Origin of the sequence: Paenibacillus sp. FSL K6-1122 (assembly GCF_037977015.1) — a bacterium.
Taxonomy (GTDB): domain Bacteria; phylum Bacillota; class Bacilli; order Paenibacillales; family Paenibacillaceae; genus Paenibacillus; species Paenibacillus amylolyticus.
Genome location: NZ_CP150272.1, coordinates 3,393,979 through 3,451,649 on the forward strand (window position 1 = coordinate 3,393,979; position 57,671 = coordinate 3,451,649).

Genomic DNA, 57,671 nt, shown 5'->3' on the forward strand with positions numbered 1-57,671 from the left:
ATCTGGGATGCCGCCCGTCGTGCCTCATTGGAGGAATTGATTCTTACGTTGCCTGATGGCATGGATACTGTCATTGGCGAGCGTGGAGTCAAGTTATCCGGAGGACAAAAACAGCGTTTGTCCATCGCACGTATGTTTTTGAAAAACCCGCCCATTCTTATTCTGGATGAGGCAACCTCCGCGCTGGATACGGAAACGGAAGCACTGATCCAACAATCACTCGCTGAATTGTCGGTGGGCAGAACTACACTTGTGATTGCACACAGACTGACAACTATCAAGAATGCAGATCGAATTATCGTAGTGAACACAGATGGTATCGCTGAGCAGGGCAACCATGAGGAATTGGTCGCCGCTGGAGGGATATACAGCCGTCTTCATCAGGTGCAATATAGTCACTCTTAATCCATGTAAATTGAATTTACACTAGCCACTCCCATGACAGAACAACCTTCCGATCGCTGTTATCCCCAGATTTTTTTATTCCTCTTATCTAAAGGGGAAATCCGGGGATAAAGGCGAACGCTCCGCTTCTTCAGGTTATTTCTGTCCTCTCCGTTTTGTGTAAATGTTTAGTCAATTTATATAGAAACTTAAGCAGCTGACTAAGTATCTGGATAAAGTACTAAAACAAGTAAACCTTGCCGCGCATATGCGCGGCTTTTTTTATTGATTGGATATTAAAAATGAAGTTATAAAATGCTATGTAAAATATAATGTTGACAACGTCCACTAACGTGATTATTATAATGTTGACAATGTCCACTAAAAAGGAGGGTTTGACATCGACTCTCAGTACATAAATCCAGATATACTGGCTGACATGCGACGTTTTAACCGTTTTTATACCAACATTCTTGGTGTACTCGATAAGCATATTCTCGGAACAGGGTATTCGTTTGCAGAAGTACGAGTCATTATTGAGATTGGAATTCGGGGAGAGAGCATTGCGAATAATCTGGTAGATACACTGACCATTGATCGCAGTTACATGAGCCGAATTGTGAACAAGCTGTCCAAGGAAGGACTGCTGGTGAAAGTGGATTCTGCGGCCGACAGCCGGGTCAGTCTGATTCGTCTGACAGCCAAGGGTGAGGAACTGTATGCCCAATTGAATGACCGATCCGATCAACAGATCCTGAAGCTGATGCAAGAATTGAATGAAGAAGAGATTCAAGAGGTATACACCTCCATGATGAACATACAAGAGAAGTTGAACAAGAAGGCAGGAGAGACAACACGATGATACGATTTGAATGTGATTATAACGAAGGTGCGCATGAACGCATTTTACAAAGACTGATGGAAACCAATATGGAACAGACGAGCGGGTATGGCACGGATGGACACTGCGAACGGGCGAGAATGCTTATTCGTCAGGCTTGTGACAATGAGCAAGCTGATGTTCATTTCCTGGTTGGTGGTACACAGACAAATACAACGGTGATTGCCTCTATTTTGCGTCCATATCAAGGTGTGATTGCTGCGTCCTCGGGACACATTGCGGTTCATGAAACCGGAGCTATTGAAGCTACGGGACATAAGGTACTCACAGTTCCAAGCGAGGACGGAAAGATCACGCCTGAGCAGGTTAGAGCAGTCTACGATGCGCACATGAATGAGTCGTCGCCGGAACACTGTGTTCAACCAGGAATGGTCTACATATCCCAACCAACGGAGAATGGAACGATGTACAGCAAGGCAGAACTGCAAGCATTGCATACAGTGAGCAGAGCATGTGGTCTTCCGTTTTTCGTGGATGGAGCACGTCTTGGATATGCACTCGCTTCACGCGCTTGCGATATGACACTTGCTGATCTTGCTCGCTTGTGTGATGTGTTTTACATCGGGGGAACCAAGATTGGCGCATTGATGGGAGAAGCGGTTGTTATCCTGAATGATGCACTGAAACCTGATTTTCGTTATATGATCAAACAAAAAGGTGGCCTGCTTGCCAAAGGCAGATTGCTAGGTATCCAATTCGAAACGTTGTTCGAAGATGGTCTGTACCTCGATATTTCTCGCCATGCCGTAGATATGGCCTTGAGAATTCATGACTCACTCGAACAGCAGGGGGTACGCTTCCTGTACGATTCACCAACCAACCAGCAGTTTCCGATTCTGCCTGATCGTTTGCTTGAGAAATTACGCAACGGTTATACGTTCACCTTCTGGGAAAAGGTTGACGATACACATAGTGCGGTGCGCTTCTGTACCAGCTGGGCAACGCAGCAGGAAAATGTGGATGCACTGACTCGTGACATCACTCAATTATTGCACGAAGAGATCCACGTGCCAGAACGGGTCGAAGCATTGGTCTAATCTTGTTCATTAATTAAGGAGAACAGCTCCGATTTCCTTTCATGAATACGAGTATTTTGAAAATTCCAAAAGATATTACGCAGAATTTTGATACTGAAAAAAGGACAACTCATTGTGGTTGTCCTTTTTTGGTTTGCCTTTTGTGTGATAGTTGTGAGATAGAGAGTACATACTCGGTTACTCACTCAAGGCCATGTCATATTTCTCTTTCAGCCGTCGGATATCGGCTCTTGGCGGCGCACCGAACATGCGTGCATATTCGCGGCTAAATTGAGAAGCACTCTCGTAACCAACCCGGAACGCTACATCTGCCGCGTCAGCAGATTCGGCCATCAGAAGTCGCCGGGCTTCCTGTAATCTTAATTGTTTCTGGAATTGTAATGGGCTCATAGCTGTGATCTCTTTGAAGTGACGATGGAATGAAGAGACGCTCATGCTCGCGGTCTCAGCCAGATCTTCAATGCGAAAAGGCTGTTCCCAATGATGAACGATGTACTCAATCGCTTCTCTGATCCGATAAGTGCTGCTACCTTCAACCGCAATCTGCGCCAGTTCTCCTCCGTAAGGCCCTTGAAGGAGACGGAACAGGATTTCTTTAACGTACAACGGAGCCAGAAACGGAATCTCTCCCGGCGTATCCAGCAATCGAACAAGTCGGAGTACAGCGTCCTGAATGGACGATTCCATCTCACCTACAAACATGGCTCGTCTGGCGTTTTCGTTGAATGTTACCTTGATATTACATTCGTTAAGTACTTCGAGAATTTGGTTCGGTGTGAATTCGAGCTTAAGACTTAAGTAGGGTGCATCGGCGGATGCCTTGATAATCTGCCCGATGACCGGAAGATTCATGGAAGCAATCAGGTAATTGGAAGAGGGCCTGAGAGGATCAGGCAATCAATTAAGACGATTGATATACCGCTTGCAGCCCATGACTCGGCATACTAAGAGTATGTTAACAGAGCCAAGCGATTAAAGTTTATTTGAAAAGTTGGGTGAACAAGGTGATGAAGTGGTTATCAAACCATGTGAGGCAAATATTAATTGACAGGCTCGAATCACAAATTAAGTATGAAGAAAATTCCGTACATCGAGAGATATACTTTACATGCTGGTTAGAGCTAGTTACCGAAGAGGTCGAGACAACATCAGTTTACAGAACAAATTCAAGGAGAGTGTGAAATATGGAATATGTGGGCTAACAAAATCTCAGTTGATCCGAATTCTTAATGTTAAAGTCGCCATTCGGCGGCTTTTTTTATATTGATCTGATGAGTGAATTGACAGTTCTTTTATATTAAAGTTATTATAGATACATTAGATCCTTAATTGAGAAGGAGATTATAATCTATGAATAACGGACATTCATCCGGTCAAACGAACGAATCGTGGAGTGGTCATTCCGCTCCTTTTGCGACGTTACAGGAAACACCTATCTTATCATTGCTCCAGCCATCCCAAGGTGAACTTATTCTTGATGTGGGTTGTGGCAATGGGGATCTGACAGTTAAAATTGCAGCCGCAGGAGCACTGCCAAAAGGTATAGATTTTTCAGAAGAGACGATTAGGCAAGCTAAACAGAAATACCCTGATATGAATATTCAAGTAGCAAATGCTTGCCATTATCGGACAGAAGAACCGTTTGATGCGGTCTTCTCTCATGCCGTTCTGCATTGGATAAAGGATGCTCCAGCTGTAGTACAATCAATACAGTTAGCGCTTAAGACGGGCGGACGATTCGTGGCTGAGTTTGCTGCAAATGGCAACACGGCTATATTAATTACAGCGGTAAAGGAAGAACTGGATGCCCGTGGATACAAATGGGAAGGACGGAATCCGTGGTATCACCCGACCATTGGCGAATATGCTAATCTTCTGGAGCAACACGGATTTCGAGTTAGTCTGGCCCAGCACGTTGATCAATTTACTCCGTTCAAGCCAGGTGCCAGAAAGTGGTTGACCAGCTTCGCGGAGTATTTATTCAGTGGTATCATACCTGCGGAACAGGATGTTATTATGGAAGCAGTTGAGAAAAAAGTACAGCCACAACTGATGCGGGATGGACAGTGGTATCTGGACAGAAGCCGACTGCGAGTTGTAGCTATTAAGGAATAGGGGAATACGGGATGAAAATGGACAAACCCAAGATTCAGGAGCAGTTGCTCGAACCTGAAACGATTGCATTCCTGGAATCCAAAGTGGAGTACAAACACAAACTGATCGAGAACATTACATTGGATCAACAGGAAGCGAGTAAGGTTTCCTTTGAAAGTGTTGTATTTAGACATGTGACAATCTCGGAGTCTAACTTGGAACAATTTGAATTCACCGATGTCCGGTTTGAACACTGCGACTTCTCCAATGTCAATCTCTCAAGTGCCTTCATGCACCGGATCGAATGGCATAACTGCAAGTTTGTCGGAACGGATTTTTCCAATAGCCGATTGCAAAATGTCAGTTTCCTTCATGGTCTAGGCGACTACAGCAATTTCCGTTTTGCCCATCTGAAACAGGTCTCCTTCTCAGAAAGTACCTTGATTGGTGCGGACTTTGCCTATCTGGCACTGCAAAAAATGGAGTTCAGTCAATGTAACATCGACCAAGCTTCCTTAACAGGCACCAAACTGAAGGATTTGGATCTTAGCGATTGCGAATTTGACTCCTTGGTGCTGACCATGGAAGATCTCAACGGTTGTGTGATTTCACCACATCAAGCCGCCACATTTGTAGGATTAATGGGTTTGATTATCAAATAAATGGCGTGATCACATTTACGGGGTTGCCAAGATAGTGGAAGTGTGTATAATTGGAGACACATTAGAATAAAAACAGGTTTTCTAGGGTTCCGCGATGGATGTGTCGGTCTGGTCCGAGAGAAAACCCGCAACCTGTTGGTTGTGCCACGGAGGGATAAAAGCCTGGGAGATGAACTGCTACATGCAGTTTGTTTCCCGGGCTTTTTTTGTTTTTACGCTAATGAACCTTACGGGTTGTACAAAAAATGTAGTAGAGAAGGAGTGTTACAAGAATGAATAAAACGTGGATGTCGGTTGTGATTGCTGCGTTGTTTGAAGTAGGTTGGGTCATTGGATTGAAACATGCCAGTGGTCTGCTGGAATGGGGGGTTACGTTGATTGCAATTATCATTAGTTTCTCCTTGATGATTGCAGCTTCGCGTACACTGCCTGTGGGAACCGTATATGCCGTATTTGTTGGCCTGGGTACCGCTGGCACGGTACTTGCAGAGATTGTTCTGTTTAATGCGACTGTTCAAACCGGAAAAATGGTACTCATTGGTGTACTTTTACTTGGCGTAATTGGTCTTAAAATGCTGAGTAAAGAGAAGAATAAGGAGGTGCAGCTATAATGAACTGGGTATTTCTTATCTTGGCAGGTATATTTGAGATGATCGGAGTGCTGATGATAAACAAGTTGCACAAAGACCGTAATCTCATTTCACTGGTTCTATTGGTAGTCGGGTTTGGTTTAAGCTTCATGTTCCTGTCCATTGCAATGGAAACTCTTCCGATGGGGACAGCATATGCCGTATGGACGGGAATCGGAGCCTCCGGTGGTGCCATTCTGGGCATGGTGTTTTATGGAGAACCTCGAAATGCCCTAAGAATTCTGTTTATCGCTATGGTGCTCGGATCGGCAGTTGGTCTTAAATTGGTCAGTTAAACAAAGTGATTTTAAAAAGATAATGTACAAATTGCGTTTTTAATGGTATCCTTATACGTTACGTGTGAAATAAAAGATGCGTCTTATTGATAGATGTGCGTAAATGAAGGAGACAACATGACATTTAAGGACTTAAATATTATCCCCTCTATTATGGAAGGGTTAAGCAAAGCAAACTATACTAATCCTACCCCTATACAGGAACAGGCCATACCAGCTGTATTAGCTGGCAGAGATCTGCTGGGATGTGCACAGACAGGAACAGGCAAGACGGCAGCATTTTCAGTGCCGATCATTCAATTATTAAGCGAAAGATCCAAAGGGCAAGGATCGAAGTCCGCACGACATATTCGCTCATTAATTTTGACACCAACACGAGAACTGGCTATTCAGATCGCGGATAATATCAAGGTATATAGCCGGTATACGGACATTCGTTGTACGGCAATCGTTGGCGGCGTTTCGCAAAAAGTGCAAGAGCGTGCGTTGAATCAAGGTGCAGATATTATTATCGCAACGCCTGGTAGATTGAACGATCTGATTAACCAGAAACGTATTGATCTGAAGATGGTTGAGATTCTCGTTCTGGATGAAGCAGACCGGATGTTAGACATGGGCTTCATTCATGATGTGAAAAGAATCATTGCCAAAATGCCGAACAAAAAGCAGACGCTGTTCTTCTCAGCTACGATGCCTCCTGAAATCACCAAAATGGTTAAAACCCTGCTGGTTGATCCAGTCAAAGTAGAAATCACACCGGTATCTTCAACGGTAGACCGCATTGAGCAGTCTATTTATTTGCTGGAGAACGGCAAGAAGCAACATATGTTGAACCAAATTTTGGAGGATAAATCCATCGTCACGGCATTGGTGTTCACACGCACGAAGCGCGGCGCTGACCGGGTTACACGTGATTTGGCCAAAGCGAATGTTACGGCACAGGCTATTCATGGCAACAAGTCTCAGAACGAGAGACAACGGGCACTGAACAACTTCAAGAGTGGTGCAACACGTGTATTAGTTGCGACGGATATCGCGGCAAGAGGAATTGACGTAGAGGAACTTTCACATGTCATTAACTTTAACCTGCCTAACATTCCGGAAACGTATGTTCACCGTATTGGCCGTACAGGTCGAGCAGGCAAAAGCGGGATGGCCATCTCGTTCTGCGAGAAGGACGAACTTCCATTCCTGAAGGATATCGAGAAAGTAATCAAAAAGACGATTCCTGAAGTGAAAGGTCATCCGTATCCAATGACAGGTGTACCTGTGTTTGATAAAACCAGCAAAGCATCAGGCAGTAAACCTTCGTTCAACAAATCGGCTGCAGGCAAACCGGCGAAGTCCAAAGCTAACCCGGCACGCAAGCCCAAATCCGAATGGTTTGCCAAGAGTGGTAAATCAAACAGTAGTCGTTCAAACGACGGTAGACCCAATAGCAGTAGATCAAACAGCAGTAGCAGTAAATCTAACCATGGCTCATTCAGCCGCAGCAGCAAAACTAGGAATGATAGAGCCAATTAAGATCTAAATAAATCCAGATAAAACCTTCTCCATTCATTTGGAGGAGGTTTTATTATGTGCTTTTATGTGTAACGAGCTTATTTACATACGAACTTACATTCGGTATCATTATATCGTCTACTGGTGAAAGGGAGGTACTGACTTGAAGGATACGATGATTGAATACAGTTTGAGCAAGAAAGGTGCGACCAAGGATTATCCATTTGGGCCTGATCCAGTCGCGATTAAGGTTGCGGGTAAGATGTTCGCGCTTATTTTTGAAAACAAAGAAAAGAACTGTCGTTTAAACTTAAAATGTGACCCCATTATTGCAGAGAACCTGAGAGAGCAGCATGAAGCAGTTCAACCGGGATATCATATGAACAAAAAACACTGGAATACCATTACGCTGGATGGTTCATTGTCCGATGAAGATGTCTATGTCATGATCGAACACTCGTATGATATGGTTGTCAAATCCCTTCCAAAAAGCGTTCGGGAGTCTTTGGCCGAATGAGGAGAACATATACCACTTTCTCTACACCTCATTCATCATGTTATTGACATTTAAGAGGTAGGTGAAAAGGCTAATGGTCTGCTTCTCTAACAGAATGAATATCCTATGAAAATGAAGACATATTTGAAGTCCATTTGGTTCCATTACCTTGGAAATAAACAAGATCGAACGGCCTTGTTTAATGTGGCTTCCCTTGTTATCAATGCGGTAACAGGGATAGGCAAGTTAATCCTGGGCATATATCTGCTTTCGGGATGGTTCATTACAAATGCTGTATATTATCTGATTCTGTGTGTGGCAAAAGGACAAGTGCTCCATAAATATACAGTTACCAAGAGAATGGACTCTCCCGAAGAAAGATATAGATTAGAACTTACGGTATATAAGCGCGGAGGTCTGTTCCTGTGTTTACTAGGCGTGTCCTATTCGATGGTCTGCCTGCGAATGTATCTAATCGGCGATGCCTTCATATATGAGGGTAACATCGTGTATATCGTATCTACAGTTGCTTTTACCAAGCTGGTTTTTGCCGTGTATGGTACCTGGGCGAACCGTCATCTCCATAACCCGATCATATCTACATTGAAAATGATTAACTTCACCGATGCGATGGTATCCATCGTGGTGACCCAAGCGACGTTACTTACCATGCAAGGCTCACCTCTTGCATTAAAAACCAGTAGCTTGTTTGGCATGGGGTGCAGCGTTTTATTTTGTTTGATGGGGGTCTGGATGATGTTCCACAAAAAAAGGAAACAAGCACGGACCCAAACCAATCTCCTGGCACTGAATGTTAACATTGAAGCATTAAGAGCAGGGGAAGGTAATTTTGGTTGACGTTTCAGCATGTTGATCAATACATATCAAATGATTTGCACATGACGGAATAGACAAGTGTCTTCTATACTTAAAGTGACAACGGAAGAAGGCGTATTGGCAATCCACTAAAGGAGTGATATCTATGGATCAACAACAACAACTGGCAATGGTACAACGTATGCGTCAAAATGTCGTCGGTACAGGTGCAGCTCTTCAACCCAGTTCCACGTATGCGGTCACAGTAAAAGAAGTCATGATTCCTACAACTAAAGGGGATACACGTGTACTTGTGTATACACCGGATAGGGACCATTCCGCGCCTCTGCCGGTCTTCTTTAATATGCATGGGGGTGGTTTCATCTTGGGACAAGCAGAGATGGATGATCCATGGTGTCGCTTGATCGCTGATCGATCTGATTGTGTGGTCGTTAATATCGATTACAGTCTTGCACCAGAGCACAAGTTCCCAACGGCGGTCCATGAATGTTACGACGTTGTACAGTGGGTCCACGCCAATCCGGAATCCTTCTCGGTTAACCCGTCTCTATTCGCTATTGGGGGGCATAGTGCTGGTGGTAATCTTGCAGCAGCAGTGTGTTTACTGAATCAGCAACGAGGTAGCAAGTTGCCGATTGTTCTGCAAATTATGGATTATGCCGTGTTGGATGTGGCTACAGATCCGGCCGAGAAACCGAGTTTTGCAGAAGCCATTCCAGCCGATATCGCCAGAACGTTCAATGCCATGTACCTTGATACGCCAGAAGATGCGCATGACCCGTTGGCTTCACCTGTGCTTGCAACATCAGTAGAGGGACTCCCAGAAGCATTGATCATTACCGCGGAGAAAGATTCACTGGCCCAAGAAGCAAGAACATATGCAGCAAGGCTGGAAGCAAGCGGTGTGAAGGTGACACTTAAGGAGTACGAGGGAGCCGCTCATGGATTTACGCATTCTGGGGATCTCCAGATGGCTGAGGATGCCTGGTACCGAATGAGTGACAAGATCAGAGAAGCATTTTCCAAATAACGTGTATCAGAATGACGCTTAGTAGGAATCTGGTTACCTTGAAGCCGCCTAATGGCGGCTTTTTTCGTTCATTGGTGTGATTGCTTCAATGGCTTGGCGAAACCAAGCTTCTGAGCTTGCGGATGTGTTAATAAACTAGATTAGGAGCCTTATTGAGATTATAACGATATCGTTAAGGGTAAGAGTTGTTAAATTAGAGGAAATAATGACCAATACCAGGAGGTTTATTATGAACCAATATAACAGTCCATCCGATATCGCGATTCTTGGCATGGGGACGGCTCTACCTGCTCACTCCGTAGCGCAGTCAGATATTGCAGAATTAATCGCTTCTTCTCTTCAGGATCGGCCAGATTTGGCCCGTTTTGCCAAGCGAATATTCAAGTCCTGTGGTGTTGAAACACGATATACCGTGGAACCGAGCTATCTGGGTTCACTGGAAGAATGCCGTTATCTGCCCTCTGGTGAGCGATCAGACATCCCGACAACCGAAGAACGAATGAATACATACAAGCGAGAGGCGCTTCCACTCGGGATTGAGGCGGCAGAGAAAGCCCTGGAGGATTCAGGCGTATCTCCAAAGAGCATCACACATATCATCACGGTCAGCTGCACCGGTCAGTATCTGCCGGGTCTTGATGTTATGCTCATCCGTCATTTGGGTTTGTCTGCCCGAGTTAATCGACTGCCGCTGATCTTTCAGGGTTGTGCCGCAGGGTTGAAAGCCATCCAGATGGCACGAGATGTCGTGCAGGGATCTCCCGGATCACAGGTCCTTGTGGTCAGTGTAGAGTTATGCACCATTCATTTTCAGCCCGTACAAGATCGGGAAGCGCTGTTTGCAGCTTCATTCTTCGGAGACGCTGCTTCTTCTTGTGTAGTGGGTACACCAGAATCTCAGCACAAGAATGTTTTGAGTCTGGGAACGGGTTATTCTGTGCTTCTTCCGGATTCGACTGAAGATATGACCTGGGAGGTGGGGAATCTGGGGTATGACCTGTATCTATCCCCTCGTATTCCGAAGCTGTTAGGTGTTCATCTGGAAGAGGAACTGCGTCTCTTATTGCAAAGTGAACAGCTTCCTGAACTATGGGCCATTCATCCGGGAGGACGCGGGATTGTGGACTCTGTGCAGAATGTAATGAAGTTGCGAGACGAGCAAACGAAGTATAGCAGGGATGTCCTCAGAACGTATGGTAACTTATCTTCCAATACCATTCTGTTTGTACTGAACGCGATGCGTGAGGACATGAAGGCACAGGGTCAATCCTCCACAGATGGTGTAGCCATGGCATTTGGACCGGGACTCACCGCAGAGTTGATGAAATTCACTTATGTACCCTCATTATCTTCAGTGATGGAGGAGCACGATCATGTCCTTTTTTAGAACATTGTCCATTCGAGCCAAGGAAGATGAACTGATGGATGACTTCTCTCTGGGAGGGGAGGAGCTGCGTGAAGCGCTTAGACATCTGAGACGTCTTAACAAAATATTTGCAGCACCTGGCCCAACTCTGGCTGGTGTAGAGAAGTTGTGGAACTCAGTCGGTAAGCCGAATAAGCTGACCTTGCTGGATGTGGGGGCAGGTTCAGGAGATGTGAACCAGAAACTACTGCAATGGGCAGATCGTCAGGGTGTTCAGCTTGAAATTACGCTGGTTGATCTGACGGAAGAAGCGTGTGAGGAAGCGAGACAACTATTCCGTGACGAATCCCGAGTCCGGGTACAACGTGCCGATCTTACACAACTGCCGGATGCTTCAGCAGATATTGTGACAGGTTCCCAGTTTGTACATCATTTTGACGGAGATCAGCTGGTCGATATGGTTTCTCATATGCTAAGAGCATCCAGATACGGTGTCGTTATTAATGATATTCACCGCCACCCCGTACCCTATAAGGCGGTCTGGATTACTACACGGATGATCTCGCGCAATCGTTATATTCGTCATGATGGGCCTCTTTCCGTAGCCAAAGGTTTTACAGGGAGGGATTGGAAGGAACTTAAACAACGTCTCAATCATGATACGATGACCTATGAATGGAAGCCCTTATTCCGTTATTCTGTTGTAATTCCCACGAAAGGCAGGTGATCTTACGTGTCGAAATCGATAGATGTGATTGTCATCGGAGCCGGAATTGCCGGCAGTACATGTGCAATGCAACTGGCAGGGAAAGGACATCGGACCCTTCTGCTGGATCGCCAGGAGTTCCCGCGGCACAAAACCTGCGGTGAGTTCATGTCACCCGAAACCAAGGAGATGTTAGAAGTTCTGGACATTCACCTTCTGGACCAGTCGAAGAAACCTAGCACGATGGATCATGCCAAAATCGTTATGCCACAAGGCGGAGTGATCGAAGCACCGCTGCCGGGATTCGCATATGGTATAAGTCGATATGAGCTGGACCAGATTTTGCATCAGAAGGCGCTGGAGGCCGGAGCCCAGATTGTGACCAAAGCGACCATAACGAGCATCGAGCAGCTTGAGGATGCCAGTTATGAGGTTCAGGTGAAACAGGGAGATGAGCGGATCAGCTACAGAGCCAAAGCCGTTATCGGGGCACATGGGACCAAAAAGCCGCGCGGGATGGCTTCCGCACCTGATCTGCGGGACCAAACCATATACGTTGGCGTTAAGTCCCACTTCAGTGGGATAGAGATTCCCGCACGGGTAGAGTTATATTTTTGCGAGGGTGGTTACGTGGGCATTTCTCCGATTGAGGATGGTATTGTGAATGTCGCCGCATTGTTGACACTGGATACCGTCCAGGGAAGTGGCAAATCTGTAAACGATATTTTACAGGCGGCATCCCTGACAAACGTGAGCTTGGCGGCCCGTTTAGCCGAGGGAAAACCTGTAGATGGAACGCAAGTGTCGATTGCGCCGCTGCATCTGTCCAACGTTCCTGAGCCGTGGTCCCAATATCCGCATATTGGGGATGCCATGCTGATGATACCACCCTTATGTGGAGACGGAATGTCCATTGCTCTTCGCTCCTCACTCCTGTGTGCAAGGTGGACTGACAAGTACCTGCAAGGTGACATTGAACATGCCGATTGGCAGAGTAATTACACGCTGGAAGCAAGCCGGGAATTCACTCAATTGCTCAGACGCGCAAGAAGAATTCAAAAGCTGGCTTTTGCCAAAACCAATAAATTCTATCCTGGTCTGGCTCGGATGATCCCCGGTCTAGCCGCTTATGTTGTGAAGGCCACACGGCTATCCGAGATGAACGCAGCGCGCTAACAGGCTGAATGTTTGCTCAATACTTATGCGAAAGAGGTTGCTGACGGCGGCCTCTTTTTTGGCGTACAAGCATTAATTTTGTGGAGACAGTTTGGAAATTCGGGAAATGCTCGTATAATAGAATCTAATGTAATGATAGAGAGTTAATTCAGATGAAATGTCGGGAGGCACTATTTAAGATGAACTATTCATTTTCCAATCGTATCGCAGCACTGCAACCATCCATTATTCGTGAGATTCTGAAGGCTTCTTCGGGGCAAAATGTGATTCCATTCTCTGCGGGAAATCCTGCTCCGGAAACCTTTCCTATTGAGGCGATTCGTACATTCACTCAATCCATTCTGGAGCATGACCCGGTCACAGCTCTGCAATATGGGATTACGGAAGGATATGTTCCCCTCAGGGAAGCATTGACTCAACATTTGAAGACAGGTTTTGATACCGGTAAACCATCCGATCAATTGTTCATTGTATCTGGAGCGCAGCAGGGGATTGAACTGGCCTGTAAAGTATTCTGTAATGAAGGGGACACGATTATCTGTGAGAGTCCGAGCTTTATCGGTTCCCTGAACTCCTTCCGGGCATCCGGTGCAAAGCTTGCCGGTGTTCCGATGGAGATGGACGGTATGGATATCGAGAAGCTGGAACAGGCGCTGCAAACGGAGCCTAATGTGAAACTGATCTACGTGATCCCGAGTTTTCAGAATCCGACGGGTGTAACAACGAGCCTGGAGAAACGTAAGGCCATATACGAGCTGGCTAAGAAGTATGGCGTTATGATTTTGGAAGATAACCCGTACGGAGAACTTCGATTCAATGGAGACGATGTGCCAACCATCAAGTCTATGGATGATGAGGGTCTGGTCATCTATGTTGGATCATTCTCCAAAATTTTGTCGGCAGGACTGCGCGTTGGTTTTGTACAAGCGCCCCATGAAGTCGTGGAGAAGATGGTTGTTGCCAAACAGGGAGAAGACGTACATACGGCCATGCTTCCACAGATCCTGGCGTACAAGTTCATGACAGAGTATGATTACGCGGGGCACATTAACAGTATTTGTGAGGTCTATCGGAGAAAAGCAACATTGATGATGGACAAGCTGCAAGAGCATATGGGTGAGTCCATTACCTATACCCAACCGGATGGTGGGCTGTTCCTCTGGTGTGATCTGCCAGCACATGTGCCAATGCTTGATTATGCCAAGACAGCGGCAGCTCAAGGGGTTGCGGTTGTACCGGGAAATGCATTCCTGGTGAACGAGCAAGACCCTTGTAATGCCATCAGACTTAATTTCTCAACCCCGTCAGACGAACAGATTGTCAAGGGTGTAGAGATTTTGGGGCAGGTATTGAAAGGGTATAACGCTTAAAAATGATTCAATGTGATATATCTGCGAAAAGCCGCCAATTGGCGGCTTTTTTGGGCTTTTTCTCAGCCTTAATTATCGATTAAAGCACTTAATTCTGCCTGAAATACCTTTTGATTCTTCTGATTGAAAGTACTCAGCAGTACCGTAACAATCCCATTTCCTTTTCGTCTGGGAGTCAGTCCAATGACTTCTGCAATGACATGAAGTTCATCATCCGGAAAGACAGGTTTCAGGAATTGAATGTTATTCATTCCGGTGCCCGCCACGACATGCTCTCCATAGACCCCGACCTCAATCCATAATTTAAAGGAGATATTCATCGTTTGCATGCCAGAAGCAATTAAACTGCCAAATCGGCCTTGCTTGGCCTTTTCCTCATCCAAATGCATGTACTGTGGGTCATAGATTGTGGCAAACTCAATAATATCACACTTGGATAATGCCAAAGATGTGGTTTCGTAACGCTGACCTATTACATATTCACTAAATCTCATGAAGGCACCTCGGTTTCTTAAATATGTTTTTTCGTAGTTGATGTTTTGCTAAGAGACATGACTGGACTGACGTGTTAAAATGCTAGTGAACTATCCCGTGTGTATTGCTGTGTTACTGCCATAATGAACTAAACAGATGAAACTGTTTTTGAGGAGTATATATGATGACAACGATTAAAGATGTAGCCAAGATGGCTGGTGTAGCCAGTTCGACCGTATCTTGCGTACTTAACGATAAAGGGAATGTAAGTGAGCCGACAAGACTTCGAGTGCTTGAGGCAGCGAGTCAACTCAATTATGTTAGGCATGGTCCTGCATCGGAATTAAAACGAAATAGTACACAAACCATTGGTATTATTGTCCATGACATGTCCAGCCCGTATTTCTCGGATTTGGTGAACGGAATAGAAACTGTCGTTATGAGTCATGGATACGATATGATCGTATGTAGTTCGTTGGGTGGAGAGAAGTCGACAGCCCATCGTTACATTCGTGAACGAAGAATTGACGGAGCTATTGTTATTGCTCAGAATATTCAAGATCAGTTGCTGATTGAAGCATCTGAAGCAGGGTTTCCGATTGTTGTCATGGATCGGGATCTGGATGCTCAACATATTGTAAAGGTTTTGATGAGTGATACGCAAGGTGGTTACTTGGCTACACGTTATCTGATCGATAAAGGGCATCGGACAATAGCTTATATTAGTGGCCCGTCACAATCGGAATGTAATCTTCATCGTTATCAAGGTTATTTGAAAGCCTTGAAGGAGGCAGGCATTGAAGAGAACCCCGAATGGAAAATTGGCGGACAATACATGAAGCAAGATGGGTACGATGCAGCCAAGAAACTGCTTGAAGGAGAGTTGCCATCCGCTGTATTTTTTGCAAATGATGAAATGGCCATCGGCGGCTTGGAAGCCTTCAGGGAGCATGATATCTCAATACCTGAGCAGTTATCCGTAATTGGCTTTGACAATATACCTGCATCTCAGTACATGAATCCACCTCTAACCACATTTCGTCAGCCGAAGAGGGATGCAGGCCAGCTTGCAGGTCATGTTCTCTTCCAACTGCTGAACGGAGAGATCGTAGAGACGTTATATACACTGGACATCCAATGCGTGGAACGTGATTCTGTTCGGCTCCTCAACCTGAGTTGAGGAGTTTTTTGCATTCGATAGAATTTTAAATACTTAAAAAGAAAGGAGAGTAGCCATTAATGCATAATATAAAGATGAGGAGTATTTTGCATTGGAAATAAATGGAGGTTGATACGATGGGCGTACCCACTTTTTTGGAGACAGGCCATATGCAAGAAGGTTTTCCCATTCGGGTAATTCATACAGGAAATCAGTTCAATTATGCTGCGCACTGGCATGATGAGGTTGAACTGGTTCTCGTCAATGGTAAGAGCGCCAGAATTGGCGTGAACGACCACGTGTGTGAGTTGGAAAAAGGGGATGTGCTGCTGATCAAACCAGGGGATGTGCACTGCTTTTTGCCGGGGACCGAACATTTGACCATTATCTTGTTCCGACTCGAATTGTTAACCGGGAGTTTCACGACCGAAGCCGAAATTCAGGATCTCGGACAACTTTTCAACAAAACAACTGTTATTCCCTCGAATACGGGAAGTCAGAGCAATCTGACTCAATATATAGATGACATCATTACCGAGAAGAACAATCAGAAGCCGGGATACCGATGGTTAATGGTATCCAGGTTGTATGATCTCATCATACTTTTATTACGTACCAAAGTACCGGTTACCACCGATGAATCCTCATCTTCAGGATGGGCATGTACTTCATCCAAAAAATTTGAATTCCTTGAATCGGTCTGTGAATACCTGGAGGAGCACTATGCTGAGCCCATTAAGCTGGAACAGGTGGCGGAACATATTAAATTCAGCAAGTTCCATGTCTGCAAGCTGTTCAAAGAGATCAAGGGAGTAACACTGATGGAATACTTGAATCATTTTCGAATTATCAAGTCCGAGTGGGCTTTATTGTTCCGTCAGGATACGATTCTGGAGATTGCGATCGGACATGGATTTAACAATGTTAACTCCTATAATCGTCTTTTTAAAAAATATAATGACTGTACACCCTCCGAATTTCGTAAGAAACATCGTACGAATATCACAAAATATGGAGGGTAATGCACAATATTTGTGGAGAAAGCCCTCTCCAAAATCAATATACTCTAATAAATTGTAAGCGTTTCCTTTTTGAAGGAGGGGGCCTATGAAGAAGTGGTTTAAGCCAACTATTGTATTAGTATGTGCAGCGATGTTGTTAGCTGGTTGTCAGTTCAGTCCATCGAGTCAAACCAAGCAACAGGAGATTACTGTGTGGAGTTTTACGGATGAAGCAGGGTACGCCATCGAGAAATTCGAACAGAAATATCCTGACATTAAAGTGAACTTTGTCAACATCCCTGGTAATTTCTATATCACCAAGCTGAAATCTGCGCTACAGACAACCTCGAAGGCTCCAGATGTATTTATGATTGAAAATGCGAATATTCGAGAGCTGATTGACGTTCCATATCTGGAGAATTTATCAGCTTCGCCGTATAACGCCAATGAACTTATCCAGGAACAATATGCTTTTGTTCAGGCCAATGAACAGGACAGTGAGGGAAATGTCAGAGCGATAGGTTATCAGGGAACACCAGGGGGCATCTACTATCGTCGGGATCTGGCGAAGAAATATCTGGGCACCGATGATCCTGAGAAGGTGGGTTCACAGATCGATACATGGGAGAAGATCTTCGAGATTGGAGAGAAGGTACAGCAACTTAGCGGGAATAAAGTACATGCATTGGCGAATTGGAATGCTATATCGAATTCATATGATGGTATACCTTGGGTGAAGGACGGCAAACTTGTCATCGATCCAACGTACTTGGAAGTGCTTGATCTTATACGTGAAGCACGTGAGCGGAATGTACTTGCCGAGTATGAAGATGGAAGTGCCGGTTACGCTGCATCCATGCAAAAAGGAGAGGTCATGTTCTATCCCGGGGCAACCTGGGGTTTGCAATATACGTTCAAGGCAAACGCTCCGGATACCGAAGGCATGTGGGGTTTAGCCCAGGGACCGTCAGCCTTTAGTTCAGGTGGAACCTATATCGCGATGTACAGTAAAAGTGAGAAAAAGGATTTGGCCTGGAAGTTTATTGAGTTTTATAATTTTGACCACGATTTTCTATCCGAGTTAGCGAAAGAGCAGGATTATTTCACCAGCAACATGGTTGTGAATGATGAACTTGCCCCGTCTCTCTCATCATCTTATTTGGGAGGACAAAAGCATTTCGAGTTTTTCTCGGAGGCCGCAAAACGGGTACCTGTATACGAACGCACCAAATATGATGCCACGATTAACAATGATATCTACAAGATTGTACTCCAGTTATATCTCAATAAGGACATTCAGACCAAGGAAGAAGTCGTAAAGCGAATCAAACGTGATGTTACCTTGAGATTTCCGGAGCTGGAGGTGGATTAGCTTAGAAGTAAGCGAATGAATATACACATCCGATGATAACTGGGGGGATAGAACATGTTTGCCAAAACGATTCGCAAGGACCATTACGGCTACTACTTCATTGCTCCGTTTTTTATTATTTTCACCACTTTTGGGTTGTATCCCATTTTATATTCCCTCTACATCAGTTTCACCAACTTTGATGGGATCACGACACCTGATTTTGTAGGGATCGGTAACTACGTTGCCGTATTACAAGATCCGTTGTTCTACAAAACCTTGTTTAATACGTTATTCATCTGGGGCGTATCTGTAGTTCCACAGCTCACAATCTCACTTGTGTTGGCTTTTATCTTGAATGATAAGCTGCTCAAAGGACGGGACTTTTTCAGAGCCGTATACTTTTTTCCCAACATCGTTACGGCGGCATCACTTGGATTGCTTGTCAGCTTGATTTTTGACTGGCAGTCTGGCGGACTGAACCATTTTTTGGTGCAGACCGGCATAATACAAGATCCAATTAACTGGAAAAATGACCCCTGGTTTATGCGTCTGATTGTATCATCCATTTTGTTTTTTCAATACTTCGGTTATTCCATGGTTATCTACCTTGCAGGTCTTCAGGGCATTGATCCTTCATTGCTGGAAGCTGCACAGATGGATGGCGCGAAAAAGAAACATATTTTCACCCATATTATCGTGCCGATGCTCCGTCCAATTATTCTGTTTCAGATGATTACATCTATTATTGGGGGCATCCAGATTTTCGATCAGCCATTTACACTAACCAACGGCAATGGCGGTCCTGACCGAGCAGCCATGACGAGCATTATGTATCTCTATAATGTAGCATTTCAGAGCACACGATTTGGTTACGGCGCTGCCATAGCATTTTGCCTGTTTATTATCATCATATTGTTGTCCGTTGCATCCTTCATCATGACCAAGCGGAAGAGCCGTTCATAGGGAGGGGAGTTCTTATGCAAACTGCAAAATCAGTTGAACAACCAAATGCGGCGATTCAGCAATATGCCAATACAAGAGGGCTGACGGCAGGCAAAATCATCATCTATCTGTTGCTGACAGGTCTTGCCGTGCTCTGCATTATTCCATTTTATCTGATGCTTATTTATTCCACACATAATAATGCAACGATTGCTTCAACGTTCACATTTCTTCCCGGATCATTCTTGGTTGATAACTATATGAACATGGTATCCAAAATCAACATATGGCGTGGGTTTGCCAACAGCATATTTATTGCCGGAACATCGACCGTATTATCTCTGTATATTGGGGCCTTAACTGCGTATGGATTTGCCAAATTTAAATTCAAAGGACGAAACGGGTTGTTCCTGTTTCTGTTAGCAACCATGATGGTACCGGGTCAACTGGCTCTGATTGGCGTATATCGACTATTCAGCATGATGGGACTTCTGGATAGTTATGCCGCAATTATTTTGCCTGCTGCGGCTAATGCATTTAATGTATTTTTTATCAAACAGTTCATGGAGAGCAGCATCCCGGATGAGATTATTGAATCTGCGCGGGTGGACAGTGCCGGTGAGTTCAGGACGTTCAATCAGATTGTACTGCCTATTCTGGGGCCGGCAATCGCCGCCCTTGGCATATTCACGTTTATCGGATCATGGAATAATTTCCTAACACCGCTCGTGCTATTTTTCTCCCTGGATAAATATCCGCTTCCGGTATTGGTTGCGCTAGTGCAGGGGTACTATGGGATGGATTATGGGCTCTTGTATTTGGGTGTAGCGATCTCAATCCTGCCTATTATCATTGTATTCTCTATATTTTCCAAACAGATTATTGGGAGTGTTGCTTTAGGTGCTGTGAAAGGATAGGGATAAATAGCGTTCTATATCATCAGAGTCGCTCATGAGGGCGGCTTTTTTGGCATTCTATATTTTGCGTATATATCCCATCTGATAAGTAAAGGATACCTTTAACTGAGAATATCTGGACGGAGCGTTTACGGAAAGGGGAGGCGTCATGGACACATCAGCGATAACACAACAGGACATGCCATTAACCGGACAACTTGTTATTGATCAAGAAATGTTACGCTCCGTTTTTGCGGGTTGCTCGGACGTTGTATTTCATACATTCCAAACCGCGTGTCTTACTTCAGCATTATGCGTATATTGTGTTGGTGTATGCGATACGGAACGGCTGGAACGACAGGTACTAACGCCCCTTCAGGAAATGGGAATCGAAGCTGCGCAAGTTCCCCTAGCTTCTGTTAAGCAAGTTGAAACGACTACTCAAGCAGTACAGGCCATATTTGAAGGAGAAGCTCTGTTACTGCTGGACGGTTCAATAGGAGGAACTACATACCCTCTATACCAAGCTGCAAATCGTTCAACGGAAGAACCGTTAGCTGAATCGACCGTGCGTGGTGCACGGGATGGGTTCACAGAGTCGTTGACCATGAATATGTCTTTACTGCGCAAACGTCTCAAGACACCTGCATTGAAGATTCATACACGTAACATGGGAGATCGTACAAACACCAGTATTTCACTTGTATACATGGAAGGGATTATTGATCCCAAACTTGTTAAGGAAGTGGAGACACGACTTGGCGATTTAAAGCTCCGAGACGTACTGGAGAGTCAGTACATTGAAGAAGGCATTGTTGATCAGCGATATTCACCATTTCCACAGATGATTGCGACGGAGCGTCCGGATGTCGTTGTTTCCAACTTGCTGGAAGGTCGTTTTGCTATTCTCGTTGACGGAACGCCGTTTACCCTTATCGCACCAGTGACCATTTTTTCCATGTTACAATCCCCCGAAGATTATTATCAAAATGTGTTCATGAGTGTTTTTGTACGCTGGCTGCGATACATTTTTTTTGTTTTATCCATGCTGCTTCCATCGGCTTATGTAGCGATTACGACGTTTCATCAGGAGATGATTCCTACCGTATTACTTCTCAGTATTGCTCGGGCGAGAGAAGAGATCCCTTTTCCTGCCCTGGTGGAAGCACTCATTATGGAAATTGCCTTTGAAGCATTGCGTGAGGCTGGCGTCCGATTGCCCAAGCAGGTCGGATCAGCGGTCAGTATTGTGGGGGCCTTAATTATTGGGCAAGCGGCGACGAGTGCCGGAATTGTCTCAGCCCCCATGATTATCATTGTAGCGATTACCGGTATCGCTTCTTTCATGATCCCTCGCTATGCTGCCAGCATCGCGACCCGTCTACTACGTTTTCCCATGATGTTTCTTGCAGGAACGTTGGGACTCACGGGTGTCATGCTGGGAGTCATCTTGGTTGTCATTCATCTAAGCAGTCTTCGTTCATTTGGAACACCTTATCTCTCACCGGTAGCACCTACGATGGCTAAGGAACTTAAGGATGTATGGTGGCGTCCATCTCCAAGGAACAAACCACACTAGAACAATCTACATTCGAGCAAACAAGGGAGCGGGATTACATATGTTGACGGACAAAGGGAAAATATCGGTGACTCAATTGGCATTTATGGTCTTTCCCGCCATTCTCGCGACGGCTATTTTGTCTGTGCCTGGAATTACAATGCACTATGCAGGACATGACATGTGGATGACTCCAATTATAGGTTCAATCGTTGGATTGGCTGCTATTGGTATTTCAGTTGGACTTGATCGTCTGTACCCTGGAAAAACGCTCATTCAATCCAGTGTATTGATTATTGGTCGGATTCCAGGCAAGTTATTCGGTCTGATATATATCGCTTTTTTGCCCCACCTGACGGGCTTGATTATTCGGGAATACGGTGAATTCATTGTCAATAATGCACTTCCGCGTACACCTTTGTTTGTTGTGATGGGGACGATGGTTGTTGTATGTGCGATTAATGTCAGACTCGGGATTGAAGTTGTCGGACGAACCGCTCAGGTGTTTGTTACCCTGCTGATCGTTCTGCTGGCTTTGATCTTTATATTGTTGATTGGTGAACTGAATCCTGCCGAGCTGTTTCCTTTTATGGAGAAGGGTCCAATTCCCATTATTACGGGGGCTGCTGCACCTGCTGCATGGTTTAGTGAATATATCGTGTTGGCTTTTCTGCTACCTTATGTGAATGAAAAAAAACGAATAACCCGGGTCATGCTGGGTTCCCTTGTGTTTACAACAACTGCAATGACAGTGACCAATCTGTTTTGCCTGTTTTTAATTGGTGATTTAACGGATACATTTGTATTTCCGGTCATGATCGCAGCAAGATACATAACCATTGCGGACTTTTTGCAACATATCGAATCCCTTATTATTGCTATCTGGATTTTCGGTATTTTCGTTAAAATTTCCGTTTTTCTATATATCTTTGCTACATCAACTGCGGAATGGTTTGGTTTGCGAGACTACAAACCTGTGGTTGGTCCACTTTCGTTCCTGTGCATGGTATTTGCTTACTGGGTTGTGTCCGGTGGATCCGGTATTTCCAGTTTGGTTAGCGCTTCAGCCAACTTGTATACGATCAGCATTTTATTAATCCTTCCGGCTATGATCTACGGTGTCGCATGGCTGAAGAAAGGGTGGGCACATTTTCGGAAGAATCGAGCGAACACCTGATTGATGGGGGAGGAGCACTTGCGAATATATAGAGTACTACTAATGCCAATATTGTGTTGTGTGCTTTTAAGTGGATGCTGGGATCGTATCGAGATTAACGATTTGGCTATCGTGCTGGCTACAGGGATAGATTATGAAGATGGCAAAGTACAATTGACTTCACAGATTTTCATTCCGCGGAAGGCGAGTGCAGGAGATAGCAGTGGGAGTGGAGGTAGTCCAAGCGGGGTAACAATGATTCGAACAGCGGAAGGACGTACAATTGCCGAGGCATTGAATCGGTTACAACGTAAAGTTCCCCGGAATATGTTCTGGGGCCACTGCGAAGTCATAATCATCAGTGAGCAAGCCGGCAAACGCGGTATCCGCGAGTATATCGATTTCTTCCTGCGTTACCCTCAGTTCAGGGAGCATGCATATGTCTTTTCCAGCGAAAAGGCTGCGAAAGATATCCTTGCGTTACTTGATCCACTGGAGCGAAGTTCTGCTGAATCGCTACGTGAGATGGCCAATCTGAAGTTAGGTACACGTGTTACTGCGCTTGAACTGGCTAAATCTATTGAAGGTCCGAGCAGTTCAGCCATTTTGTCTCGCATGTTAATCTTACCCCCGGAGCCCGATCAGGATAAACTGACGACTACGCCATATGTGAAAGGTCTGAGTATGTATAAGAAGGATCGTTATGTCAAGACGGTCAAAGAACCACTAAGCGTAGGTGTATTACTACTTGCAAAAGAACTGAACAGCATTATCATGCCCGTTGAGTTTGAGCCGTTAAAGGGTTCTTTTTCGATAAGACTCATTGAAAATAAAACCTCCTTGAAGCCGCGAATTGTAAACAAACAGTGGAGTATGAAGGTCGACATCCAAACCAGGGGAGAAGTGGTGTTAAATACGACGGATGCAAATCTGACTGATCCCGCTGTATTAACTAAACTGGAAAAGGAATGGTCGGCTAAACTCACATCTTTGGCTCATGATGCTTTAGACATGTCCCAGAAAGAGCTGCGCTCCGATTTCTTCAAATTCGCAGTTGAATTTCGCAGATATTACCCGCATCAATGGAAAGCGCAGGAGAAGAACTGGGAAACCATCTATCCTGATATGGACGTGGAAGTCAACGTAGATGCACATGTAGTACGTACCGGAAAATCAACAGGACCACAGGGGATACCTAATGAGGACGAAAGTTGAACAGAATCGGCTCCTGTACAAGCCTGGAAGAGAGGTGATTGAATGAAACTAGGCTCAATCCTTGGGATTTTGATGCTGGCGACTGCGATAGTGTATGGAGAGTGGAAGAGCAGCAAAGAGAAGCGAGCCAGAATAGTGAGCGCGGGATTTACTGCTGTGGCGGCAGTAATTGGGATCATTCTTCTCTTTCAGCCCCGTTTGCCTGGTCCTACCCAGTTTGTGAAGCTTATATTTGGAAGTGTGGATAAATTTATAAAATAAGATGATGGGAACAAGAAGGACCAAGTCTCTGCGTACCAGAGGCTTGGTCCTTCTTTTAGTTAGTGAGCTGTATCCAGTCAAAATGTTTACTCTTTGATCACAGAAGCATTCACGGCATCTTCCATTTTCGTATTGTAGGAACGGAACAGACCCAGACGCCAGAACGCGGCTCCTTTGAGGTCATAACGTTTGGCGAGACCCAGCTTATCATCAACAGAGGACGGCGTTTCACTGCTTAGACTGATACCGAGCAGAAGCTTGCTCTTTGGGACACCGGCCTGTATGGCTAATTGAATCGCCTGATCCACAAGACTATTTGGCTCAGGTACCTGAGATTTGGTGCCAACCGGATTATACTGATAGGCCATAATGATAAGATCATCTGCAATAGAGGCAAGTGTCTTGTAATCATAACCTTTATAAGCACTATTTAGCGGTGGTACCGCCAGAGATAAAGCTGTGTCCTGGGGCAAGGAACTCTTTAATTGTTTCACGTAAGCATTGAGCAGCTTCTGTTGTTCTACTGCATCCAGTTTAAAGCCCAGTCCTTCAAAATCCAGAACAACTCCGCCAAAACCATGCTCTGTGACAGCAGCAGTTATACCTTCAATCGATTTCTGCCGCAGGCTCTTGTCGCTCAGAACTTTGGTCAGTTCTCCGTTTCCATCCAAGGCATACACCATGAGCTGTGGTTGGATCTGTTGATCTGCTGCGTCATCAACGATGGACTGCGGTGTAATATCACCCGCAGCAGCAGGGAGGCGGTACTCATCCCCTTGGAGCGTAAACTGACCTTCACGATCAATGCGGCTCCAGCCAAAGGCTACGGAATTCAAGGAAGTAATAAGGTCCTTTTCTTGAAAGGATTGCAATGCATAGAAGGCTCTCAGGTGCATCTCGCGTTGTGGGGAGACAAGGGAGACCGTCTTGGTTGCTTGATTCCAGCTTACTTGTACACCGAATTGGTTACTGAACGAACTTAGTGGAATAAGTACGCGGCCCTCCCGCTGAACGGGTGCTGCAGCAAGTGTAACTTTTTTTCCATTTACGGTCGCTGTGGTGCTGCCAACTTGTAATAGTACCTCGGTAGTTTGTCCTTTCACAGTGTTCGTTGCTTTTACAGTCTGTGATTTGCTGTTCCAGGTAATATCGATACCTAGGGCTTCACCGACCGACCGAAACGGAACATAAGTGACACCTTTATCAACTCGTGGAGCTGCATCAAATTTCAGGGGCACATCATCCAATTGAACTGAGATGGCCGGGGCAGCATAGGCTCCACCGATATTGGGGGTACTTCCAAGAATAGAGAGAGCAATTACAGTAACCGCAGCGATTTTTCCTGCTCTTTTAATAAGCATCGTTTGTGTCCTCCAACTCCGTACATAATAGTAGAATCGTATTTTGAACAGAATCTAGTAATCTAACATATGTAGCATAACAAAATTTTCATATCGTTCCAATATAAGAGTCCGAAATGTAGTCATATATACCATATCGCTGTTTAATGGATTCTTCCGACAATAGTGTAATTAAATGATAGCTTTGGTGAGTTGTTGGCTAGAAGTCCAAACACAATAGTAACCTACGAATATACTATCCTATCCCAACATTAGGAGGTAGATTGATGAGCACATTTCTGGATGCAAGAACATCACAAAATGCCAGTTTGGCCAACTCAATAGCTATTCCAATATTATTACTGAACACCCCACAGCTCTTTGGTCAAATCGGTCTGCAAACTGCCGGAGCAGGAGCGAATCCCAGAGTTCAATTTAAAGGAACGGTTTCTGTACAATTACCTTTAGCTCTTGTGGGAATAACGATTACCGTTGTAAGAGGCACCTTATCAACGGACCCGGTTATTTACTCCGCAACGTCCACATTTGGTTTAAGTGTATTGGCACCACAAGTAATAACATTCTCTGGAAATGATTTTAATCCACCGATTTTACCACAATTAACTTACACTGCTTTTATAAGCTCCAACTTGCTGGGAACAATCCGTGTTGGTCCCGAGAATTTTGATGGATTTGTGGTCTCTGATTAATAGCTCGCTCTAAAAATAGTTATGTTAATCGTAAAAACCCCATATCTCTAATCTACGGGAAACCGATTAGAGGTATGGGGTTGTACGTGTTTTTTAATCTGAAACGACAAATCCGTCGAAACTCTCAGGTCCCACCCGAGTAGTACCTAGCAGGTTTGTGCTGATAAATGCGCTATAGGTTAATTGGGGCATGAGCGGTGGGTTATAGTCAGTGGAAGAGAAGACAATCACTTCAGGGTTAAGCAGACCATTCAGACCATATGTGTGGTTTCCCGAGTATACAATTGGATCGGTTGCGATTGTTCCTCTTACCACAGTAATCCTCACTATAAAAAGTGCACGCGGCAATTGCACCGTGATGGTTCCTTTTAATGAAACTCTTAGATTGGTTCCGGCTCCAGCGGTGATGAGACCAATCTGGCCGAATAATTGTGGCGTAAAAATCACTGGAATCGGTATGGAGATAGAATTAAACAAGGCGGCATTTTGCGATGATCTTGCATCCAGAAATTGAGTCAACGTATATACCTCCTATCTGTTTCAGATAGAATAATATATTCATCATTCAGATATTCGTATGGACGTTGGGTGAAGCGCTGGAAATATTAAAGACAAACCGACTGCCCATAGGACTGGACTCTTTAAGCCATACAATGCCACCCATTAATTCGGCGAGTTGTTTACAGATGGACAGGCCAAGCCCTGCTCCGCCATACTTTCCTGAATTACCATGAATCTGGGAGTAGGATTTGAACAACAGATCCTGACGATCCTGTGGGATGCCGATGCCCGTATCCTTTATTTCGTAGGATGCATGGAGAGTACCTTTGGTATCAGCAGATACCTCAGTAGAGATGCATACTTCACCTTTCTCCGTAAATTTAAGTGCATTCCCAACGAGATTGATTAAAATCTGACGAACTTTGTGCTGATCGCCCATAAGCATCAGATGATCATTAATATTATATTCTGCGTACAACCTAATTCCTTTTTTCTGTGCTTCAGAAGAGAATAATTGTAATACATGTTCAACTGTGTCAGAGACACTATAGGGCTTGATCTCCAGAGAGATCGCACCAGCTTCTGCTTTGGAGTAATCCAGAATTTGATCCATCATCGACAGAAGGCTGGCGCCACTTGACTCAATGACATTAACATATAACGATTGATCCTCACTCAGCCTGGTAGATTGCAACAGATTGGCCATTGCAAGAACACCATTCATTGGCGTCCGGATTTCATGGCTGAGAACGGCCAGCAAATTTTTCTTTTCTTCAAGCACTTTTGCAGCGGTCTCTTCCGCCTGTTTTAACTGTTGCAGAGTTGTTTCCATCTCAAGAAGACTCGTGAAAAAGGAAGACAAGGAGAGAAGCAGATCCACGTCCTTTTGTTGATAGGAGTAGAAATCCTGATCAAATGAGCAAAGGGAGCCGTAGATTTCTCCGTTCTCATTATGTATAGGCACACCAACAAATGAACACCCACCTACGAATTCGGTTGCGTCCATATGTCTGGTTAATGGATGTGTTAGATTATTATTGATTACTAACGGGCCTTGGGAATGTTCAGTCACAAGTGCACAGTATGACTCGGCGTTATCAACGACCAGCCCCTCACCCAGAATTAATTTGTCACGATTATATACGTTCAGAACCTTGGTGGATAGATGATCCAACTGGGCAATACAAAACGTGTTTGCAGGAATTAACCTGCTTGCCGTGTCCATGACATTAGCAGCCGAATCATATAATTTATGTGAGACAAGGGATAGTACATCAATGAATTCTGTTTTTAACATATTGATTTGACTCCTCCTGATTGTAGAAATTCGTTGTGCACTGTATTCAGTATATATGAATTTGAAGAATCGATCATGTATGGTTTTGACAGTGGAAGACGGAAATGAGAAAATATAATGCTGTGCAACATGTATATATTAATAAAGTTTTGGAGGCAAATCAATGAATCAGCGTTTTCGAATTACCCGATCCATGCAAGATAGTAATGCCGAACAATCCATCTCGCTGGAAGAGTGCAAACTCTACTTCGAATCCCAACCCGATTTTACCTATTCACCGGTTCTTAACATTGTAGGAGCAGAGAGCACCATGACCATTGAGGGGGACTTTTTTATGTGGGACCTTGAGGGTGCACAGATTGCTTTTCGTTTGTACATGGGGGATCTGTATGTAGCTATTTCTAACGAAGCTATTGTACCCCAAATGATTGAGATTGCAACAGATCTACGTGCAGATATCGTTGAAGGGTAAGAAGTAGAGAACTAGAGTTTAATAAAATGTAATGATGTTAGTTGTAGTATACTTTAGACATCCCTGTAAAAATGAGACTAAAGATTCATTTATATTCCATATGTTAGATTGTAATATATGGAATATAAAACATTTTACAGGAGGGTAATGAAGTGAAAAAGACCAAATTAATGCTTGTTGTATTCATGAGTATGATCCTTGCCTTATCAATAACTGGAATAGGATCGAGTTCAAAGGCTTCTGCAGCTACGGCACGTACACCCATTGTATTGGTACATGGATTGACCGGTTCAGATAGCAATTTTACAGCAATTGAGAGTTATTTGCGTAGTCAAGGGTGGACAAGAGACGAATTATTCGCGATTGACCTTCCTAGCAAACAAGGAAACCAGCTGTTGAACTCCGCAGCAATTAGTCGATTCGTAGATGATGTTCTAAACCAAACGGGTCACACAAAAGTCAATATTATAGCTCATAGCATGGGTGGAGCTAATAGTCTCTATTACATACTTAACCGCGGAGGCGCTTCCAAAGTGGATAAGTTGATTACCCTTGGCGGGGCTAATCGGTTGACCACAACGACAGCTCCAAGTGGAATAAAGGTGACTTCAATCTATTCCACCAGTGACACGATTGTGTCCCCGGTACTTTCCCGGTTGAACGGGGCGAACAACGTTTCGGTTTCCCTCGTATCCCATATCGGTCTGCTGTTTAACTCACGGGTGAATGCCCTGATCAAAACTGCGTTGAATGAGTAGCTGAACATACAAAATGTGCATTCTTTCATAATATACTGAATGATTGACTTGAACACGACTGGCCATTTATGGTTAGTCGTGTTTTCGTATTACCCGGAAATGGTTCGCTGAGGTAAGATTTAAAAATAGGTACATCCATTCTATAATTAGAAATCAGAATAAAAATGGAACAAGTTAAAGGAGCCTGTATACATGCAACCTCAACCGAATGATCGGATCAAAGTCCATCCAGGCTTTTGGGCTGGATTACATCAATTAGGGATTGGTACTGACGACATCGCTCGCACAGCACAACTATCTCTTGAGACAATAAATAAACCTGTAGTGACCCAATCTCAATACTTCGCAATCTGGCAGGCCTACTCTGATCTCAATGGGGACACCGCCGAGGGCATCATCAAACTTGCAACCGGATATGAAATATCGAAGTATCCTCCGCCTGTACTGGCGATGTACCATGCTCGTGATTATCGTGATGCGTTGAATCGCATGGTGCGTTACAAGCAGATGTGTCCTCCCGAGAGTTTGCAGATTACCGAAGCAGGTGAGGAATGGTTCATTGAACTCGAATGGTTACATAAGGAGCAACAAGGTCCGCCATTACTGGTCGGTATTACGCTGGCATTTCTGATCGAACTTGGACGGAGGGGCACAGGACAGCCTTTGATTGCAAAACGGGTTGAGTTCTCCCAATCGATGGGTGACGTAGCCACCCTTGAGGCTTACTTCGGCTGCCGAGTTGATACGAATTCTAACCATAATCGGCTGACGCTAGAACGGAAAGATCTGAGTCTTCCATTTCTATCGTATAACGAGGAGTTACTGGAGATTCTGACCCCGGCACTGGATCGGTCGCTGGACGAACAAGAGAGCAATCGTTCCATTACTGAAGTGGTCAAATGGATTATGAAACGCAGCCTCACAGGAAAGCGCCCTGACATCCAGACGGTCGCCAAAGAGCTTCGCATGAGTGATCGTACCTTGCAGCGGCGACTGACGGAGGAGAACACAAACTTCAAGCAATTATTAACCGAGGCCAGACGTGAGCAGGCCCGAGCGTACCTTGCAGATCCTTCACTTGATATCAAAGAAGTGGCATTTCTGGTTGGATATGAAGACCAGAATTCGTTCTATCGTGCTTTCAAGACCTGGGAAGGGGATACACCTTCAAATTGGCGTGTAAGGCAATAACTCTGGCGCAAAATGCTAGTTACTAGGTCCTTCAGACTGCGTAATATTATACCTATCCGGTGCATGAAGCTATTGGCAATGTCCAGAAGAAGCAGCCGGATAGATGTAATCATGAAGGAGAAATGCAGGATGGATATGGGACTAAAAGAGAAAACAGCCTTAGTTACAGGATCAACAAAAGGAATCGGTAAAGCGATTGCTATAGAACTCGCCCGAGAAGGTGTTCATGTTCTGATTAATGGACGTAATGATGAAGAGGTGGAACAAACCGTTCGTGAAATCAAGTCCACTTTTCCGGAGACCTCTCCGCGAAAGGCTACCGCTGATCTTGTGGATCTGGCGCAACGCGAAGCTTTATTCGAGAAATTTCCTGAAGTTGATATATTAATCAATAACATGGGGATATATGAAATCATGAGTTATGAAGACATAAATGATGAAGTGTGGGAGAAATATTTCCGTACTAATGTACTTGCTGCCAATGGCTTGTCCCAATTTTATTTACCTAAAATGGTGAAGAACAATGACGGACGTATTATTTTCATTGCAAGTGAAGAAGCCCTTATGCCTTCAGGCCAGATGCCTCAGTATTGCATGACCAAGTCAATGCTGCTGTCATTATCCAAAAGTTTGTCCAAACTGACAGCAGGAACCGAGGTTACGATCAATACGATCCTGCCAGGTCCAACACTGTCCGAAAACGTACAAGAAATCATTGAGGGCATATACCCTGATGAGACGTTGAATTTCGAGGAAAAAGAGAAAGACTTTATGAAGAGTAATTTGCCACAGTCCGAATTACAGCGATTCATCAAGCCAAGTGAAATAGGCAGACTCGCTGCATTTGTATGCAGTCCATATGCTTCAGCCTTCAGAGGCTCTCCCATCCGGATGGACGGAGGCATGGTTCCCACCATATTTTAAAATTGTTCAGGATACAGGATAGGTATCCATAAGATGTCGCCAGCATTGGCGACTTTTTTATTTGTAAATGATCTATGCGAGGGGCGTCAATCAAGTTTATAATACAGGTATGATTTTTATCCGAAAACGGTTTCTGTTACTTGGAAGCGATTACTTGTATCGATTATATGAATCTAAAAGGGGACAATATCATGATAGAAGCAATAAATCTGGAAGGCATATGGAAACTCCAACTTGATGAACATAAGGTGGAACGTGGTCTGAATTTCTCAGACGTTATTACATTGCCAAATACTACATCTCATGCGGCCAAGGGCAAGAAAAACGAGAATGTGTTAATCGGTGCGCTGACGGATGAGTACTTATTTGAGGGTTATGCCTGGTTTTCACGAGAGATTGAAATTCCCGAACACTTGGCTGGAAAATGTTGCTTCTTGCATTTGGAACGAACACGAATAACCACAGTTTGGATCGATGGGGTGGAATGCGGAACACAAAACAGTCTGAACACACCTCACCGTTACGAGATTGAGGCAGGGCTAACCGCTGGGACTCATACAATTACCATTCGAGTGGACAATACCAATTATCCAACCAAAGGTGGTCACCTTACATCCGAAGACACACAGACGAATTGGAACGGCATCACCGGGAAATTGGAACTTCAATTTTTCGAGCGTGTTTTCCTGGATAATGTTCAGGTCTATCCCGATCTTGCGACTCGATCTTTCGATATCAAGGCAGCACTTGTTGGTGACCTGCAAGAAGTACGAATCGTGGTTTCAGCTGTTGCAGTCAGTGCAGATCCGGTGTATACGACCGAGGAACAGATTTTCGCCCCGGATTCGCAGGAAATCCAGCTGACGTACAAGATTGGTGAAGATGCGATGTTATGGAGTGATGATGAACCTAACCTGTACCAACTTCATATTCATCTGCAAGATCAGGACGGCGAAGTGCTGGATTCCACCGAAGTATGGACGGGATTACGGGAATTCCGGGCTGCAGGAGACAAATTCACCATTAATGGTCGCAAAACGTTTCTTCGAGGCAAACATGACGGGCTGATCTTTCCGCTCACCGGATACGCGCCAACAGATGTGGATGAATGGGTTCGTATTCTCGCTATCTCCAAGTCCTACGGTATCAATCACTACCGTTTCCATACCTGTTGTCCTCCGGAGGCTGCTTTTATTGCAGCGGATCTGCTCGGCATCTACATGGAGCCTGAGCTTCCGTTCTGGGGAACCATTACGGATGAATCTTCGGATGGGCATAATCAAGCCGAGCAGGATTACTTGATTAGCGAAGGATTTGCGATGCTGCGTGCTTTTGGTAATCATCCTTCGTTTGTCATGATGTCCATGGGGAATGAACTATGGGGAAGCAAGGACAGATTGAATTCGATCCTGAAGGCATACAAAGCATATGATCATCGTCATCTATACACCGAAGGTTCGAATAACTTTCAGTTTGTGCCGGACATTCTGGAGGAAAGTGAATTCTTCTGCGGGGTTCGTTTCTCCAAAGAGCGCCTGTTCAGAGGTTCATATGCGATGTGTGATGCTCCGCTCGGTCACGTGCAGACCGACCTGCCAAATACATTGAAAGATTACGATTCAAACATTGTACCTGAGCAAGGCAGCGATGCTGACCCTTCTGGTCAGACTGGGGACAAAGAGATTCAGATTCAGTATGGGACAGGTTCCAAAACAGTGCAGGCCGAAGCTGGAAGTGACCAACTTGTCTCACACGTACCAATCATCTCGCATGAAATTGGACAGTACGCCACGTTTCCTAATTTCGAAGAGATCAACAAGTATACGGGTTCTCTCAAAGCCAAGAATTTCGAAGTGTTTCGAGAGCGTCTGAATGCCAAAGGACTGGGACATCTGGCGGAAGCATACTTCAGAGCTTCTGGTAAACTCGCGGTCGCATGTTACAAGGAAGAACTGGAAGCTGCTTTTCGTTCGCAGCAACTAGCCGGGTTCCAGCTGCTGGATCTCCAGGATTTCAGTGGTCAGGGAACAGCGCTGGTGGGTGTACTGGACGCATTCATGGATTCCAAAGGCATGATTACACCGGAGGAGTGGAGAACGTTTTGTTCCGACGCTGTGTTGTTGGCGAGATTCCCCAAATATAATTATCAAGCGGGTGAATTGTTCGAAGCACGCATTGAACTAAGTTACTTCCGCAGACAGGCATTGGACGGACGTCATCTGAAGTGGGAGCTACATGGTGAGGATTCCACCCTTACAGAAGGGAAAGCAGACCTGCCAGCGACCCATGGAGAACATTATGTGAATGTCGCGGATCTCAGCATTCGCATTCCTGAAGTCTCCAATATGACCAAAGTGGAGCTTAGACTGTCCATTCCGGGCACGGATATCCGTAAGTCTTACGACCTGTGGATCTACCCGAGTCAGGAGGAAGTGGACCTGAGCGGTTTGAATCTATTTACCGAACTCTCGGAACAGGCGTTGGCGCTGCTTGAGCAGGGCGAGGATATTTTACTTTTCCCGAATCCCAATGAGCTTCAACACGCGATCCAAGGTTTCTATAGCACCGATTTCTGGTCTTACCCTATGTTCCGATCCATCTCGGAGAATATGAAAAGAGAAGTTCCTGTGGGCACAATGGGCTTGTTAATTCAACAGGATCATCCGGCCTTCGAACATTTTGTCACAGAGGAGCACTCAACTTATCCGTGGTGGAGCATCGTGTCCGAGTCGTCATCGATCATCTTGGATGAGTTGGATAAAGACTTGAATCCGATCGTGCAGACCATTGATAATTTTGAGCGAAACCACAAGCTCGGCCTGTTGATGGAGTGTCGGGTCCGGAAGGGGAGAGTGCTGATGGGAGCGCTGAATCTGGAGCGTCTGATGACTACATTGGAGGGCAGACAGTTGTTATACAGCTTCCAGCGTTATGTACAAAGTTCCGCTTACCAGCCAGTTGCACGTCTGGAAGTAGAGGAACTTCGCAAGTTGTTTAACTAAGATATAGGGAGAAGAAGTGTCAGGTTTCCCTTAATTATGCCAATGAGCCCCTTCCGCGAATGGAAGGGGCTATAAGACATGCAGATTGAATCGGTTCATTCTCCCATTAAGCGTTAGATGAACCTGCACTTTTTAGGATTACATTCCAATCTTCTTCTTCAAAAAGTATGTTGTCTTTATCCTCTGTTACTCCGATCCGGACCTCAAGGATCATCATCCTGGTTTCAGCCAGAATAGAAAAGAGACTCTCCTTGGTAATCGCGAACTGATTGCCCATACTCACTTGCATGACCTTTCCGTTGACAAGCACTTTCCCACTGCCTGCAAGCACGGTCCATGCTCTACACCCAGTTCTATGCCAGTTCAACCCGATATGTTTGCCCGGTAGAACCGTTATGTTTAATGTGGTTACAGTTGTATTCTCATCTTCTAACGAACCTTCAATGACACGATAACTGCCCCAGGTTGCTTCACCATACATCGGTTTTAATGGCAAGTTACCCAATTGCGCTTTAATTTCATTTGAATTATTTTTGTTGGCAATGAGAATGCCATCCGGACTTGCGGCAGCGATAATATCTGGCACACCAATGACTTGGATGGGGTAGGGAAGCTCGTTAATAATATAGGAATCGGAGGAAGAACCCGAGATTCCACCGTGTCCGATTACATGGGTATCTAACTGTGCGCACAGCGTATCCCAGCTTCCGATATCCTGCCATACTCCCTTATAAGGCAGGACTACGGCCCGCTGCGCCTTTTCTGCAACATGCTTGTCAAAACTGCGTTCAGGCAACGCTTCATACAGGGACAACATTTGATCATAATGAACCGGAAGCCCCATTTTTTTAATATGGGATATCATAAACGCGACGGTGAACGCGTACACACCGCAGTTCCATAGTGCCCCACGTTGTAGCAGCGTTTCAGCAATGGAGGCTTCGGGTTTTTCTATAAATTGTGTTATGGGCGCATAAGCATTACGTTCTACCCCACCCGGCAGGATGTATCCATACTGTTCTGAAGCATGTGTAGGCCTTGTCCCAATTAAAGCGATCTCGGCTTGAGAATGTTTCAATATGTCCGGCAGTAATTGGAAGTTACTGAAAAAATCTTCACCTGCGAACACATCAGCTGGCGCGATACAGATCACATCGTCATCTTTGGCCATTCGGAAGGATTGCAGATATAACGTCGCTAAGGCCGCCGCAGTAAAAGTGCCTCGTTTATAAGGTTCCCCAATGACTGGTATTTTGCCTTGAGTATGTCGTGCCGTAATATTAGCCTGATCTTGATGTGAAATAATGAGTGTTGAATCCGTTAGGGATGAACTGTCAAGCTGGCGGCATACTCTGCTGATCATGGATTCCCTACCTCCAGCGGGTGATGGAAGTATATCTATGAACAGCTTGGAGCGAAGCTCATTGGATAACGGCCAGAGCCTTTTGCCAGAGCCGCCGCACAGCATTACGATATGCATGGGCTTCCTCCTTAAGCTCAGGGAGCTTTACTATAGATTTTCCGTTTATGAAAGGAAAGAGAACGATATTTAAGAGCCAGATTGCGGATTTGTTGCTCTTTTAACGAAGAAGCGTTCACATTCAGACTTTTATTCTTGGAACTTCTAAGGATCATGCTGCCTGGGTTTTTCGTATACATAAAATTGGCATACGTTTCATACTCGGAGAAACCAAACTGCTTTTTCTTATTGATATTGGAGATGATGGCTTTGTACCATGGCAGTTTATGAACCGCTTCAATTTTCTGTTTTAAGGCAGCGAGTTTCGATTTGTCGAACAGCATATAATGGGTGACAAAAGAGCGGGGACGCGGAGCTTTCATGCCTAACAACTTGCGGTAGGTTTTGAAATATTCCGGCTGGCTCCAGTCACGGCAGTAAAAGACTGTTTTGCCTTCTACAAGAAATGAATGAGGTTTAATCAGTACGGTATCTGCATCCATGACTAGAAAGTACTTTGCCTTCACAATGGAATCTCCGTTCATTTTGAGCAACTGCTGATATAACCAGCCTGACCGATTCCATCGGGAGGACTGGTAGTGTATGTCGTTTTTGGTTATAGGCAGGACGGATCGCTCATTAACAAAAATGCAGTTTTTAAGGGAACAGAGTTTTCTGATCTTGGTGCTGACCGGAGAAACAATATATATGCTTCCAATGGGATGTTTTACATAACGGCGAATGTTATCGATGACGAGGGGAAGGGTAGCCAAATCTTTCTCGATCGCTGGTATAAGAACATCAATCTTAGGCGCATTGTTCAACCGGATTCCAGGCTGGACAGACATCTTCTCAACTCCTTGCACAAATCGTGATGACTCATTATATGGTATGTGTGCAAAAGTGTTTTGGTCAGGGCATGTGCAAATATACATTTTTACGAATAGGGGCTTTTGTTGAGGGTTCCTTTATCGGTATTACATATAATGCTTGCAGGATCTTGATCAAACAGCAGGCTTTGATGCGGTTGCTGAAGGGAGAGTTTATGACATGGGAGTTGATAAGTTGCAGCCGTTAAGAAGCAAGTGGTTAAAAACAAAATTGATCATTAATAATGAATTAATTAAACCGTTTATCCCCGACACACAGAAATATAACAAAACGAATCTGAAATCCATGATCAGCAAATATGGGATGGTCTATGTCAAACCCGAGAGAGGTACTTTCGGGATGGGTGTTATTAAGGCAGAGAGGGAAAGTCATCAACATTTTGTCTATCAGATCGAGCAAAAACGTCTGACGTTTGACAGCTTTGAATCGTTTTATAACAGTCTGACTCGTCTGGTGAATAAAAGAAGTTATCTGATTCAGAGAGGAATCCATCTGCTTAAGCACAATAACAGACGTTTTGACATCCGTGTCATGATACAGCTAAGCCCGACCAAACATTGGGAAGCTACCGGAATCATCGGTCGACTGGGTCATCCAAAGAAAATCGTAACCAATTATCATAGTGGTGGTACACCGATGGATATTCACAAGCTGCTAAAATCACATGCATCCACAAAACGCAGGAATGAACTGGTTCAAGAGATGAATGAGCTTAGCCTGCGCATAGCTCGTCATATGAAAAAAAAGTACCCGCATCTTAAGCAAATCGGTGTAGATATCGGCCTTGACCACAGTCTGAAACCCTGGATTATTGAAGTGAATGTCAAACCTGACCCATATATATTCAATCAATTAAAGGACAAGACGATGTATCGCAAGGTAATACGGTATTACCGCCATGCTTTCCCCAAAAAAACAAAATAACAGACTGGACTTTTCATAGGAATGCTGGAGAAGGTTACAAGCTCAAGAGTCGCCAATGTGGCGACTTTTTTTGTTGATCTGCGTTTTAGGGTCGGAATAATGCATTTCATCCCCATTCGACTCCGAAACCTATGCTAAAATAGTATATTCGAGAGTGAAATTCAGAGTCGATGTCGATGAAAGGCGGATGTTCCCCCATGTTCAATATTGCAATCTGTGATGATGAGGAGCAGCAACGAGAACGTGTGAAAACGATGCTGGTCTCCTTATCTCTAAAAACCAATTTTGATTTTCAAATTAGCCTATTCACATCTGGTGAACAACTGCTCTCGCACTACAGAGAGGTTGGGGACACATTCAATATTCTTATCTTGGATGTGGAGATGGGCGGAATGAACGGGATTCAGACCGCTAAAGAGATCAGGAACATGAAGTTTCTGGATGTACAGATTATGTTTCTGACCAGTTACCCGGAATATATGGTGGAGAGCTTTGATGTCATCACCTTTCAATATCTGATCAAGCCAATACAGCCGCAAGTTTTCGAGGAAAAGATGATTAAGCTGTGTCAATATTTTCAGGCATTGGACAAAAAGTATGTACTAATCAAATCAGACTATGATGAACTGTTGCTGAAATATGATGATATTCTCTGGATTGAGGTCGTCAAAAGTTTAACAATCAAGAACAAGTTGAATTTTGTAACACAGGAAAATGTACATGAGACCAAAGGTATTCTATCTAGTTACGCATCTGGTTTGAAAGACCATGGTTTTTTGCAGATACATCGCTCGATTATCATTAACCTGATGCATGTTCAGAAGTTTTCCGGTACCCAAGTCATTATGTTGAATGGAACGGAACTGCCCATAGGTCGATCCAAGGTCAAAGAAATCAAGGATGCCTACACCAAATACATGATCATGAGGATTCAATGATATGGGTACCTATATGATCTTTTCCATCATCTTTGTGACCTTACTTATGGCATTTCAGGCGAACTTTTATTTTGATTCTGTGTTGGGCAAGTCCAGGCGTAAGCCGCGCAGAGCGATCTATTTCATGGTATTTCTCATGTTGGGTTATTTTTATTTGGTCTCTTCCTTCTCTGATATCATTTCTACTGCTGTTGCTCTGCTGTTAATCTTCAGTCTGGCACAGTCCTATGAAGTGGAGTTCAAAATCAAGCTTGTTTTTACTATCCTGTATGCGGTTCTGATTACAATGGCAAATACGATAGCTGTATATATTCTCGGAGTCTTGGAATCCACAGAATTCATTTCATGGGAACAGTTCAACGGAGAAAACCACTGGATTCTTTCCAAGGTAATGCTGGTTGGTTGCAGTATCATGTTTATTGTTATTCAAATTGTACGTTTAGTGGCTAAACGCAGAAGTTTTGCCGTGCATTATCGTTATTATTTGCTGTTTCTTATCGTACCCATTATTACGATCTATCAGATCAATGTGGCCTCCATATATAGTGAAAAAAACATATTCTACGTCTTTTCTGTACTAGGCTCGCTATTTCTCAACGTGTTCATTGTATATGTATTCGACAACATGGTGGAAAAGGTACAGCTTGCGCATGAAAATACCCAGTTACAGCGTCAGATGGACTACCAGGATGCCAACTATGAGAAGACCGTTCACAGTTTCAAAAACATTAAATCCATCATCCATGATATTAATCAGCAATTTCTGTATATTGATGAATGTATCCAACGTAACGAACTGGCGGCGGCAGGTGACCATATCAAGTCAACATTAAATACCATTGAAGGTGCGTACCAGCGGGTGAACTCCGGTAATCTGGTCATTGATGCACTCGTTACAAATACCTTGGCTATGGGGCAGGCAAACGGGATCAAAATCGACACCAAAGTCCAGCTCCACTCGCAACATATCCAGATCGATCGATATGATCTGTGTGTGGTGCTTGGTAACATGCTTGATAACGCAATTGAGGCCTCCAAGAAAGTTAGACAGGCCGAGGATCGATACATCCTCATTGCCATTCACTCCACATCATCTACACTGGTCATCCAGATTATGAATCATGTGGAGCAACCGATCGTTGACTTGAAAAGTGACAAGCCCAATCCGGAGTACCATGGGATCGGTCTAACCAATATATCGCGAATGTGCGAGAAATATGGTGGACATATGAGTATTGAGCATCAGCATCGGAAATTTAACAACATGGTCGTGCTTCCGTTCCACACCGACAACCCCTGAACCTGCCGTTCAGGGGTTGTTTTTTTCCATTCAGGGTCCGTTTGCGTTTGATCAGTCTCTTCCCGGATATGATGAATTCATTCATAAGAACATTTGAGGGAGGACATACGATGAAGAAACTAATTAGTCTTTTATGTACAGCGGTGCTTGTAATTACACCGCTGGCAGATGTCAGAGCAGAGGCGAATAACAGCGGTACGATTGAGGCACGGGCGGAGCAGATCGCCAAGGAGATGGTGCAAAACTACGGTGTCACCAGTGTGCAATATGCGATCATGGATGAAGGGGAATATATTTTATCAGATAGTGTCGGACTGCACGATAATGCATCACAGAAGCCAATAGACAAGGATAGCATGTATGGCATAGGCTCGGTTAGCAAAATGGTTGTTACGGCAGCCACCATGAAGCTGGTTGATTCCGGTAAAATAGATCTGGATGAGCCGCTTACTTCGTATATCAAGGACTTTAAAATGGCAGATGCGCGCTATACTCAAATCACACCGCGCATGTTGATGAATCATTCATCCGGTCTTTACGGTACACATTATGGAAACAGCATGTTGTTTGAAGATAATGACACCCGCAATCATGATGAGTTATTGCTCAAACTTCAGTCCGAAAAACTGAAATCCAAACCTGGCGCATACTCCGTCTACGCCAATGACGGTTTTCAATTGCTTGAAATCCTGGTTGAACGGGTGAGTGGATTAAGCTACAGCGAATATATCGCCAAGTTCATCAGCGAGCCGTTGAAGTTGGAATCAACGAAGACACCACTAGATTCCTTTGACAGAGCGCAATTATCCGAAACCTATTGGCCTACACTTGAGATGAAGATGCCTACCGAAAATGCAAACATTATCGGCACAGGCGGAGTGTACTCTACCGCAGAAGAATTGAGTCAATTCGGAGAGGTTTTAATGGGGAACAGACCGGATATTCTGTCCGAATCTGCTGTGAAGGCCATGCAATCTCATGAATATCGTAAGGGCATATGGGTATCTGATGAGCAAAATACGATCAATTATGGCTTGGGATGGGATTCGGTTGATCTTGCACCTTTCAGCGATTATGGGGTTACCGCGCTTGCCAAAGGCGGGGATACCATGTTGTACCACGCCGTGTTAATCACTATACCCGAACATGATATTTCAATGGCGGTTCTATCATCTGGCGGATCTTCCATCTACAATCAGATGTTTGCCAGCAAAGTGCTGCTGGAAGTTCTGGCGGATCAAGGCATCATCGACAAGGTTAAACCCGATCAGACCTTCTCGTCACCCGACAAAGTGAAGATGCCAACAGAATTAAGCGCGTACTCCGGTCTCTATGGTACGGTAGGAGAGACATTGGATATAACGATTAAGGATGGTGAGATGCAACTGCCAGCCTTGTTGGGTGGAATTATTCCAGAGCAGAAATATGTGTACACAGGCGACGAACATTTTACAAGTGCGGATGGCAGTGTAAAAGCTAGCTTTGTGAAGGAACGTAATGACAAGGTATATGTTAAAATTCAGGGTATGATTACGTTACCCGGCATAGGCCAAACGGTAATGAACACGTATGATTATCAAAAACTGGATCATAATGCGCTTGACGCAGCAACGAAAGAGAAATGGACAGCTCGTGACGGCTCGAAATATTACGCGTTGGATGAAAAAATAACATCGATCTTTTATCTGCTTCCATCGATGCTGATCAAGAACCTGTCTGTTGATGCCAAAAATGGCTATGCTAATGGCACGGAAATCATGGATGCAAACAACGCAGAGAATATCGCCGAGATTCCTGTAATGAATGGAAGAGACGCGTTTGATCTGCAATTTTACACAAAGAATGGCGCCGAGATTTTGCTCCAGGATGGGCAGGAATACATTGCCGAGGATGCGATTACTCCAATCTTTGGTGGAAAAAAAGGAATTACGACTATTCCGGCAAACGGTCAAGCCCGGTGGTATGTGATCGACGCACGCTCGGGTAACAAATCCATCACGGTGGATTCTCCGAAGACCGGAGGTTATGCAGTGTATAATGATAAAGGGGAAATGGTTGACTTCTCTGTAGCAACCAATCAGGAATCGACGAAACTCCCGAAAAGTGGTTTTATCGTTTTTGGTGGGGACGCCGGTGATGTATTCCAGATCCAACTAAAGTAAAGCAGAAACTTCATTAATGAGTCACGTTCGCAACTTATCACCGAAAAAATACAGTTATCAAGAAGTCGCCTGGTGGCGGCTTTTTTGATATTTTATTTGAATAATTTAACAATCTGGTAACTATTTGGACCCATCACACGTTATGTTTATGTAGTTGTATCTCAGGATTTTAATAACAGGAGGAATTCATTTACCATGGTCAATATACATAAACGTCAAATGAATAAGGAATGGAAAAGAAGAGCAGGAAGACCCATCATTGCAGGCATTACTGCCGGAATGCTGATGGTTCACGGCGTTATCGGCGTGTTGCCATCGCAGGCACATGCTGAAGCATCGGATGTATCCATCCGTAACTGGTATTCGTATCAACGAATCACTGTACCTGAACTGAAACCTTCTTGGACAGCGAAAGTAGATAACTATCTGAATATGAACGAGACGTATGTTGGAGTTAATGCCATCGCAGAAGAAGGCAAAGTATTCACGTTTGCTGGATCGAAGTTGATTGCACTTGATGCGACAACAGGTAAACGGTTGTGGACTTACGACAAAGACCTGACTCCTTATATTACCTATCAAAGCGGGATTCTCTACGGACTGACCATTGATCACAAGCCATATGCCTTGAATGCGAAGACAGGCAAAGCAAAATGGCAGTCAGGCACATCCACCTGGATTGATACGTATAACCGTACGGAAGCTCTGATTCCAACGGTGGATACCCTCTACGTGATTAAGGGGAGTACAACGTTTGCACTGGACATCCAGTCAGGCAAACTGCGCTGGGAAGCAGATGAACCATTAGGTGAAGGTAATGGTACTGAGTATCTGAGAGAATCTAATGGTGTGGTGCTGAGAACCTTTTTTGTCCAAGGGGCACTTACATCCTTACAGCTTAATGCATATGACAAGAAAACGGGCAAGAAGCTATGGGGTCATTTTGGTCAGGGGGAAGCTATTCAGATCAAAGATGGTCTTGTTTACTCAGCGGACTACTATTCTTCGATGTTGGAAAATGACGAGTCTTCACCAGAACGCAAATGGAAAGTTAATGCGTACAACTTGAAGACCGGTGTGTTAAAAGGAAGTCAGGAGTATAAGTGGACCATGCCAGGGGATCCACCGTATGTGAATGGGTATGGAGGGATATTTTCCAATAAAGACAAACTATACATTCTACAAGGGGATAAGATAGCGGAGTATTCGTTGACCTCAACCAAGCTGGGTCCCGCGCCACTTCGAACTTTTCAGCGCCCTTACGGAGAAAATATGGTATGGCTTGGCGTTACACAGGAAAGATTGATCTTCAAAAACGGAAACACGGGAGAACTTACAGGCATCAAGCTGGCTAATGGTCAAGAGGTCCAGTGGTATGGTGATGCCCCCGTTTCTCAGATTGATGTTTACGGCAAAGGGATGTATCGAGCACAACGTAACGGCACACTGCTTGTCCTCAACATGATGTCGGGTCAGTCGGTCTTCCGCGTCTCCACCGGTGGAGATCTGCACAACACGACGTTGAAGACAAACGGAATGATCATCATCCAAGCCGAAGGCAAACTTCTCGGCGTTAAGCTGCCAGCGTCGCTGAAATAAGTGATTTACCTGCATCTGCCGCTGAACAAAAATCATGTGAGAAGACTGGATTACGGCATAGCTTGCTGATAATCCGGTCTTTTTTTATTTTTGCGCATAAAACACTGCAAAGTCCAAGTGTATTTACATGCAATCTGCCACACCAACTCCGCTTCCTCCAACCACACCAACTGATCCTCCAGCGTGGCATTGATATCCACCTTGCGTCTTTCGATCGATGCCGAGGTATCCGTATCGAGGGTTCTTCCCTGACCCTAGGGAAATACTGATTATGGATAACTTCATAGGTTGGACCTATGGATTCCGAGTCTCTGCTATGGGTAATAACATGTAAGCACAGAATATAGACAGGGGGAATGAACCTGATGTTTCAACCACGTTCTATTATGATGAGTATCTCGTTAATCGTTATAGTTCTAACGCTTGCAGCTTGCTCTGGTAGTAATGAACCTTTGCCTAGCCCTCAACCATCAATGCCAGTAGGTGAACCTGCTCCAGCACCTTTAACAGAAAATGAACAACCATCTGAAACAGATGGAACAGAAGAAGCAAATGAAACGGAGCGTCCACAGACCTCAAGTTTTGAAATGTTGACCGCAGATGGCAATCAATCACTAGAGGCGACCTTGCAACAAGGAGAAGGATTTTCCTTGTACGTATTCGAGAAATTCACATTTGATGCTGCTCAAGGCCGTCTGTCACTGACTAGTAACGCTGACTATTATGTGGATATTGAACCACTGCCTTCGGATTATAATCTGGCAGAACTGGAGACAGCGGGTAAAGAAGAATTAGAAAAAAACGGTAAGGTATCTGATTATAGTGGAGAACTGGTAGAACACCCGCTTGGTCATGCCGAGCTTTATCTTCAGGCCTCTGGTGAAGAAGGCATTAGCGATTATATGGTCTGGAAATCAGAAGAAGAGGAAGCATTTTTATTCCGTCTTCATAATCCAAAAGGAGAAGAGGCCTCTGATTTCGCCAGTCCGGTCCTTGTTTCGTTATCCACCGTTCAGGGTGATTCGTAACTTGGATGACTATAATCATTTCAACGAAAGTCGCCAACTGGCGGCTTTTTTACGTTTGCAGATTGCACGGAGAAGTTGCAGGTGATGTATTCACTTCCATTTGACTTAGAGTACGCTCTAGGGTGTAGACTTTGAAAAAGTAGAAATATTACTAAGGAGATGAACAGAATGACACAGGAAAATAATACTAGAACTTTACAACATAAAATGGACTCTGGCTTCAACCATAATAGTACAGCGGAGGATGTATTGAGGGATCTGGACTTGTCCGGACAGCTTGCTATTGTAACGGGTGGATATTCCGGCCTGGGGTTGGAGACGACACGTGCGCTTGTTAATGCGGGAGCCCGTGTAGTGGTGACTGCACGTCGTCCAGCGGTTGCGAAGGAAGCACTTTCGGGTCTGGAAGGTGTTGAAATAGATGAATTGGACCTCGCTGATTTATCCAGCGTTCGTGCTTTTGCGGAGCGGTTTCTGGCGAGTGATCGGGACATTGACATGCTGATTCTTAATGCGGGCATCATGGCTTGCCCGGAGACGCGGGTTGGTCATGGCTGGGAAGCTCAATTTGCAACCAATCATCTGGGCCACTTTGCCCTGACTAATCTGTTATGGCCAGCACTTGCAAGTCAGGGGGGAGCACGTGTTGTTTCCTTGGCATCAGCGGGACATCATTTCTCATCGATTCGTTGGGATGACATCCAATTTGAACATGGCTATGAGAAATTCCCTGCCTATGGACAGTCCAAAACAGCAACGATTTTATTCAGCGTTGAGCTGGATCGTCGAGGTACAGAGCACGGCGTACGGGCTTTCTCAGTTCATCCTGGCGGAATTATGACACCACTACAGCGTCATATGCCACAAGAGGAAATGATTGCTCTAGGCTGGATTGATGAATCTGGACAAGTGGCCAATCCTGCGTTCAAAACACCTGGGCAGGGGGCAGCGACGCAAGTCTGGGCAGCAACTTCACCTCAGCTTGAGGGAAAAGGCGGTGTCTACTGCGAGGATTGTGACATCAGTGAATTGGCTCCAGAGGATGGAGGTTTCTATGGGGTCAAGAAGTATGCCATCGACCCTGAGCAAGCTATTCGTTTATGGGAGCTATCAGCCAAGCTGACTCAAACAGACATAGAACTCTCATAATCATGTAGTTGTGGCAACAGAGCAACAGCTCGCTTCCATGCAGGAACTCACGGAAAAGTTCAAAATCTAAAGAGAATGTGATTAATTATAATGAAAACAACATAATTTCAAACAAAATCTCCTATTTAGCATATAATAAAGAAGGAGCATCTCATTTTCGCGATGGTGCAATCATTTCTTTATGAATTCAGGGAGAGAAAATCATGAATATTTTTGAGCATCAGATACCTTTGGAAAAAGTGAAATTCAATGAACCACTAAAAAATCACACGTTTATTAAAATAGGTGGCAACGCAGATATTCTCATCCATCCAACAACGATAGACGAAATCACTAAAATCGTGGAAATTGCCAACTTACATCAGTTACCTCTGACGGTCATTGGAAAAGGCTCAAACGTCATTATTAAAGACGGGGGCATCCGGGGAGTAACGATTTCTCTTAGCCACTTCGATCAAATTAAAGTGAATGAGGACAGCATGATTGCGCAAAGCGGCGTTGATATCATTGATGTATCCAGACTTGCTTTGGAGCATAGCTTGACCGGTTTGGAGTTTGCTTGTGGTATTCCCGGCAGCACGGGGGGTGCACTTTACATGAATGCGGGTGCTTATGGCGGTCAGATCGCCGATGTTGTTGAACGTGCAACTGTGATCACCAAAGACGGCGCAGTGTTGAAGATCCCGCGAGAAGAGATGAAGTTTGGTTATCGAAATAGTCTCTTCAAGATGGATCACTATATCATACTGGAGGCCGAATTCGGGCTCAAAAAAGGCAACAAGGAAGATATTGCAAGCAAAATGAAGGAATTAACGTTCCTGAGAGAATCCAAGCAGCCGCTTGAATTCCCCTCTTGTGGAAGTGTATTTAAACGACCCGAGGGACATTTTGCCGGTAAACTGATTCAGGATTGTAACTTGCAGGGCACTCGCATCGGAGGTGCTGAAATCTCCATGAAGCATGCAGGTTTTATCGTAAATGTGGATCACGCTACTGCCCAGGATTATATGGATCTGATCCAATTTATTCAGAAGAAAGTATATGATACGTTCCAAGTTGAATTGGAAACCGAAGTAATCTTTCTGGGAGAATAGCTTCAATGAATGACTTGAAAGGTCGCCAATGGCGGCCTTTTTTGATTGTCCGAATTATACTTAAACAAGAACTAATATGCTAATTATGGTAATATCAGAGTGATTGTATTTAATATTTCATCGTTATCATAAGGAGTGTACATGGAGATAATCAAGCGTAACAGGAGAATTCTGCTAATCACTGCAATGGTAATTTTACTATCGCCCCTGTCAATCTTGGCATATATGTATATGAATGAACGAGCTGGCGGGCTAGCCGATCAACGGATATCCAAAGTTTGGGGATTGAATGAACCTATACATATTCCTATAGCGAACAGTCCTCAAAGGGCCGTTCAAGAATTTAGAGGTGAATCTTATACCTCCCAATTCATTCATCAGGAGGCTGTGGACGGGGGCATGATTTTGTTCACGCACAAAAAGGGTCGGGAAAACAACAGTAATCTTCAGATGGAGTATACCCGCAAGAACATTTTCGGATGGAAATGGGTATGGGGTGGAGGATATTCCATTAATGAATCAGTTGAATCCAAGTTTGCGTTGAATTATATGAGCATACCGAAATTAGAAAAAGTCTCGGCCCCGTTACCGATGTTATTTGGTGACATTATAGACTCCACTATCAGACGTGTAACTGTTGAAATCAAAGAAAATGGAAAGCCCGAAACTTTCGATGCGAAGCTGGTTGAGGCAGGTGAGAACCAACAAATCTGGTATGCATTCCTGCCTTCATCAGCTACTCCTCCTTATACAATCAAAGCATATGATGAAAAGGAGAGCCTCTTAATCAACAAAGACATTGAAGAGGCAGATGGCTTTGGCTCATTATTTATTGAATAATCTCAAATAGAACTCCAGTAAAAAACAGCGGCATTCGAAGACTTTAGGTACGAGTCTAAGATTGTTGCTGTTTTACGGTTAGAGAATAAATAGTTACCTGGACTTTGGATCATCTGCGGTTCGATTGGCCTTCACATATTTGAGTTGCGCAACGATGATGACACTGATGATGACCAGCAGGAACCACGAACTAATTTTGCTAAAGCTAACCAGTTGCCAGGCATCATGTTGATCAGGATACTTCCAGGCATTGAAAAATGTAGCGATGTTCTCAGCAGTCCAAATGAAGAAACCAACGATGATAAATGCAAGCGATAAGGGCATTCGATAGGTCGTTGCTCGTACCCGGTAAATAATCCAGGTTTTCCAGAAGACAATAAATACAAGCGCCGTCAGCCACCAGCGAAAATCGGGCATAAAATGATGAGTGAAAAAGTTAATATAGATAGCTGCTCCCAGCAGCATCGAAGGTGCAAAACCAGGCCATCCGGTCATGTCCATTCGCAGTCTTCGCCACACTTGACACATAAAACTGGCTACACTTGCATACATGAATCCGCTATAAAGAGGGACACCCAGGATTTTGCTGTATGCTTGCTCAGGGTATGACCATGATCCCATCCATACTTTATAGATTTCTAGCACCAGGCCAATAATGTGAAATACACAGATGACCTTGATTTCATCCTTGGTTTCCAAGCCGCTTCGATACATTAGGTACTGCACAGCAAGCAATACGAGCAGAATGGCATCATATCGATGAAGGTAAGGAATAGGAATTACGCTGGACAGTGCCAGTGTTCCAAAGATCGCTACGGGAAATATGCAGCTCATGGCCTGATGATAGCCAAAATGAAGTAGTTGTATTAGAGATTTCAAGTCGAGTTAAACTCCTTTCCAAACATGTTGGAGCAAGATTCATTTAAAATTTAAGGTTCTTCATCACGGGCGTTTTTGCCTACACTTCATAATATAGATATGATCCATGAATAAAAAGAGAAAAAACCACGCAAATCTGTTCTTGTTTTCAAACTGGAATCATCATGAGAGGGCTCTATGTGAGGTCGACAGGGTCACTCCATGTATATTCTCTTGTGGTTATGTTAAAATGAAATTTGTACAATTACATTAGATAAGGAGGCCGCTATGCAACCGATTAAACCTCAAGACATTCAGCTCCGGATCAATAATCTTGCTGATCAGGACTTATACGTACATCTAGAACTTACGTCAGGTGCTTACGCACAACACATGGACAGTACAAAACATCCAGCATCGGCATTCATTACTAATGCGGCCATACGATATACGCAGGGGTCCATTTCAGGTACAGGTCCATACCGTGTTGGTCTGAAAACAACGCAGGGATGGCTTTACGCCGAAGGACTTACACATATTGATGAGCAGGAACAAGAAAGACTGATTCTCGCCGGTCACGACAGCCAAGGTAAACTAGTTGTGGCGTTACAATTAAGCCGAGAGATGTTCTGATGAAAGCGGAGGATTGAATAACCATGAATACTACACACAACGAGCATGAGCGCATCTTGGTGGTATATCCACATCCAGATGATGAAGCTTTCTCTGTATCGGGAACGTTAGCCAAATACATAGATGGCGGTGCCCATGTAACCTATGCTTGTCTAACACTTGGCGAGATGGGGCGCAATATGGGGATTCCTCCATTTGCCAACCGAGTGACGTTGCCTGGCATCCGTAAACAGGAACTCATCGAAGCTTCTGAAGCGATTGGTATTCAGGACCTGAGAATGCTGGGTTTCCACGATAAAATGCTGGAGTTCGAAGACCCACAGTTACTGGAAGATACCATCATGTCGCTACTTAAAGAGTTGAACCCCACGCTGGTCATTACGTTCTATCCGGGGTACAGTGTTCATCCCGATCATGATGCAACGGGAGCCGCTGTTATACGTACAATCGCTAAACTTCCTGTGGATGAACGTCCGATTGTTCATTGCGTTGCGTTCGCTAATAATCAGGAACAGTACATTGGCAAACCGGATGTATTTGTTGACGTATCCGAATTTTTGGATCGAAAAATGGCGTCCATTCGTGCCCATCGTTCACAATTCCAGGCAGCAGAGCTTGTAGGAAATCGTGAGCTGAATAATGAAGAAATCAAGAAACGTTTTGGCAGAGAAACATTTTGGACCTATCCATTTGAATAATATATTACTTAAGAAGTCGCCTATATGGCGGCTTTTTTTGATTTACATCACAATATCGACACAAAAATGTAGCGTCTATAGCCTAATTGAGCTATATGGAATAAATATCATTTTAAGTACACTATGATCAGGATTGTGATAACGCTTCATTTATTACTTTGCTTCAATGGATGAGGAACATGGAGAGTTGATTTTAAGTGGAATGGAGGGATGGTGTGTACAACCAACGTATATTTTGGATTAACGTAAGACCCGTTGAATACATTGCCACAGCAATAAGCAACTGTAACAAGAAGCCGGAATTGCGCGGTTTGAATCATGAGTAATCCTTGGGCAGGCTTGAGTGCATTCAACAGTTGTAAGAAGAGTCGGGTTACAGGTTTAATTTTTCTAATCGGAATGATGATGCTCCTGCTATCCCTTCCGCACGGTGCAGTCATGGCCTCTTCCGGACATCGTGATCTCATTCCCCTTCAGCCTATGATTGACCGCACTGCACCTGGAGAAGTCATTGAACTTGCATCAGGTCGTTATTCTGGACCCGTGACGATTGACAAAAACATCACCATTCAGGGTGATCCTACGGTCATAGTTGTTAATGCGGAAGCCACCTCTACGATAATGATTCGGTCGGATGGGGTGAAACTGAGCGGTTTTACAATTGAACATGATACGAATGAACAGACTGCAGCGATTCAGGTTGAAGGGAAAAACAGTGAAATCACGGATCTGCATATTCAGACCCAGGGGTATGGGATGATCATCCGGAATTCGAGTCAGGCAACGATTCAGCGGAACAACATTACGTGGGCCGGGTCTGATTCTGCTTCCAGTGGCCAGAAGGGCAATGGCATTGATCTGTACAACTCCCATGATAGCTTCATTGAAGCCAATGAGATCACCGGCATGAGGGATGGAATCTATCTGGAGAACAGTCGCAAGTCTATCGTGCAAAATAACAGGCTGTTACATACAAGGTACGGCATCCACTGTATGTACATTGACGGCTCTTCTGTCATGGACAATACCGGAGAGGAGAACATGACAGGTGCCATGATTATGGGCGTCAAGAATACGGTCATATCGGGCAATTCTTTTCGCAAACAGAGTACTAATGTTCATTCTCAAGGGATTTTGTTGTATGACGTGCATCAATCCTCAATTCACAACAATGTGGTGGAGGGTAATCGTGTCGGCATGAATATTGCAGAGTCATCGGGCAATGAGATCCATGACAATGCGGTGCTTCGGAATTTTGTTGGCATACAGCTTGTTCTGGCAGAAGCTAATGAGTTTACACGTAACCAATTGGTGTCTAATGTCATTGAAGCTTCGGCGCTGGATAGCCCGAATAATGTCCTGATGGAGAACTACTGGGACTCCTTTCAGGGGCTCGATCTGAATCGGGATGGGATCAGTGAAATATCCTATGCCATCAATCCTTTTTATGAGCAACTGGTCAGTCGAAATTCAGCGTATCAGCTCTTTTTCCAATCACCGGGTATGGTCTTTCTGAGTGAGTTGTTTACAGAAGGCAGAGAACAATGGACTACCGACAAATTTCCACGAATGAGCATGGATACGGAATCTGATCTGCACAAGTCAGTAGAAAATGCTACAGATTCCAATGTGGTGTGGTTGTTCGGGTTAATTCTGTTGGGTATGGCAACTTTTATAATCATCTATATGGGGGTATTACGAAAATGAACAAAAGCTTGAACAGAAGATGGACATTCCTCATGGTACTTATGTTTGGCATGGTGCTGTTAACCGCTTGCGGAACAAAATACGCGGCATTGCCGATCAATGAAGACGTGGATATCTGTGCGATCTGTAAAATGCAGGTGAAGGACGATGCATATGCAACACAGCTCACTACAAAAGACGGCCAAAATTACAAGTTCGATGATATCGGCTGCATGAACCAGTGGAAAACAGAAAATGGCACAGATAACATCGGCATGGACTATGTACGTGATTATAATGACAAGGAATGGGTTGAATACAGCAAAGCCACGTATGTATACGATGCTTCATTGCGCACGCCTATGGCCTATGGAATTCTTAACTTTAAGGACAAGCCCTCGGCTGAAGCTTTCATTGCAGAGCAAGGTGTAGGAACCATTATGACTGCTGAGGATCTTGCCTCTCATGACTGGAAACAGAACACAGAGAATATGGACATGATGGGTGAACATGGGCATGGTGAAGAAGGAGACGGTAATGAGATACATCAGGAAGGTGAGATGAAAGAAGAGTCAGGCCACTAAGTATGACAATAGAAAATGGTGATCAATGATGTCAGATATGATACAGATTGCAAGACGAGAAGTGAAAATGGGATTTCGCAATCCTTGGGCGTATTCGTTTCTGATCCTTTTTTGCACATTTAGCTTAAGCTTGTTACTTCTGAATTCGCAGAATCTGGTTGAAGGATACTCGGGCACAACAGGTTCGATGTTGAATCTCATTCTTTACCTCTTACCATTAATGACGCTGTTCCTCGGTTCCTTCTCACTAACATCTGAAAAGGAAGACGGTAGCTGGCAACTGCTGTCCACGTATCCCATTGGCACGATGTCTTTTATTGTGGGCAAGTATCTTGGGCTCTCGATTGTTTTAATTACCATTGTTGCGTTTGGATACGGCCTGATGGGGGTTATTAGCGGAGTAATCGGGAATCCACTGGATGCCGTGACATATCTTCTCTTTCTGGCATTTTCTTGTGGACTGGTGTTGTTATTCCTGACGTTGGCGCTATTTATCGGTTCGTTGTCGCGCAATCGGTGGCAGGCGTTAACCATATCCGTGACCGTATGGTTTTTCGCAGTCATTGGATGGCCGACCTTATTGCTCTCTGTGCTGGGACTGATGCCTTATCTATGGGTGAAACCGCTGCTGGTTATGCTAACACTCATCAATCCGGCCGAGCTGGTGCGATTGTTTGTAGTCATCAAACTGGGAGGCGGCTCCATTCTTGGACCAGAATATTATCGATGGGTGGAGTGGGTGCAACAACCAAGTGGCAGTTGGATCTTCATCGGGATATGCCTATTCTGGATCGCCTTCTCTGTCCTGGCGGTATATGCGATCTGGGAGAGGGGGCGTTCTCATGGATAAGATGGGACTCGAAGTGATGGGATTGTGCAAATCCATTAAAAAGCAACCAATTGTTGAGGATATCTCCTTTCGCATTACTTCAGGCCAAGTGCTTGCCCTCTGTGGAGGGAATGGTGCAGGAAAGAGCACGGTGCTGCGTATGATCGCAGGAATTCTTCGGCCTACCTCCGGTGAGGTTGCGGTGAACAATGTGCGATGGTTGAAGGAGCGCAAGCGTTATTCAGAGCAGATTGGATATATGCCGGACGATTATCAATTTAATCAAGGACTGAGTGCGGAGGAAATGCTTCTGTTCTGGGCTTCTCTGAGGAAAGTTCCCAAGGAGAGAGTACAGGAAGTACTGACCATGGTAGGTTTGGAGGATCAAAAGAAAAACCGGGTTACGACCTTCTCCAAAGGCATGCGCCAACGTGTGTTATTCGCCCAGGCTGTGCTGTCGAAACCTCCACTGCTCATCATGGATGAGCCAACAAATGGATTGGACCCATTCTGGATGCAGGAATTAACTCAGCTACTCAAAGGCATCAAACAGGAAGGCCACATGGTCGTGTTCTCGACCCATCAGCTGGAGATCGCAGACGATATTGCGGATCAGGTGATATTCATGAACCATGGACGTAATGTTGGAGAGGGCTCTACTCACGACTTTTGTGATCAATTCGGTTCGCTCCATGCAGCATTTCATCAAAGTCTTGGTTTAAAGTGAAGGTGAGTTTATTGCAGAAGAAGAGTTTTAAAAGTAGACGTACACTTACAATTTTGATTGGTGTGATCGCATTGTTAGTTGGTACATGGGCTATTTTCGAAAATGTATCGACACCCGAATCTCAGCGAGGTAACGCCATTGAAGCTGGTGCCGTGGCCCCTGAGTTCACAGCGGTTAATTCAGAAGGCGAACAAGTCAGACTGTCCGATTATCGGGGCAAAGCCGTGATGATTAACTTTTGGGCTTCATGGTGCACACCTTGTGTAAGGGAGATGCCGCTCGTTCACCAGATTGCTCAGGACTATCAGAATGACGTGGAAACCCTGTTTGTTAACGTGGGGGAATCGAAGGGCACGATTCGTGAGTTTATGGATAAGCAGGCATTTGATTTCCCGGTGATCATTGACGTGACAGGCAACATATCAGGCATGTATCGTATAACGGGTTTGCCCGCAACAATGGTCATTGATAGGGATGGGGAGTTCCGTCATATATTGCTCGGTGAACTGACCGAAGATACACCATTGCAGCAATGGCTGAAAGATAGTATCTAGTTGTAAGCGTTGGATGGTGAGAAAAGGGGCAGGAACGCCAGAGATCGCCATGTTACAAGTGAAATGAATTTGCGTTAAAAGTAACTACAAAAAGTAACCAGATAAAAAGCCGGACACCCATTTAACGAAGGGGTGTCCGGCTTTACTTTTGAAGTTATGCTGCTTCGCAGCCGATTACAATACAGCAGCTGAAGCGTGATTGTTACGAGCGATTCTGGTTGCGTCAACCATGTTACGCAGAGAAGCTACCGTTTCTTCCTGTCCACGGGTTTTTAATCCGCAGTCCGGGTTAATCCAGAACAGCTTCGGATCAAGAACACGCAGGGCACGTTCAATCATGCTGCTCATTTCATCCACACTCGGAACTCTTGGGCTATGGATATCATATACGCCAAGACCGATACCGAGCTCATACGTATTTTCTTCAAAACTATGAATCAGTTCACCGTGACTACGGGATGTCTCAATGGAGATAACATCCGCATCCATAGCTTCAATGGAATCAATCATGTCATGGAATTCGCAATAGCACATATGCGTATGGATTTGAGTCGTTTCATGCACCGTGCACGTGGAGATACGGAACGCTTTGACTGCCCAAGCCAGGTAATCGGCTTGTTCATTTTCTTTCAGCGGAAGCCCTTCACGAACAGCTGGCTCGTCAACCTGGATCATACCAATGCCTGCCTGTTCAAGTGCTTCGACTTCCTGTCTCAACGCATACGCCAATTGATAGGCAATCTGCTCACGAGCAATGTCTTCGCGTACGAATGACCAGTTCATGATGGTAATCGGGCCAGTCAGCATGCCTTTAACAGGACGCTCTGTCTGCGATTGAGCATATTTCGTTTCTTCGACAGTCATTTCACCCGTAAATGCAACATCACCGAAGATAATAGGTGGCTTCACGCAACGTGAACCATATGATTGTACCCATCCAAACTGTGTAAAGGCAAAGCCGGCCAGCTTCTCGCCAAAGAATTCAACCATGTCGGTACGCTCAAACTCACCATGTACCAATACGTCAATTCCGATCTCTTCCTGAATCTTAATCCAGATATCAATCTGCTCCCGGATGAAGGCAGCATACTGTTCGTTGTTCAACTCACCCTTGCGCCACAACTGACGTGCTTTTCTGACTTCGGCAGATTGTGGGAAACTACCAATCGTTGTTGTCGGGAAGAGTGGCAATTGCCATTTGGCCTGTTGAGCTTCATGACGCTCTGCAAAAGGACGGGAGCGCTCCGGCTGTTGAACACTGATGGAAGCAACGGCTTTCTGTACAGCGGTACGGTTTCGATCTTCGGATTGCTGAAGCGCTTGAAGGGTAAGCTCTGCTTCGTCTATTTTGGCGGTAATCTCTGCACTTGGTGAAGATAAGGCTGTAGTCAAAAGAACAATCTCATCCAGCTTTTCATCTGCAAATGCAAGTGCATTTTTCAGTTCAGATGAAAGTTTTGCCTCACGGTCTGTGGTTACTGGCACATGCAGCAGGCTGCAAGATGATTGCACGATGATACGTTCAGGTGTCACGAACTCAGTTAATTCATTCAGCAAATTCAGTTTTGTCTGAAGGGAAGCTTTCCAGATCCCACGTCCATCAATAATACCTGCACCGAGCACTTTGTCTGCCGGGAAACCGGATGTCCGAATAGATTGTGTGTTACCAGAGAGTCCGTGTACAAAATCAAGTCCTACACCTTGAACTGGCAGTGCAACAATGTCGTTGTAGTTTTCAACAGATTCAAAGTACGTTTGCAGCATGATATTCAGGCCTGGAACGGCTGCTGCAAATGTTTCATATATTTTATTCAGACGCTGTACGTCTTCATCGCTTAATTTGGTTACCAGAATAGGTTCGTCGACCTGCACCCACTGAACGCCTTCGCTCGCAAGTTCTTGAAGCAATTGAGTGTAAAGTGGAAGCAAGCGGTCCAACCAAGCGTCTGTCTCGGATTTATCATAGCCTTTGGAGAGCTTCAGGAAGGTTAACGGTCCAACGATAACCGGCTTGCCTTCAATGCCGAGTTTTTCTTTTGCTTCACGATAAGCGAGAAGTGGTTTGTTCTCCGTCAGAGTTGGGGAAGCCCCGTCCAGTTCAGGTACAATGTAGTGATAGTTCGTGTTGAACCATTTTGTCATTTCACTTGCTGCGGCATCTTTCGTTCCTCGTGCAATGCCATAATATACGGACAATGGAACGGAACCACCATCATAAGCAAATCGTTTAGGAATAATCCCAAACATCACGGCCGTATCCAAGATATGATCATAATAGCTAAAGTCATTAACTGGAATGATGTCGATTCCTTTTGCTTGTTGCTTGCGCAAATGATCGATACGAATCTCCTGCAAACGTGCGTGAAATTCTGATTCCTCCAGCTTACCTGCCCAGAACGCTTCCAACGCTTTCTTCCATTCCCGATCAGCACCAATACGCGGATATCCCAATACACTACTTTTTGTCATCGTTTAAAACCCCTCTGCTTTTATGTTACACAAAATTTATCACAGATCCGGAGTTATAATGTAATTCCATTAAATTATACCTAGTTATAGCCTGAGGCTATATCCAAAGGTGTGTGCTATATAAGTTGAACTAACGAGTATTTACACTTGCCACTCCGATGACAGAATAACCTTCCAACTCAGCTAAGGATAAATACTAGATCATAATCATATTTTGTATGCTTTTGCATTCACTCGGAATAATAGAAATTAAAAAAGGTTGATGAGTATGGTAATTCAGAAACGTCTTTTTCACTTTATACTTGCAACAACATTAATGATAAATAGTATTTCCCTATACACAGATGTTACATATGCAGATCCTGAGAGCGAACAGGAAGGAAACTATAAGCCATTAGCACTTACGATGCTCAACCCATACATTTACCATGAGATTACCAACTATTATCAGGCAAATCATATGCCGGTCCCTAGCTATGGGCTATATGATATCCATGTATTGGAACTTAAAAGGCGCACAAAAGGTGGTTATAATTTTCGAACGGTTCTGG

Annotated in this window: 55 protein-coding genes, 1 pseudogene and 1 riboswitch (1 of these 57 running past the window's edge); of the genes and pseudogenes, 46 read left to right on the forward strand and 10 right to left on the reverse strand. The window is 44.6% G+C overall.

Features of this window, described 5'->3' with window-relative positions; genetic code table 11:
* The 3 genes from NSQ20_RS15480 to NSQ20_RS15490 form a co-directional block, all read left to right on the forward strand.
* Positions 1-405 carry the final stretch of an ABC transporter ATP-binding protein gene (locus tag NSQ20_RS15480; protein WP_340032913.1) on the forward strand. It extends 1,314 nt beyond the left edge of the window, so the window shows 405 of its 1,719 coding nt (coding positions 1,315-1,719); its start codon lies off the left edge, out of view; the stop codon is at positions 403-405.
* Positions 406-823: 418 nt separating this feature from the next.
* A complete protein-coding gene (locus NSQ20_RS15485; protein ID WP_036670809.1) occupies positions 824-1,246 on the forward strand; it encodes a MarR family winged helix-turn-helix transcriptional regulator in 423 nt (140 codons plus the stop codon).
* The gene (locus NSQ20_RS15490; RefSeq protein ID WP_047842862.1) at positions 1,243-2,322 is read left to right on the forward strand and encodes a low specificity L-threonine aldolase; all 1,080 of its coding nucleotides are present in this window, start codon (positions 1,243-1,245) and stop codon (positions 2,320-2,322) included. Before NSQ20_RS15485 ends, NSQ20_RS15490 begins: the two co-directional genes overlap by 4 nt.
* Positions 2,323-2,499: 177 nt before the next feature.
* Here the strand turns inward: NSQ20_RS15490 and NSQ20_RS15495 are convergent.
* Positions 2,500-3,195, reverse strand: a pseudogene (locus NSQ20_RS15495) (AraC family transcriptional regulator); the annotation flags it as partial.
* Positions 3,196-3,672: 477 nt separating this feature from the next.
* Between NSQ20_RS15495 and NSQ20_RS15500 the strand changes: the two are divergent.
* The 12 genes from NSQ20_RS15500 to NSQ20_RS15555 all read left to right on the forward strand — a co-directional run bounded on the left by NSQ20_RS15500 (position 3,673) and on the right by NSQ20_RS15555 (position 14,487).
* On the forward strand, positions 3,673-4,437 hold the full coding sequence (locus tag NSQ20_RS15500) for a methyltransferase domain-containing protein (RefSeq protein ID WP_340032914.1): 765 nt from the start codon (positions 3,673-3,675) through the stop codon (positions 4,435-4,437).
* 11 nt (positions 4,438-4,448) lie between these two features.
* Positions 4,449-5,078 (forward strand): pentapeptide repeat-containing protein, encoded by a 630-nt coding sequence (locus NSQ20_RS15505; protein ID WP_340032915.1) that lies wholly within the window; start codon positions 4,449-4,451, stop codon positions 5,076-5,078.
* 70 nt (positions 5,079-5,148) lie between these two features.
* A riboswitch (guanidine-I (ykkC/yxkD leader) is annotated at positions 5,149-5,249 on the forward strand.
* 101 nt (positions 5,250-5,350) lie between these two features.
* A complete protein-coding gene (locus NSQ20_RS15510; protein WP_101314058.1) occupies positions 5,351-5,689 on the forward strand; it encodes a multidrug efflux SMR transporter in 339 nt (112 codons plus the stop codon).
* Complete coding sequence (locus NSQ20_RS15515) at positions 5,689-6,003, forward strand: multidrug efflux SMR transporter (protein ID WP_100528056.1); 315 nt, start codon at positions 5,689-5,691, stop codon at positions 6,001-6,003. Before NSQ20_RS15510 ends, NSQ20_RS15515 begins: the two co-directional genes overlap by 1 nt.
* A 117-nt stretch (positions 6,004-6,120) precedes the next feature.
* The gene (locus NSQ20_RS15520; RefSeq protein WP_036608186.1) at positions 6,121-7,527 is read left to right on the forward strand and encodes a DEAD/DEAH box helicase; all 1,407 of its coding nucleotides are present in this window, start codon (positions 6,121-6,123) and stop codon (positions 7,525-7,527) included.
* Between the two features lie 142 nt (positions 7,528-7,669).
* Positions 7,670-8,023: an MmcQ/YjbR family DNA-binding protein gene (locus NSQ20_RS15525; protein WP_340032916.1), complete on the forward strand. Its 354-nt coding sequence runs from the start codon at positions 7,670-7,672 to the stop codon at positions 8,021-8,023.
* A gap of 105 nt (positions 8,024-8,128) precedes the next feature.
* Positions 8,129-8,860: a hypothetical protein gene (locus NSQ20_RS15530; protein ID WP_340032917.1), complete on the forward strand. Its 732-nt coding sequence runs from the start codon at positions 8,129-8,131 to the stop codon at positions 8,858-8,860.
* 124 nt (positions 8,861-8,984) lie between these two features.
* On the forward strand, positions 8,985-9,869 hold the full coding sequence (locus NSQ20_RS15535) for an alpha/beta hydrolase (RefSeq protein WP_340032918.1): 885 nt from the start codon (positions 8,985-8,987) through the stop codon (positions 9,867-9,869).
* Positions 9,870-10,098: 229 nt separating this feature from the next.
* Positions 10,099-11,256 carry a type III polyketide synthase gene (locus tag NSQ20_RS15540; RefSeq protein ID WP_340032919.1) on the forward strand — a complete coding sequence of 386 codons (1,158 nt, stop codon included), beginning with the start codon at positions 10,099-10,101 and terminating at the stop codon, positions 11,254-11,256.
* Positions 11,243-11,962: an SAM-dependent methyltransferase gene (locus NSQ20_RS15545; RefSeq protein ID WP_340032920.1), complete on the forward strand. Its 720-nt coding sequence runs from the start codon at positions 11,243-11,245 to the stop codon at positions 11,960-11,962. Before NSQ20_RS15540 ends, NSQ20_RS15545 begins: the two co-directional genes overlap by 14 nt.
* A gap of 6 nt (positions 11,963-11,968) precedes the next feature.
* Positions 11,969-13,117, forward strand: coding sequence for an FAD-dependent oxidoreductase (locus tag NSQ20_RS15550; protein WP_340032921.1), 1,149 nt, complete (start codon positions 11,969-11,971; stop codon positions 13,115-13,117).
* 179 nt (positions 13,118-13,296) lie between these two features.
* Positions 13,297-14,487, forward strand: a complete 1,191-nt coding sequence (locus tag NSQ20_RS15555) for a PLP-dependent aminotransferase family protein (protein WP_340032922.1) — start codon at positions 13,297-13,299, stop codon at positions 14,485-14,487.
* Positions 14,488-14,555: 68 nt separating this feature from the next.
* Here the strand turns inward: NSQ20_RS15555 and NSQ20_RS15560 are convergent, their stop codons facing one another.
* On the reverse strand, positions 14,556-14,981 hold the full coding sequence (locus NSQ20_RS15560) for a MaoC family dehydratase (protein WP_036608170.1): 426 nt from the start codon (positions 14,979-14,981) through the stop codon (positions 14,556-14,558).
* 161 nt (positions 14,982-15,142) lie between these two features.
* Here NSQ20_RS15560 and NSQ20_RS15565 point away from each other — a divergent pair, with 161 nt between their 5' ends.
* From NSQ20_RS15565 to NSQ20_RS15605, 9 genes are all read left to right on the forward strand, one after another.
* Positions 15,143-16,141, forward strand: coding sequence for a LacI family DNA-binding transcriptional regulator (locus NSQ20_RS15565; protein WP_321163448.1), 999 nt, complete (start codon positions 15,143-15,145; stop codon positions 16,139-16,141).
* 116 nt (positions 16,142-16,257) lie between these two features.
* A complete protein-coding gene (locus NSQ20_RS15570) occupies positions 16,258-17,142 on the forward strand; it encodes an AraC family transcriptional regulator (protein WP_340032923.1) in 885 nt (294 codons plus the stop codon).
* Between the two features lie 85 nt (positions 17,143-17,227).
* The gene (locus NSQ20_RS15575) at positions 17,228-18,493 is read left to right on the forward strand and encodes an extracellular solute-binding protein (protein WP_340032924.1); all 1,266 of its coding nucleotides are present in this window, start codon (positions 17,228-17,230) and stop codon (positions 18,491-18,493) included.
* Positions 18,494-18,547: 54 nt separating this feature from the next.
* Positions 18,548-19,438: a sugar ABC transporter permease gene (locus NSQ20_RS15580; protein ID WP_253508263.1), complete on the forward strand. Its 891-nt coding sequence runs from the start codon at positions 18,548-18,550 to the stop codon at positions 19,436-19,438.
* A gap of 14 nt (positions 19,439-19,452) precedes the next feature.
* Positions 19,453-20,334 carry a carbohydrate ABC transporter permease gene (locus tag NSQ20_RS15585; RefSeq protein WP_253508265.1) on the forward strand — a complete coding sequence of 294 codons (882 nt, stop codon included), beginning with the start codon at positions 19,453-19,455 and terminating at the stop codon, positions 20,332-20,334.
* 148 nt (positions 20,335-20,482) lie between these two features.
* On the forward strand, positions 20,483-21,892 hold the full coding sequence (locus NSQ20_RS15590) for a spore germination protein (RefSeq protein ID WP_340032925.1): 1,410 nt from the start codon (positions 20,483-20,485) through the stop codon (positions 21,890-21,892).
* A 40-nt stretch (positions 21,893-21,932) separates the two neighbouring features.
* Positions 21,933-23,048, forward strand: coding sequence for an endospore germination permease (locus tag NSQ20_RS15595; RefSeq protein ID WP_338594574.1), 1,116 nt, complete (start codon positions 21,933-21,935; stop codon positions 23,046-23,048).
* A gap of 18 nt (positions 23,049-23,066) precedes the next feature.
* Positions 23,067-24,242 carry a Ger(x)C family spore germination protein gene (locus NSQ20_RS15600; RefSeq protein ID WP_164783279.1) on the forward strand — a complete coding sequence of 392 codons (1,176 nt, stop codon included), beginning with the start codon at positions 23,067-23,069 and terminating at the stop codon, positions 24,240-24,242.
* 42 nt (positions 24,243-24,284) lie between these two features.
* Positions 24,285-24,503 carry a hypothetical protein gene (locus NSQ20_RS15605; protein WP_036608149.1) on the forward strand — a complete coding sequence of 73 codons (219 nt, stop codon included), beginning with the start codon at positions 24,285-24,287 and terminating at the stop codon, positions 24,501-24,503.
* An 86-nt stretch (positions 24,504-24,589) separates the two neighbouring features.
* Here the strand turns inward: NSQ20_RS15605 and NSQ20_RS15610 are convergent, their stop codons facing one another.
* Entirely contained in the window at positions 24,590-25,864 is a 1,275-nt protein-coding gene (locus NSQ20_RS15610; RefSeq protein ID WP_340032926.1) for a stalk domain-containing protein, read from the reverse strand.
* Between the two features lie 266 nt (positions 25,865-26,130).
* Between NSQ20_RS15610 and NSQ20_RS15615 the strand changes: the two genes are divergently transcribed.
* Positions 26,131-26,553 (forward strand): hypothetical protein, encoded by a 423-nt coding sequence (locus NSQ20_RS15615; protein WP_340032927.1) that lies wholly within the window; start codon positions 26,131-26,133, stop codon positions 26,551-26,553.
* A 93-nt stretch (positions 26,554-26,646) separates the two neighbouring features.
* On the opposite strand, the gene NSQ20_RS15620 is transcribed toward NSQ20_RS15615, so the two are convergent.
* Both NSQ20_RS15620 and NSQ20_RS15625 read right to left on the reverse strand, forming a co-directional pair.
* The gene (locus NSQ20_RS15620; protein WP_339187552.1) at positions 26,647-27,072 is read right to left on the reverse strand and encodes a hypothetical protein; all 426 of its coding nucleotides are present in this window, start codon (positions 27,070-27,072) and stop codon (positions 26,647-26,649) included.
* Positions 27,073-27,118: 46 nt separating this feature from the next.
* Positions 27,119-28,351: a GAF domain-containing protein gene (locus tag NSQ20_RS15625; RefSeq protein WP_036608137.1), complete on the reverse strand. Its 1,233-nt coding sequence runs from the start codon at positions 28,349-28,351 to the stop codon at positions 27,119-27,121.
* A gap of 163 nt (positions 28,352-28,514) precedes the next feature.
* Here NSQ20_RS15625 and NSQ20_RS15630 point away from each other — a divergent pair, with 163 nt between their 5' ends.
* The 5 genes from NSQ20_RS15630 (at position 28,515) to NSQ20_RS15650 (ending at position 34,698) form a co-directional block, all read left to right on the forward strand.
* Positions 28,515-28,823 (forward strand): hypothetical protein, encoded by a 309-nt coding sequence (locus NSQ20_RS15630; RefSeq protein ID WP_340032928.1) that lies wholly within the window; start codon positions 28,515-28,517, stop codon positions 28,821-28,823.
* A 185-nt stretch (positions 28,824-29,008) separates the two neighbouring features.
* Entirely contained in the window at positions 29,009-29,581 is a 573-nt protein-coding gene (locus tag NSQ20_RS15635; protein ID WP_249911798.1) for an alpha/beta fold hydrolase, read from the forward strand.
* A gap of 192 nt (positions 29,582-29,773) precedes the next feature.
* A complete protein-coding gene (locus tag NSQ20_RS15640; RefSeq protein ID WP_339187549.1) occupies positions 29,774-30,772 on the forward strand; it encodes a helix-turn-helix domain-containing protein in 999 nt (332 codons plus the stop codon).
* 129 nt (positions 30,773-30,901) lie between these two features.
* Positions 30,902-31,696, forward strand: coding sequence for an SDR family oxidoreductase (locus NSQ20_RS15645; RefSeq protein WP_340032929.1), 795 nt, complete (start codon positions 30,902-30,904; stop codon positions 31,694-31,696).
* A gap of 191 nt (positions 31,697-31,887) precedes the next feature.
* Complete coding sequence (locus NSQ20_RS15650) at positions 31,888-34,698, forward strand: glycoside hydrolase family 2 TIM barrel-domain containing protein (protein WP_340032930.1); 2,811 nt, start codon at positions 31,888-31,890, stop codon at positions 34,696-34,698.
* A gap of 106 nt (positions 34,699-34,804) precedes the next feature.
* On the opposite strand, the gene NSQ20_RS15655 is transcribed toward NSQ20_RS15650, so the two are convergent.
* Both NSQ20_RS15655 and NSQ20_RS15660 read right to left on the reverse strand, forming a co-directional pair.
* Complete coding sequence (locus NSQ20_RS15655) at positions 34,805-36,178, reverse strand: sugar phosphate nucleotidyltransferase (protein ID WP_340032931.1); 1,374 nt, start codon at positions 36,176-36,178, stop codon at positions 34,805-34,807.
* A gap of 17 nt (positions 36,179-36,195) precedes the next feature.
* A complete protein-coding gene (locus NSQ20_RS15660; protein ID WP_211083215.1) occupies positions 36,196-37,005 on the reverse strand; it encodes a DUF6492 family protein in 810 nt (269 codons plus the stop codon).
* A 202-nt stretch (positions 37,006-37,207) separates the two neighbouring features.
* On the opposite strand from NSQ20_RS15660, the gene NSQ20_RS15665 reads away from it, so the two are divergent.
* The 5 genes from NSQ20_RS15665 to NSQ20_RS15685 all read left to right on the forward strand — a co-directional run bounded on the left by NSQ20_RS15665 (position 37,208) and on the right by NSQ20_RS15685 (position 43,971).
* Positions 37,208-37,972, forward strand: coding sequence for a YheC/YheD family protein (locus NSQ20_RS15665; protein WP_340032932.1), 765 nt, complete (start codon positions 37,208-37,210; stop codon positions 37,970-37,972).
* Positions 37,973-38,169: 197 nt separating this feature from the next.
* Positions 38,170-38,910 (forward strand): LytTR family DNA-binding domain-containing protein, encoded by a 741-nt coding sequence (locus NSQ20_RS15670; protein WP_340032933.1) that lies wholly within the window; start codon positions 38,170-38,172, stop codon positions 38,908-38,910.
* Between the two features lies 1 nt (position 38,911).
* Complete coding sequence (locus tag NSQ20_RS15675; protein WP_339187531.1) at positions 38,912-40,210, forward strand: GHKL domain-containing protein; 1,299 nt, start codon at positions 38,912-38,914, stop codon at positions 40,208-40,210.
* 110 nt (positions 40,211-40,320) lie between these two features.
* Positions 40,321-42,372: a serine hydrolase domain-containing protein gene (locus NSQ20_RS15680; protein ID WP_340032934.1), complete on the forward strand. Its 2,052-nt coding sequence runs from the start codon at positions 40,321-40,323 to the stop codon at positions 42,370-42,372.
* A gap of 195 nt (positions 42,373-42,567) precedes the next feature.
* Positions 42,568-43,971 (forward strand): PQQ-binding-like beta-propeller repeat protein, encoded by a 1,404-nt coding sequence (locus NSQ20_RS15685; protein ID WP_282321492.1) that lies wholly within the window; start codon positions 42,568-42,570, stop codon positions 43,969-43,971.
* Positions 43,972-44,021: 50 nt separating this feature from the next.
* Here NSQ20_RS15685 and NSQ20_RS15690 read toward each other — a convergent pair whose 3' ends face one another.
* A complete protein-coding gene (locus NSQ20_RS15690; RefSeq protein WP_282321491.1) occupies positions 44,022-44,171 on the reverse strand; it encodes a hypothetical protein in 150 nt (49 codons plus the stop codon).
* 165 nt (positions 44,172-44,336) lie between these two features.
* Here NSQ20_RS15690 and NSQ20_RS15695 point away from each other — a divergent pair, with 165 nt between their 5' ends.
* The 4 genes from NSQ20_RS15695 (at position 44,337) to NSQ20_RS15710 (ending at position 48,082) form a co-directional block, all read left to right on the forward strand.
* Entirely contained in the window at positions 44,337-44,999 is a 663-nt protein-coding gene (locus NSQ20_RS15695; RefSeq protein WP_340032935.1) for a hypothetical protein, read from the forward strand.
* Positions 45,000-45,167: 168 nt separating this feature from the next.
* On the forward strand, positions 45,168-46,148 hold the full coding sequence (locus NSQ20_RS15700; protein ID WP_076317943.1) for an SDR family NAD(P)-dependent oxidoreductase: 981 nt from the start codon (positions 45,168-45,170) through the stop codon (positions 46,146-46,148).
* A gap of 203 nt (positions 46,149-46,351) precedes the next feature.
* Positions 46,352-47,242, forward strand: coding sequence for a UDP-N-acetylmuramate dehydrogenase (gene murB / locus NSQ20_RS15705; protein ID WP_076317942.1), 891 nt, complete (start codon positions 46,352-46,354; stop codon positions 47,240-47,242).
* Positions 47,243-47,641: 399 nt separating this feature from the next.
* Positions 47,642-48,082: a hypothetical protein gene (locus NSQ20_RS15710; protein WP_340032936.1), complete on the forward strand. Its 441-nt coding sequence runs from the start codon at positions 47,642-47,644 to the stop codon at positions 48,080-48,082.
* 93 nt (positions 48,083-48,175) lie between these two features.
* Here the strand turns inward: NSQ20_RS15710 and NSQ20_RS15715 are convergent, their stop codons facing one another.
* The gene (locus NSQ20_RS15715) at positions 48,176-48,961 is read right to left on the reverse strand and encodes a DUF817 domain-containing protein (protein WP_076317940.1); all 786 of its coding nucleotides are present in this window, start codon (positions 48,959-48,961) and stop codon (positions 48,176-48,178) included.
* Between the two features lie 267 nt (positions 48,962-49,228).
* On the opposite strand from NSQ20_RS15715, the gene NSQ20_RS15720 reads away from it, so the two are divergent.
* The 7 genes from NSQ20_RS15720 to NSQ20_RS15750 all read left to right on the forward strand — a co-directional run bounded on the left by NSQ20_RS15720 (position 49,229) and on the right by NSQ20_RS15750 (position 54,651).
* The gene (locus tag NSQ20_RS15720; protein WP_017688572.1) at positions 49,229-49,573 is read left to right on the forward strand and encodes a YojF family protein; all 345 of its coding nucleotides are present in this window, start codon (positions 49,229-49,231) and stop codon (positions 49,571-49,573) included.
* A 23-nt stretch (positions 49,574-49,596) separates the two neighbouring features.
* The gene (gene bshB2, locus NSQ20_RS15725) at positions 49,597-50,271 is read left to right on the forward strand and encodes a bacillithiol biosynthesis deacetylase BshB2 (protein WP_074095002.1); all 675 of its coding nucleotides are present in this window, start codon (positions 49,597-49,599) and stop codon (positions 50,269-50,271) included.
* 318 nt (positions 50,272-50,589) lie between these two features.
* Positions 50,590-51,978 carry a NosD domain-containing protein gene (locus tag NSQ20_RS15730; protein WP_256721218.1) on the forward strand — a complete coding sequence of 463 codons (1,389 nt, stop codon included), beginning with the start codon at positions 50,590-50,592 and terminating at the stop codon, positions 51,976-51,978.
* Positions 51,975-52,541: a nitrous oxide reductase accessory protein NosL gene (locus NSQ20_RS15735; protein WP_083669674.1), complete on the forward strand. Its 567-nt coding sequence runs from the start codon at positions 51,975-51,977 to the stop codon at positions 52,539-52,541. Before NSQ20_RS15730 ends, NSQ20_RS15735 begins: the two co-directional genes overlap by 4 nt.
* A gap of 28 nt (positions 52,542-52,569) precedes the next feature.
* The gene (locus NSQ20_RS15740) at positions 52,570-53,391 is read left to right on the forward strand and encodes an ABC transporter permease (RefSeq protein WP_340032937.1); all 822 of its coding nucleotides are present in this window, start codon (positions 52,570-52,572) and stop codon (positions 53,389-53,391) included.
* A complete protein-coding gene (locus tag NSQ20_RS15745; RefSeq protein ID WP_036608081.1) occupies positions 53,384-54,097 on the forward strand; it encodes an ABC transporter ATP-binding protein in 714 nt (237 codons plus the stop codon). The genes NSQ20_RS15740 and NSQ20_RS15745 overlap by 8 nt, the downstream gene beginning before the upstream one ends.
* A 2-nt stretch (positions 54,098-54,099) precedes the next feature.
* On the forward strand, positions 54,100-54,651 hold the full coding sequence (locus NSQ20_RS15750) for a redoxin domain-containing protein (RefSeq protein ID WP_340032938.1): 552 nt from the start codon (positions 54,100-54,102) through the stop codon (positions 54,649-54,651).
* 174 nt (positions 54,652-54,825) lie between these two features.
* On the opposite strand, the gene metE is transcribed toward NSQ20_RS15750, so the two are convergent.
* On the reverse strand, positions 54,826-57,120 hold the full coding sequence (gene metE, locus NSQ20_RS15755) for a 5-methyltetrahydropteroyltriglutamate--homocysteine S-methyltransferase (RefSeq protein WP_282321486.1): 2,295 nt from the start codon (positions 57,118-57,120) through the stop codon (positions 54,826-54,828).
* Positions 57,121-57,671 lie beyond the last annotated feature (551 nt).

Bases quoted from the DNA above. Each gene is read 5' to 3' on its own strand.
- NSQ20_RS15695 (WP_340032935.1), top strand. From the start codon at position 44,337: ATGTTTCAACCACGTTCTATTATGATGAGTATCTCGTTAATCGTTATA.
- NSQ20_RS15570 (WP_340032923.1), top strand. From the start codon at position 16,258: ATGGGCGTACCCACTTTTTTGGAGACAGGCCATATGCAAGAAGGTTTT.
- NSQ20_RS15565 (WP_321163448.1), top strand. From the start codon at position 15,143: ATGATGACAACGATTAAAGATGTAGCCAAGATGGCTGGTGTAGCCAGT.
- NSQ20_RS15675 (WP_339187531.1), top strand. From the start codon at position 38,912: ATGGGTACCTATATGATCTTTTCCATCATCTTTGTGACCTTACTTATG.
- NSQ20_RS15585 (WP_253508265.1), top strand. From the start codon at position 19,453: ATGCAAACTGCAAAATCAGTTGAACAACCAAATGCGGCGATTCAGCAA.
- NSQ20_RS15660 (WP_211083215.1), bottom strand. From the start codon at position 37,005: ATGTCTGTCCAGCCTGGAATCCGGTTGAACAATGCGCCTAAGATTGAT.
- NSQ20_RS15670 (WP_340032933.1), top strand. From the start codon at position 38,170: ATGTTCAATATTGCAATCTGTGATGATGAGGAGCAGCAACGAGAACGT.
- NSQ20_RS15710 (WP_340032936.1), top strand. From the start codon at position 47,642: ATGATTTTGTTCACGCACAAAAAGGGTCGGGAAAACAACAGTAATCTT.
- NSQ20_RS15530 (WP_340032917.1), top strand. From the start codon at position 8,129: ATGAAAATGAAGACATATTTGAAGTCCATTTGGTTCCATTACCTTGGA.
- NSQ20_RS15615 (WP_340032927.1), top strand. From the start codon at position 26,131: ATGAGCACATTTCTGGATGCAAGAACATCACAAAATGCCAGTTTGGCC.
- NSQ20_RS15500 (WP_340032914.1), top strand. From the start codon at position 3,673: ATGAATAACGGACATTCATCCGGTCAAACGAACGAATCGTGGAGTGGT.
- NSQ20_RS15685 (WP_282321492.1), top strand. From the start codon at position 42,568: ATGGTCAATATACATAAACGTCAAATGAATAAGGAATGGAAAAGAAGA.
- NSQ20_RS15605 (WP_036608149.1), top strand. From the start codon at position 24,285: ATGAAACTAGGCTCAATCCTTGGGATTTTGATGCTGGCGACTGCGATA.
- NSQ20_RS15625 (WP_036608137.1), bottom strand. From the start codon at position 28,351: ATGTTAAAAACAGAATTCATTGATGTACTATCCCTTGTCTCACATAAA.
- NSQ20_RS15610 (WP_340032926.1), bottom strand. From the start codon at position 25,864: ATGCTTATTAAAAGAGCAGGAAAAATCGCTGCGGTTACTGTAATTGCT.
- NSQ20_RS15555 (WP_340032922.1), top strand. From the start codon at position 13,297: ATGAACTATTCATTTTCCAATCGTATCGCAGCACTGCAACCATCCATT.
- NSQ20_RS15665 (WP_340032932.1), top strand. From the start codon at position 37,208: ATGGGAGTTGATAAGTTGCAGCCGTTAAGAAGCAAGTGGTTAAAAACA.
- NSQ20_RS15505 (WP_340032915.1), top strand. From the start codon at position 4,449: ATGAAAATGGACAAACCCAAGATTCAGGAGCAGTTGCTCGAACCTGAA.
- NSQ20_RS15740 (WP_340032937.1), top strand. From the start codon at position 52,570: ATGTCAGATATGATACAGATTGCAAGACGAGAAGTGAAAATGGGATTT.
- NSQ20_RS15575 (WP_340032924.1), top strand. From the start codon at position 17,228: ATGAAGAAGTGGTTTAAGCCAACTATTGTATTAGTATGTGCAGCGATG.
- NSQ20_RS15735 (WP_083669674.1), top strand. From the start codon at position 51,975: ATGAACAAAAGCTTGAACAGAAGATGGACATTCCTCATGGTACTTATG.
- NSQ20_RS15645 (WP_340032929.1), top strand. From the start codon at position 30,902: ATGGATATGGGACTAAAAGAGAAAACAGCCTTAGTTACAGGATCAACA.
- NSQ20_RS15580 (WP_253508263.1), top strand. From the start codon at position 18,548: ATGTTTGCCAAAACGATTCGCAAGGACCATTACGGCTACTACTTCATT.
- NSQ20_RS15700 (WP_076317943.1), top strand. From the start codon at position 45,168: ATGACACAGGAAAATAATACTAGAACTTTACAACATAAAATGGACTCT.
- NSQ20_RS15545 (WP_340032920.1), top strand. From the start codon at position 11,243: ATGTCCTTTTTTAGAACATTGTCCATTCGAGCCAAGGAAGATGAACTG.
- NSQ20_RS15650 (WP_340032930.1), top strand. From the start codon at position 31,888: ATGATAGAAGCAATAAATCTGGAAGGCATATGGAAACTCCAACTTGAT.
- bshB2 (WP_074095002.1), top strand. From the start codon at position 49,597: ATGAATACTACACACAACGAGCATGAGCGCATCTTGGTGGTATATCCA.
- NSQ20_RS15630 (WP_340032928.1), top strand. From the start codon at position 28,515: ATGAATCAGCGTTTTCGAATTACCCGATCCATGCAAGATAGTAATGCC.
- NSQ20_RS15640 (WP_339187549.1), top strand. From the start codon at position 29,774: ATGCAACCTCAACCGAATGATCGGATCAAAGTCCATCCAGGCTTTTGG.
- NSQ20_RS15590 (WP_340032925.1), top strand. From the start codon at position 20,483: ATGGACACATCAGCGATAACACAACAGGACATGCCATTAACCGGACAA.
- NSQ20_RS15680 (WP_340032934.1), top strand. From the start codon at position 40,321: ATGAAGAAACTAATTAGTCTTTTATGTACAGCGGTGCTTGTAATTACA.
- NSQ20_RS15485 (WP_036670809.1), top strand. From the start codon at position 824: ATGCGACGTTTTAACCGTTTTTATACCAACATTCTTGGTGTACTCGAT.
- NSQ20_RS15655 (WP_340032931.1), bottom strand. From the start codon at position 36,178: ATGCATATCGTAATGCTGTGCGGCGGCTCTGGCAAAAGGCTCTGGCCG.
- NSQ20_RS15520 (WP_036608186.1), top strand. From the start codon at position 6,121: ATGACATTTAAGGACTTAAATATTATCCCCTCTATTATGGAAGGGTTA.
- NSQ20_RS15720 (WP_017688572.1), top strand. From the start codon at position 49,229: ATGCAACCGATTAAACCTCAAGACATTCAGCTCCGGATCAATAATCTT.
- NSQ20_RS15595 (WP_338594574.1), top strand. From the start codon at position 21,933: ATGTTGACGGACAAAGGGAAAATATCGGTGACTCAATTGGCATTTATG.
- NSQ20_RS15560 (WP_036608170.1), bottom strand. From the start codon at position 14,981: ATGAGATTTAGTGAATATGTAATAGGTCAGCGTTACGAAACCACATCT.
- murB (WP_076317942.1), top strand. From the start codon at position 46,352: ATGAATATTTTTGAGCATCAGATACCTTTGGAAAAAGTGAAATTCAAT.
- NSQ20_RS15730 (WP_256721218.1), top strand. From the start codon at position 50,590: ATGAGTAATCCTTGGGCAGGCTTGAGTGCATTCAACAGTTGTAAGAAG.
- NSQ20_RS15535 (WP_340032918.1), top strand. From the start codon at position 8,985: ATGGATCAACAACAACAACTGGCAATGGTACAACGTATGCGTCAAAAT.
- NSQ20_RS15490 (WP_047842862.1), top strand. From the start codon at position 1,243: ATGATACGATTTGAATGTGATTATAACGAAGGTGCGCATGAACGCATT.
- NSQ20_RS15540 (WP_340032919.1), top strand. From the start codon at position 10,099: ATGAACCAATATAACAGTCCATCCGATATCGCGATTCTTGGCATGGGG.
- NSQ20_RS15510 (WP_101314058.1), top strand. From the start codon at position 5,351: ATGAATAAAACGTGGATGTCGGTTGTGATTGCTGCGTTGTTTGAAGTA.
- NSQ20_RS15745 (WP_036608081.1), top strand. From the start codon at position 53,384: ATGGATAAGATGGGACTCGAAGTGATGGGATTGTGCAAATCCATTAAA.
- NSQ20_RS15635 (WP_249911798.1), top strand. From the start codon at position 29,009: ATGAGTATGATCCTTGCCTTATCAATAACTGGAATAGGATCGAGTTCA.
- metE (WP_282321486.1), bottom strand. From the start codon at position 57,120: ATGACAAAAAGTAGTGTATTGGGATATCCGCGTATTGGTGCTGATCGG.
- NSQ20_RS15515 (WP_100528056.1), top strand. From the start codon at position 5,689: ATGAACTGGGTATTTCTTATCTTGGCAGGTATATTTGAGATGATCGGA.